The organism is Oleidesulfovibrio sp., assembly GCF_047973035.1.
GTDB lineage: Bacteria > Desulfobacterota > Desulfovibrionia > Desulfovibrionales > Desulfovibrionaceae > Oleidesulfovibrio.
In genome coordinates this window covers 1-57,671 of sequence record NZ_JBKEBF010000046.1, presented here as the reverse complement: position 1 = coordinate 57,671, position 57,671 = coordinate 1, and the positions used below count along the sequence as shown (strand labels likewise).

51 protein-coding genes and 1 tRNA gene (1 of these 52 running past the window's edge) are annotated in these 57,671 nt (G+C 52.1%); 30 read left to right on the top strand and 22 right to left on the bottom strand.

From position 1 onward, the window contains the following. The 10 genes from ACK5LI_RS16980 to ACK5LI_RS16935 form a co-directional block, all read left to right on the top strand. Positions 1 to 619: the 3' portion of an ion transporter gene (locus ACK5LI_RS16980; RefSeq protein ID WP_416951583.1), read on the top strand. Its footprint begins 194 nt before the window's first position; only the last 619 of its 813 coding nucleotides appear in the window; the start codon falls outside the window, past its left edge; its stop codon occupies positions 617 to 619. A gap of 36 nt (positions 620 to 655) precedes the next feature. Continuing rightward, complete coding sequence (locus ACK5LI_RS16975; RefSeq protein WP_416951581.1) at positions 656 to 814, top strand: hypothetical protein; 159 nt, start codon at positions 656 to 658, stop codon at positions 812 to 814. A gap of 100 nt (positions 815 to 914) precedes the next feature. Continuing rightward, positions 915 to 2,273 (top strand): tetratricopeptide repeat protein, encoded by a 1,359-nt coding sequence (locus tag ACK5LI_RS16970; RefSeq protein WP_416951579.1) that lies wholly within the window; start codon positions 915 to 917, stop codon positions 2,271 to 2,273. Positions 2,274 to 2,428: 155 nt separating this feature from the next. Beyond that, positions 2,429 to 3,601: a homocysteine biosynthesis protein gene (locus ACK5LI_RS16965; RefSeq protein WP_416951577.1), complete on the top strand. Its 1,173-nt coding sequence runs from the start codon at positions 2,429 to 2,431 to the stop codon at positions 3,599 to 3,601. A 5-nt stretch (positions 3,602 to 3,606) separates the two neighbouring features. Next, positions 3,607 to 4,422, top strand: a complete 816-nt coding sequence (locus tag ACK5LI_RS16960) for a hypothetical protein (RefSeq protein ID WP_416951575.1) — start codon at positions 3,607 to 3,609, stop codon at positions 4,420 to 4,422. A 624-nt stretch (positions 4,423 to 5,046) separates the two neighbouring features. Beyond that, complete coding sequence (locus ACK5LI_RS16955) at positions 5,047 to 5,334, top strand: FmdB family zinc ribbon protein (protein WP_416951573.1); 288 nt, start codon at positions 5,047 to 5,049, stop codon at positions 5,332 to 5,334. Between the two features lie 84 nt (positions 5,335 to 5,418). Beyond that, positions 5,419 to 6,714: an adenylosuccinate lyase gene (gene purB, locus ACK5LI_RS16950; protein ID WP_416951571.1), complete on the top strand. Its 1,296-nt coding sequence runs from the start codon at positions 5,419 to 5,421 to the stop codon at positions 6,712 to 6,714. Positions 6,715 to 6,732: 18 nt separating this feature from the next. Next, complete coding sequence (gene pyrE / locus ACK5LI_RS16945; RefSeq protein WP_416951569.1) at positions 6,733 to 7,293, top strand: orotate phosphoribosyltransferase; 561 nt, start codon at positions 6,733 to 6,735, stop codon at positions 7,291 to 7,293. A 61-nt stretch (positions 7,294 to 7,354) separates the two neighbouring features. Continuing rightward, a complete protein-coding gene (locus tag ACK5LI_RS16940) occupies positions 7,355 to 8,647 on the top strand; it encodes a L,D-transpeptidase family protein (RefSeq protein WP_416951567.1) in 1,293 nt (430 codons plus the stop codon). Further along, the gene (locus tag ACK5LI_RS16935; RefSeq protein ID WP_416951565.1) at positions 8,648 to 9,349 is read left to right on the top strand and encodes a hypothetical protein; all 702 of its coding nucleotides are present in this window, start codon (positions 8,648 to 8,650) and stop codon (positions 9,347 to 9,349) included. It abuts the gene before it with no gap. Positions 9,350 to 9,761: 412 nt separating this feature from the next. Here the strand turns inward: ACK5LI_RS16935 and ACK5LI_RS16930 are convergent, their stop codons facing one another. Beyond that, the gene (locus ACK5LI_RS16930; protein WP_416951715.1) at positions 9,762 to 10,046 is read right to left on the bottom strand and encodes a hypothetical protein; all 285 of its coding nucleotides are present in this window, start codon (positions 10,044 to 10,046) and stop codon (positions 9,762 to 9,764) included. Positions 10,047 to 10,070: 24 nt separating this feature from the next. Continuing rightward, a complete protein-coding gene (locus ACK5LI_RS16925) occupies positions 10,071 to 12,134 on the bottom strand; it encodes a ribonucleoside triphosphate reductase (protein WP_416951563.1) in 2,064 nt (687 codons plus the stop codon). Positions 12,135 to 12,743: 609 nt separating this feature from the next. Between ACK5LI_RS16925 and ACK5LI_RS16920 the strand changes: the two genes are divergently transcribed. The 6 genes from ACK5LI_RS16920 to ACK5LI_RS16895 all read left to right on the top strand — a co-directional run bounded on the left by ACK5LI_RS16920 (position 12,744) and on the right by ACK5LI_RS16895 (position 20,507). Then, a complete protein-coding gene (locus tag ACK5LI_RS16920) occupies positions 12,744 to 13,592 on the top strand; it encodes a flagellin (protein ID WP_416951561.1) in 849 nt (282 codons plus the stop codon). Positions 13,593 to 14,070: 478 nt separating this feature from the next. Further along, complete coding sequence (locus ACK5LI_RS16915) at positions 14,071 to 14,997, top strand: DMT family transporter (protein ID WP_416951559.1); 927 nt, start codon at positions 14,071 to 14,073, stop codon at positions 14,995 to 14,997. A 141-nt stretch (positions 14,998 to 15,138) separates the two neighbouring features. Further along, a complete protein-coding gene (locus ACK5LI_RS16910; RefSeq protein ID WP_416951557.1) occupies positions 15,139 to 17,232 on the top strand; it encodes a methyl-accepting chemotaxis protein in 2,094 nt (697 codons plus the stop codon). A gap of 190 nt (positions 17,233 to 17,422) precedes the next feature. Further along, positions 17,423 to 18,211 (top strand): nitroreductase family protein, encoded by a 789-nt coding sequence (locus ACK5LI_RS16905; protein WP_416951555.1) that lies wholly within the window; start codon positions 17,423 to 17,425, stop codon positions 18,209 to 18,211. 153 nt (positions 18,212 to 18,364) lie between these two features. After that, the gene (locus tag ACK5LI_RS16900; RefSeq protein ID WP_416951553.1) at positions 18,365 to 20,005 is read left to right on the top strand and encodes a putative bifunctional diguanylate cyclase/phosphodiesterase; all 1,641 of its coding nucleotides are present in this window, start codon (positions 18,365 to 18,367) and stop codon (positions 20,003 to 20,005) included. 163 nt (positions 20,006 to 20,168) lie between these two features. Continuing rightward, positions 20,169 to 20,507, top strand: coding sequence for a 2-hydroxymuconate tautomerase family protein (locus ACK5LI_RS16895; protein WP_416951551.1), 339 nt, complete (start codon positions 20,169 to 20,171; stop codon positions 20,505 to 20,507). Between the two features lie 145 nt (positions 20,508 to 20,652). On the opposite strand, the gene ACK5LI_RS16890 is transcribed toward ACK5LI_RS16895, so the two are convergent. Both ACK5LI_RS16890 and ACK5LI_RS16885 read right to left on the bottom strand, forming a co-directional pair. Continuing rightward, positions 20,653 to 20,729: transfer RNA gene (locus tag ACK5LI_RS16890), tRNA-Asp, on the bottom strand. Positions 20,730 to 20,933: 204 nt separating this feature from the next. Then, entirely contained in the window at positions 20,934 to 23,246 is a 2,313-nt protein-coding gene (locus ACK5LI_RS16885) for a PAS domain-containing protein (RefSeq protein ID WP_416951549.1), read from the bottom strand. Positions 23,247 to 23,481: 235 nt separating this feature from the next. On the opposite strand from ACK5LI_RS16885, the gene ACK5LI_RS16880 reads away from it, so the two are divergent. The 8 genes from ACK5LI_RS16880 (at position 23,482) to ACK5LI_RS16845 (ending at position 32,879) form a co-directional block, all read left to right on the top strand. Then, positions 23,482 to 24,444 (top strand): metallophosphoesterase, encoded by a 963-nt coding sequence (locus tag ACK5LI_RS16880; protein ID WP_416951547.1) that lies wholly within the window; start codon positions 23,482 to 23,484, stop codon positions 24,442 to 24,444. A gap of 148 nt (positions 24,445 to 24,592) precedes the next feature. Further along, entirely contained in the window at positions 24,593 to 26,014 is a 1,422-nt protein-coding gene (locus tag ACK5LI_RS16875) for a sigma 54-interacting transcriptional regulator (protein ID WP_416951545.1), read from the top strand. A 274-nt stretch (positions 26,015 to 26,288) separates the two neighbouring features. Further along, a complete protein-coding gene (locus ACK5LI_RS16870) occupies positions 26,289 to 27,629 on the top strand; it encodes a KamA family radical SAM protein (RefSeq protein WP_416951543.1) in 1,341 nt (446 codons plus the stop codon). Next, positions 27,620 to 28,666: a D-alanine--D-alanine ligase family protein gene (locus ACK5LI_RS16865; RefSeq protein ID WP_416951541.1), complete on the top strand. Its 1,047-nt coding sequence runs from the start codon at positions 27,620 to 27,622 to the stop codon at positions 28,664 to 28,666. Before ACK5LI_RS16870 ends, ACK5LI_RS16865 begins: the two co-directional genes overlap by 10 nt. A 2-nt stretch (positions 28,667 to 28,668) precedes the next feature. Further along, positions 28,669 to 29,760, top strand: a complete 1,092-nt coding sequence (locus ACK5LI_RS16860) for a D-alanine--D-alanine ligase (protein WP_416951540.1) — start codon at positions 28,669 to 28,671, stop codon at positions 29,758 to 29,760. Then, positions 29,753 to 30,271 carry a GNAT family N-acetyltransferase gene (locus ACK5LI_RS16855; RefSeq protein WP_416951538.1) on the top strand — a complete coding sequence of 173 codons (519 nt, stop codon included), beginning with the start codon at positions 29,753 to 29,755 and terminating at the stop codon, positions 30,269 to 30,271. The genes ACK5LI_RS16860 and ACK5LI_RS16855 overlap by 8 nt, the downstream gene beginning before the upstream one ends. A gap of 210 nt (positions 30,272 to 30,481) precedes the next feature. Continuing rightward, positions 30,482 to 32,242, top strand: a complete 1,761-nt coding sequence (locus tag ACK5LI_RS16850; protein ID WP_416951536.1) for a GNAT family N-acetyltransferase — start codon at positions 30,482 to 30,484, stop codon at positions 32,240 to 32,242. A gap of 334 nt (positions 32,243 to 32,576) precedes the next feature. Next, a complete protein-coding gene (locus tag ACK5LI_RS16845) occupies positions 32,577 to 32,879 on the top strand; it encodes a hypothetical protein (protein WP_416951534.1) in 303 nt (100 codons plus the stop codon). Between the two features lie 228 nt (positions 32,880 to 33,107). Here ACK5LI_RS16845 and ACK5LI_RS16840 read toward each other — a convergent pair whose 3' ends face one another. Continuing rightward, a complete protein-coding gene (locus ACK5LI_RS16840) occupies positions 33,108 to 33,314 on the bottom strand; it encodes a hypothetical protein (protein ID WP_416951532.1) in 207 nt (68 codons plus the stop codon). Between the two features lie 365 nt (positions 33,315 to 33,679). On the opposite strand from ACK5LI_RS16840, the gene ACK5LI_RS16835 reads away from it, so the two are divergent. The 4 genes from ACK5LI_RS16835 to ACK5LI_RS16820 all read left to right on the top strand — a co-directional run bounded on the left by ACK5LI_RS16835 (position 33,680) and on the right by ACK5LI_RS16820 (position 36,783). Further along, a complete protein-coding gene (locus tag ACK5LI_RS16835; protein ID WP_416951530.1) occupies positions 33,680 to 34,567 on the top strand; it encodes an ankyrin repeat domain-containing protein in 888 nt (295 codons plus the stop codon). 57 nt (positions 34,568 to 34,624) lie between these two features. After that, the gene (locus ACK5LI_RS16830) at positions 34,625 to 36,022 is read left to right on the top strand and encodes an ankyrin repeat domain-containing protein (RefSeq protein ID WP_416951528.1); all 1,398 of its coding nucleotides are present in this window, start codon (positions 34,625 to 34,627) and stop codon (positions 36,020 to 36,022) included. A gap of 122 nt (positions 36,023 to 36,144) precedes the next feature. Further along, a complete protein-coding gene (locus ACK5LI_RS16825; RefSeq protein WP_416951526.1) occupies positions 36,145 to 36,357 on the top strand; it encodes a hypothetical protein in 213 nt (70 codons plus the stop codon). A 15-nt stretch (positions 36,358 to 36,372) separates the two neighbouring features. Next, the gene (locus tag ACK5LI_RS16820; RefSeq protein WP_416951524.1) at positions 36,373 to 36,783 is read left to right on the top strand and encodes a hypothetical protein; all 411 of its coding nucleotides are present in this window, start codon (positions 36,373 to 36,375) and stop codon (positions 36,781 to 36,783) included. Positions 36,784 to 37,002: 219 nt separating this feature from the next. Here the strand turns inward: ACK5LI_RS16820 and ACK5LI_RS16815 are convergent, their stop codons facing one another. The 10 genes from ACK5LI_RS16815 to phnG all read right to left on the bottom strand — a co-directional run bounded on the left by ACK5LI_RS16815 (position 37,003) and on the right by phnG (position 46,276). Beyond that, on the bottom strand, positions 37,003 to 38,427 hold the full coding sequence (locus tag ACK5LI_RS16815) for a mannose-1-phosphate guanylyltransferase/mannose-6-phosphate isomerase (RefSeq protein ID WP_416951522.1): 1,425 nt from the start codon (positions 38,425 to 38,427) through the stop codon (positions 37,003 to 37,005). 609 nt (positions 38,428 to 39,036) lie between these two features. Beyond that, entirely contained in the window at positions 39,037 to 39,630 is a 594-nt protein-coding gene (gene phnN, locus ACK5LI_RS16810; protein WP_416951520.1) for a phosphonate metabolism protein/1,5-bisphosphokinase (PRPP-forming) PhnN, read from the bottom strand. After that, positions 39,630 to 40,343 (bottom strand): DUF1045 domain-containing protein, encoded by a 714-nt coding sequence (locus tag ACK5LI_RS16805; protein WP_416951518.1) that lies wholly within the window; start codon positions 40,341 to 40,343, stop codon positions 39,630 to 39,632. The genes phnN and ACK5LI_RS16805 overlap by 1 nt, the downstream gene beginning before the upstream one ends. 13 nt (positions 40,344 to 40,356) lie before the next feature. Then, positions 40,357 to 41,493 carry an alpha-D-ribose 1-methylphosphonate 5-triphosphate diphosphatase gene (locus tag ACK5LI_RS16800; RefSeq protein WP_416951516.1) on the bottom strand — a complete coding sequence of 379 codons (1,137 nt, stop codon included), beginning with the start codon at positions 41,491 to 41,493 and terminating at the stop codon, positions 40,357 to 40,359. Continuing rightward, positions 41,490 to 42,188 (bottom strand): phosphonate C-P lyase system protein PhnL, encoded by a 699-nt coding sequence (gene phnL, locus ACK5LI_RS16795; protein ID WP_416951514.1) that lies wholly within the window; start codon positions 42,186 to 42,188, stop codon positions 41,490 to 41,492. The genes ACK5LI_RS16800 and phnL overlap by 4 nt, the downstream gene beginning before the upstream one ends. A gap of 100 nt (positions 42,189 to 42,288) precedes the next feature. Then, complete coding sequence (gene phnK, locus ACK5LI_RS16790; RefSeq protein WP_416951713.1) at positions 42,289 to 43,077, bottom strand: phosphonate C-P lyase system protein PhnK; 789 nt, start codon at positions 43,075 to 43,077, stop codon at positions 42,289 to 42,291. Between the two features lie 43 nt (positions 43,078 to 43,120). Then, positions 43,121 to 44,047, bottom strand: a complete 927-nt coding sequence (locus ACK5LI_RS16785) for an alpha-D-ribose 1-methylphosphonate 5-phosphate C-P-lyase PhnJ (RefSeq protein WP_416951512.1) — start codon at positions 44,045 to 44,047, stop codon at positions 43,121 to 43,123. Continuing rightward, entirely contained in the window at positions 44,047 to 45,180 is a 1,134-nt protein-coding gene (locus ACK5LI_RS16780) for a carbon-phosphorus lyase complex subunit PhnI (protein WP_416951510.1), read from the bottom strand. The genes ACK5LI_RS16785 and ACK5LI_RS16780 overlap by 1 nt, the downstream gene beginning before the upstream one ends. After that, positions 45,171 to 45,821: a phosphonate C-P lyase system protein PhnH gene (gene phnH, locus ACK5LI_RS16775; RefSeq protein WP_416951508.1), complete on the bottom strand. Its 651-nt coding sequence runs from the start codon at positions 45,819 to 45,821 to the stop codon at positions 45,171 to 45,173. The genes ACK5LI_RS16780 and phnH overlap by 10 nt, the downstream gene beginning before the upstream one ends. Beyond that, positions 45,821 to 46,276 carry a phosphonate C-P lyase system protein PhnG gene (phnG, locus tag ACK5LI_RS16770; protein ID WP_416951506.1) on the bottom strand — a complete coding sequence of 152 codons (456 nt, stop codon included), beginning with the start codon at positions 46,274 to 46,276 and terminating at the stop codon, positions 45,821 to 45,823. The genes phnH and phnG overlap by 1 nt, the downstream gene beginning before the upstream one ends. Before the next feature lie 184 nt (positions 46,277 to 46,460). Here phnG and phnF point away from each other — a divergent pair, with 184 nt between their 5' ends. Further along, positions 46,461 to 47,183, top strand: a complete 723-nt coding sequence (gene phnF, locus ACK5LI_RS16765) for a phosphonate metabolism transcriptional regulator PhnF (protein WP_416951504.1) — start codon at positions 46,461 to 46,463, stop codon at positions 47,181 to 47,183. Positions 47,184 to 47,202: 19 nt separating this feature from the next. On the opposite strand, the gene phnE is transcribed toward phnF, so the two are convergent. The 7 genes from phnE to ACK5LI_RS16730 form a co-directional block, all read right to left on the bottom strand. Beyond that, positions 47,203 to 48,303: a phosphonate ABC transporter, permease protein PhnE gene (gene phnE, locus ACK5LI_RS16760; protein WP_416951502.1), complete on the bottom strand. Its 1,101-nt coding sequence runs from the start codon at positions 48,301 to 48,303 to the stop codon at positions 47,203 to 47,205. A gap of 37 nt (positions 48,304 to 48,340) precedes the next feature. Further along, positions 48,341 to 49,216: a phosphonate ABC transporter substrate-binding protein gene (gene phnD / locus ACK5LI_RS16755; RefSeq protein WP_416951500.1), complete on the bottom strand. Its 876-nt coding sequence runs from the start codon at positions 49,214 to 49,216 to the stop codon at positions 48,341 to 48,343. 111 nt (positions 49,217 to 49,327) lie between these two features. Continuing rightward, positions 49,328 to 50,158, bottom strand: a complete 831-nt coding sequence (gene phnC / locus ACK5LI_RS16750; protein ID WP_416951498.1) for a phosphonate ABC transporter ATP-binding protein — start codon at positions 50,156 to 50,158, stop codon at positions 49,328 to 49,330. 411 nt (positions 50,159 to 50,569) lie between these two features. Further along, complete coding sequence (locus ACK5LI_RS16745) at positions 50,570 to 51,751, bottom strand: MFS transporter (RefSeq protein ID WP_416951495.1); 1,182 nt, start codon at positions 51,749 to 51,751, stop codon at positions 50,570 to 50,572. A 481-nt stretch (positions 51,752 to 52,232) separates the two neighbouring features. Next, positions 52,233 to 53,201 (bottom strand): DUF4037 domain-containing protein, encoded by a 969-nt coding sequence (locus tag ACK5LI_RS16740; RefSeq protein WP_416951493.1) that lies wholly within the window; start codon positions 53,199 to 53,201, stop codon positions 52,233 to 52,235. A 291-nt stretch (positions 53,202 to 53,492) separates the two neighbouring features. Next, on the bottom strand, positions 53,493 to 55,919 hold the full coding sequence (locus ACK5LI_RS16735) for a pyruvate formate lyase family protein (RefSeq protein ID WP_416951491.1): 2,427 nt from the start codon (positions 55,917 to 55,919) through the stop codon (positions 53,493 to 53,495). Between the two features lie 170 nt (positions 55,920 to 56,089). Then, entirely contained in the window at positions 56,090 to 57,013 is a 924-nt protein-coding gene (locus ACK5LI_RS16730) for a glycyl-radical enzyme activating protein (protein ID WP_416951489.1), read from the bottom strand. Between the two features lie 469 nt (positions 57,014 to 57,482). Between ACK5LI_RS16730 and ACK5LI_RS16725 the strand changes: the two genes are divergently transcribed. Next, positions 57,483 to 57,671: transposase (locus tag ACK5LI_RS16725; protein WP_416950881.1), on the top strand; the 189-nt coding region annotated here is incomplete at its 3' end.

Below are 57,671 nucleotides of genomic sequence, written 5' to 3'. Positions count from 1 at the left end.
GGGTTTCACGCTGCTTTTCACGGTCGAGTATGTGCTGCGCCTGTACAGTGTGCGACGACCGCTGGTGTACGCCCGAAGTTTTTTCGGTGTGGTTGACCTGCTGGCCATACTACCTACATGGGCAACGCTGTTCGTACCGGGAGCTCATTACCTGACGGTCGTCAGGCTGCTTCGGGTGCTGCGCATTTTCAGAGTGCTGAAGCTGGCACAGTATGTATCCGAAGCGCAACACATTATGCGCGCGCTGCATGAAAGCAAACGCAAGATACTTGTGTTTCTGATGTGCGTGCTTTCGCTGGTAACTGTTTTCGGAGCGCTAATGTACGTTGTGGAAGGTGAAGAGCATGGTTTCACCTCCATCCCGCGCAGTATGTACTGGGCGGTTGTGACTCTGACGACTGTCGGCTATGGCGACATCTCGCCCCGTACTCCGCTGGGGCAGGGAATAGCTTCGTTCATTATGTTGATGGGCTATGGTATCATTGCTGTTCCCACAGGCATTGTAACTTCTGCACTGGTCAGACCAAGGCCGGTAAGTACACAGGCCTGCCCTGTATGCGGGCGCGACGGGCACGATGTGGATGCCGTACACTGCAAATACTGCGGAGGGCACCTGTAGTTTGCCATAATTCACAGCTTTGGCGGGAGAGTATGCATGGAAATTAAAATGGCCATCTCCATTTGCGCTGCTGCTGTAGCCGCTTTCATAATCCGCAAGAAAGGCGGTCAGTCCTGCATCCCCTGCGCTGTACTATATGGTGCCGTGGGTATCGGGATCGTTACTTGGTTCATTTTAAACGCGATCCTCGACTGAAAATGTTGACAGAGCAAATTTCAGACCCATAATGTAGGGGTTGGGCCGAATCCTATAAGGGCTAGCCCTACCTAATTTCAGACCTCTGGAGGACAGTCTTTTGTCTACCCAACTCGACATGAAAATGAAGCTCAAACAATATGAGCAGACTGTCATCGACTATCTCGGGCAACAGGGCGGCCACTTTATCATCGCCAGCGACGACCAGAGTTTTGTGGGAATACTGCGTGCCACAATTCTGAAACAGCTTGCTGTCAACAGCGATGCGCTGACGGCCATCAGCGATCCTGATTATATACTTAAAGTAATCCGTGACACTTCTGTACGACGCAAGAATCTTGTTGTTTTCATAGAACGCATGATGCACGGCAAAGATACCAGCCTGCTTGTACGGCAGGTAAAAAACACCTTTGCCAACGTTAAAATCATCGTACTTACAGGTGAGACAGAGCGCCAACGGCTTGTTCTGCTGCATGAAATAGGTGCGGACAATTTTATCAGCAAACCCATTTCGATGAATACCCTCATCGAGAAAATTGCTTTTACCATCAAACCACAAGGCAAGTTGGGCCAGCTTATCGACGCAGCCAAGGCTCTTGTGGCGCAAGGCAATTTTGAAACAGCCCTGAAAGCATCACGAAAGATTCTGGAACTAAAACCCAACAGTGCCGCCGGGTTTCTGGTAATGGGTGATGCGTGGCAGGGTCTGGGCAAACTGGACAAAGCGCGCGAAAGCTACGAACAGGCCAGCGATAACGCCAACCTGTACATGGAGCCGCTGAAAAAACTGGCAGACCTGCACCGCCTGACAGGCAATATGTCCGAACGCCTGCGTTACCTTGAAAAACTTGATGAACTTTCTCCGCTTAACGTCGAACGCAAGGTAGACATGGGCGAAATTCACGTTGAACTGGGTAATGAGGAGCGCGCGGAAGAACTTTTTGCCACCGCCGTACAGCAGGCAACCAAAGACGCGCTCACGTATATTGGTGAAATTTCACAAAAAATAGCCACCGTATACAGCAGCCGTGACCCCGAAAAGGCCGAGAAATATTACCGGCAGGCGTTGGATGCAAAAGGCAGCCACCTTGACCATACCGACATTGCCACATTTAACAGGCTGGGTATTGCACTTCGTCGTCAGGGCAAATGGCAAGATGCCATTCTTGAATACGAAAAGGCTCTGCACATCACTCCTGATGACGACAACCTGATGTACAACATGTCCATGGCATTTGCAGAAGGACGCCAGTTCCCGCAGGCGTGTCAGACCGTAAACCGCATTCTCAAGCGCACTCCGGCCTTCGGCAGTAAGGATAAAACATTGTCGTACAACATAGGCATCATTTTTTCCCGCTGTCGTGACAATGCCGAAGCACGCAGATTTTTTGAAAATGCGCTGAACATTGACCCTGATTTTGAAAAAGCCCGCAAAGCACTGGACGTACTTCAGGGCTGATGTTTTGCAACGATTGTCTACCGTCACACTTTTCCGTATAGTGCCGGTTCATTTCATGCGATACGCTGGCAGACTATCGGCTTTCACCTTCAATGCCGATTCCTGCAACCTGTTGCTAAGACGATTCTATGCCGAAGAACACTCAGGGAGGACTCATGTCCCAATACAAAGTGAACAAGACCATTGCCCAGATCAATGAGCGAATCCGCAAGGGCAAAGCCGTGGTACTCAATGCCGAAGAAATGACCGAGGCAGTGCGTACCATGGGCAAAGAGAAAGCCGCCAAAGAAGTTGACGTAGTCACCACAGGTACTTTTTCGCCCATGTGTTCCTCCGGCATGCTTTTCAATACCGGCCAGCCCGAGGCTCCGACCATCAAGACTTCCGCCATCACCTTGAACGGCGTACCCTGCTATGCAGGCCTTGCAGCCGTAGACGGGTATCTTGGTGTTACCGAACCCCGCGAAGACGACCCGTTGAACAAAGTCTATCCGGGTCAGTTCAGCTATGGCGGTGGTCACGTCATTGAAGACCTTATCCGCGGAAAATCCGTTCGCTTCAAAGCAGCTGCCTATGGCACAGACTGCTACCCCCGCCGCGAAATGGACAGAATGGTGTCGCTGGCAGACCTGCCGCACGCCGAACTGTACAACCCGCGTAACTGCTACCAGAACTATAATGCGGCAGTGAACCTGACCAGCCGCATCATCTATACGTACATGGGGCCGCTCAAGCCGAACATGCGCAACCTAAACTTTGCCACTGCAGGCAAACTTTCGCCGCTGTTCAACGACCCCTACTTCAAGACCATCGGCCTTGGCACACGTATTCTGGTAGCCGGACAGACGGGCTATGTTCTGGGGGCAGGTACACAGCACAACCCCAACCCTAAACGTAATGACAGGGGCATTCCGCTTTCGCCCTCCGGCACCATCCAGATCAAAGCGAAAATGCAGGGCATGAATCCCCGCTGGATGCGCGGCGTAAGTATCATCGGTTACGGTTGTTCTCTCAACGTGGGTGTGGCTATTCCCATTCCCGTTCTGAACGAAGAAATCGCATGGTACACGGGCGTGGACGATTGCGACATCGATATGCCGGTAAAGGACTACGGGCACGACTATCCCAATTGTCTGCCCCGCGTTCTGCAGCACGTGACATACGAAGAGCTGAAATCCGGCTCTGTGGACATTCAGGGCAAAAAGGTCGATACGGTTCCGTTGACCAGCTACCCCATCTCGCTGGAAATCGCCAACGATCTGAAAGACAGAATCCAGAAAGGTACATTTGAACTTTCCGAGCCTGTCGAAGCTATTGAATCCCGCTAATGGATATGCCACGCACCAACACTGAAAAACTTAAAGCCCTGGAACATCTGCTCCGGGGCTTTTCTGCTATTGCCATTGCATACTCCGGAGGCCTGGACAGCAGGCTGCTTTCACACATTGCCCTGAAGTCCGGTGTGGACACGCTGCTGGTACATGCCTCCGGCCCGCACCTGACCCGCAAGGAGCGGCGCGCCGTTGCAGACGGACTTGCCGTCCATCCTTGCCGGAGTATTATTGTTCCGGCCGACCCGTTAACAATGGATGAAGTCGCCCGTAACGGCCAGGACAGATGCTACCACTGTAAAAAATTCATATTTGCGCGACTACACGAAGCAAGCAGCCAGCGGATATTGTGTGACGGTTCAAATGCATCCGATGCTAAGGAATATCGACCGGGACATCGGGCGTTAAAGGAAATGGCAATCACAAGCCCCTTCATGCAGCTAGGCATCACAAAAAAAGAAATCCGCACCCTTGCCCGGCTTACGGGCCTGCCCGAACCGGACCAGCCGGCCAGTCCATGCCTGCTGACCCGCTTTGCATATGACATCATGCCGGACAAAGAGATGATGGAACGCATCGGTGCAGCCGAGGATGCCTTGCGTAGTCTGAACCTGTATAGCTTCAGATTGCGGGTAACGGACAACGCCCGCCCGCCGCAGCTGTATATCGATAAAGCGGAAGAAGTGGCATACACAGCAAAACAGCCCCTGATTCACGCGACATTACATCGATACGGATTCAGAGACAGTCCTGTCATACTGACAGATACGGTTTCCGGTATGCACGACAAACAGCGAGGGCTTGGCCCCGTATCGTAATTTTCAAATTGTCCGGCATAAGCTTGCGCATACGTTGTATCCGGAGTTCCGCACGAGCAAATATAACGTTGTTAACTCTTCCCGGCTGCCGGTAAAACGGATGGGGCCGTAACGGACCTTGCCGGCTTGCATACTCAGCATGGTCTTAGCATAGCAAGATGCCGAAGCCTTACGGAGCTGAGCACTGCAAAGCACTCATCTTCATGCCCTAACCATCCACGCTTTCTTATATTTTTACTTAGTGCATTTTTACTGTATCATAGAGATGCTTCCTTTAGTGCACGGGGCTGGACAAGCCACCCGCACATAAGGTATGCACTCTGTCTGCCCATTCATTTCGAAGGAGAGTAACCATGGCTCATAAGAAAATTGAAAGAAAGAAAGAACTGGATCGTAAGCGCCAGCGTCGTGAAAAGCGTATGAAGCAGCGTATCAAAGAAGCTAAGGCTGCAGCCAAGGCCTAGTTCTTAGAAAGAACCGGGAGGCTCTGCCAACGTAGAAGCATCGCCGGAGTGCGGTGTTCGCTGTGTAACCCGCATATTTCAGCAGCGGTTTGGTGTTTGACAACGCGCAAGCCGCTGTTTACTTTTGTCTATAGTCTGTATTTTCTATCAGGAGCGTGCCATGCCCATCTACGAGTACAAATGCGACGACTGTCAGCAAATCTTCGAGGAGTGGCAGCGCAACTTCGAGGCACAGGCAAAAACCTGCCCCGTATGCGGCGGCAACGCCGAGCGCATCATGTCCAACACCTCATTCATGCTTAAAGGCGGCGGCTGGTATGCCACAGAATATGGCAACCGCACCGCAGACGGCGGCGATTCAGGTGCCAGCGCATCGGATAGTTCCGCATCGTCCTCTTCGCCTTCAGATGCATCTGCCTCCGGTACCACCGCTGAGCAGGCATCCTAGTTTTTCATGGCAGCCTCCGGCTGCCTTTTTCATATCCACAGGGCCCAGTGCCCACAACCGCGTAGCGATATAGAGACCAGACCGATGATCGAACGGTATACCCGTCCCGAAATGGGGCAGCTCTGGACGCTGGAAAACAGATTCCGCGTCTGGCTTGAAGTGGAAATCGCCGTCTGCGAAGCTTGGAACAAACTCGGTGTTATCGACGAAGACACCATGCGTACCATTCGCGAAAAAGCAGACTTTGACGTGGACCGCATCCTCGAAATCGAAGAGCAGACCCGCCACGATGTAATAGCCTTTCTGACCGCTGTGGAAGAAAAGGTTGGACCCGCCGCTCGCTTCATCCATCTAGGCTGCACCTCTTCCGACATTGTGGACACCGCCAACGGCGTGCTGCTGGCCCGCTCCGGCGATATGGTGGTAAAAGGCATCGAGCGCCTGCTTGCCACCATTAAAAAGCTGGCTGAAGCCAACAAAGGGCAGCTGTGCATGGGCAGGACCCACGGCATCCACGCAGAACCTACCAGCTTCGGCCTGAAAATGGCCGGCTACTACGCCGAATTCAAACGCCATTACGAGCGTGTGAAAGCCGGTGTTGAAAGCGTGCGTGTGGGTAAAATCTCCGGCGCTGTCGGCACTTACGCAGTCCTCAATCCTGAGGTGGAACGCATTACATGCGACATTCTGGGACTGCATGCAGACCCCATTTCCACTCAGATCCTCCAGCGCGACAGACATGCCCATTTCTTTACTTCTCTGGCTGTCTGTGCTGGCGGTATTGAACGCCTGTGCGTAGAGCTGCGCCACTTGCAGCGTACAGAGGTGCTGGAAGCCGAAGAAGGATTCCGTAAGGGACAAAAAGGTTCTTCTGCCATGCCGCATAAAAAGAACCCCATCTCTGCAGAAAACATGACCGGCCTTGCGCGCCTTATCCGCACCAACTCGGTAGCCGCCATGGAAAATCAGGCACTCTGGCACGAGCGTGATATTTCGCATTCTTCCGTAGAGCGCGTTATCATGCCCGACTCCACCATCCTTATGGATTATGTGCTGCACCGCCTGTGCAACCTGCTGGACAATCTGCGTGTCATTCCTGAAAATATGCAGCGCAACCTTATGGGCTCCTACGGGCTGTTCTTCTCGCAACGCGTACTTACCGCCCTGATCGGTTCCGGCGTTGCACGGCAGGAAGCCTATGTCATGGTGCAGAAAGTCGCCATGAAAAGCTGGGACACCAGAAGCAGCTTCCCTGACAATGTCCGAGCCGATGCCGACATCACAAGTCACCTCAAGCCAGAAGCGCTTGATGAACTCTTTGACGCAAGCTATTACCTGCGTCACGAAGACATGATCTTCTCCCGCGTTTTTGCGGAATAATACAGGAGAACACACTGCATGACCGATCTCAAGATTCGCCTTGCAAAAATTCTTGCAGAAAAATCGTATAAAGAGGGTGAGTTTACTCTCGCTTCCGGTAAAAAAAGCGAATATTACTTCGACTGCCGCCAGACTGCACTGCACGCAGAAGGTTCCTGGCTTATCGGCAACCTGTTCTTTGACATGATCAAAGACATGGAAGCTGCCGGTGTCGGCGGAATGACTCTGGGCGCTGACCCACTGGTATCCTCCGTTACCGTCATTTCACATGAAAAAGGACGCCCCCTGCCCGGACTTCTTGTCCGCAAGCAAGCAAAAGGGCACGGCACCGGCCAGTATGTGGAAGGCCTCGCCAACTTTAAAGAAGGCGCTACCGTCATCATGCTTGAAGACGTTGTCACCACGGGCGGCTCTGTACTGACCGCCATCGAGCGTATCGAAGCAGCCGGCCTTAAAGTAGCTGCGGTATGCTGCGTGCTGGACAGGGAAGAAGGCGGCCGCGAAAAGCTGGAAAGCGCAGGCTATGCTCTGCACTCCATCTTTACCCGTAAAGAACTTGTCGAAGCTTCCCGCGCCTAGCTTACACATCATGAGGGGGTTGCACCTTGCAGCCCCCCTTAACACTAAACCAGCCACACATATGACTGAATCACGCAGTTTTGTTGCCGGCCTGTTCTTCGCACTTTTGCTCTGCATGTATTCTGCAGTTCCCTTGCATGCTCAAGGCTGGAACGCAGATGTTAACGCTCTGCCCAATATCCCGCCCCTTTTTGTTGCCGTAGACAAGTCAGACCAGCAGCTTCATGTATATGAACATAGAAGCCCTCTTACTGTTTCTGCGACATATACGTGCACAACAGGCCAGATGAAGGGCGATAAGCTGGTCGAAGGCGACCTGCGAACTCCGGAAGGAGTTTACTTTGTCGAGCATCGCATAGACAAAGGGCTGGACTGGGACCTGTACGGCGGCATAGCCTACACCCTGAACTATCCCAACCCCATGGATAAGCTGCGGCGCAAAACGGGGTTCGGCATCTGGATTCACGGACGCGGACACGAAATAACCTCGCGTGAAACGCAAGGCTGCGTGGCTTTGAACATGCCGGATATCGAAGTGCTCGGCCCGCAGCTTCAGCGCGGTCTACCAGTCATTCTGGCAAAAAATCTTTCTACTAACGCCACTGTCCCTCCTGCAGCAGGCAAGGACGTGGCTACAGCCACTCTGCTTTCCGAAAAATCAGCAGCATGGGCTGACGCATGGCAAAGCCGGACTGACTCCTTTTTTGCTTTCTACGATTCTGAATCGTACACCAAGTCAGGATCCGGCAACTTTACAGCATTCAAGTCGCAAAAGCAGCGCCTGTTCCGTACACTGCCGTGGATTCATACCATCGTTGCGGATGTGCAGGTATTAAAAGGCCCGGGATACTGGGTGACATGGTTCAGACAATTTTATCGCGCCCCGAATTTGACTACCGAAGGTATCCGCCGTCTTTACTGGTTGCAAAACGCTGCCGGCGAATGGCATGTTGCAGGCATGGAGTGGCGACCGGGCAATGTAGATATGAAAGCGACCTACCTTGAAAGCATGCAACAGCAAGCTGATGCATTCATTGCCGCATGGCGTAAAGCATGGTTTAACGCAGATGTTGCCGCTTATGCACAAATGTATGCAAGCGATGCTATACAAGGCTCAAACAGAGGTATTTCTGCTATCCGTGATCATAAGAAAGTATTATGGAGCAATAAGAAGCCGAGCAAGCTAGCACTTGACGATGTTCGTGTAAGTATGCACCATGATGGTTTGAAACTGACGATGACTCAACGCTATTCCGACTCTTCGGGCTATAGCGACAAGGGAGTAAAAACGCTCGTCCTCCGCCCTGAGGGGGATTCATGGCGGATTGTACGAGAAGACTGGAGACAGTACTAGATGAGCGAAAAATACAGTGTACTCCTGATGAGAGATGACTCTAAAGTGCGCCGGTTCAGGCTGAGCCCTGTCTGGTTGCGCCTGGGAATCTATTCTCTCATTCTGCTTGCCACAATGGCAGCAGGGGGGGGATATGCGGGGTACACATTCTGGCAACAGAACGAAGTATTAAAGGCCGAACAGAACACCCTGCAACGCGATGTCCGCGAGCTGAACATGAAGCTTGAACGCCTGCAAAACGTGGACAAAATTCTTAATTCAAATGATCCTGAAGAGCTTCAGGCGCTGCTTGGCAATGTGACCATCGAGCAGGCTCCGCCGCCAAAGCCCACCATCGACCTTTCCGCTTTGTTGCATAAGGTGGATGTTCAAATGGTAAAGGTAGATAATATTTCTGCCAGAGCCGTTAACAAACGCAGTCTTACCCTGCAGTTTGATCTGAACAATCTGGCAACAGATAGAACTCTTTCCGGCGAGGTCGAAGTCAGCGTTCTGAGCAAACAGGGGCTGACAAAACCCGCCAAAGCAACAAACCCTGACGATCTTGGCTATGCCATCAACCGGTATAAAAAGGTCAGAGCCAACCTGACGATACCGGACTCGATGCCTATTGAAGATGTGTACGCACTGATTGTCAGCATTAATTCAAACGATAAGACAATCTTCAGAGATACCGTCCCCCTTGTCGGACTTGATCAATAAACACAAAAACGCCTGCAAAATGCAGGCGTTTTTTTATCTACGCACCCGGCAGGTGCAGCTTGGTAACAAGCTCATACGGCCGCTATGTCCGTGAAGAGACAACATTACTGGTGCCACCCGTACCGGTTCGGTTGCCGTCTTCCACCCCTTTTGCCTGATAGCGGATTCACTGCACATGGTACCCCTTCCCTCAAATGGCTAACCTACCGTCTGATAAATCTGGCATATCTTCCGCCCACAGGCTTTTTCACAACAGGCATGTTGTATAGCAAGTCATGAGGCGTCCTTGTGAGCTACTGCAAGCTTAAGCCGCCCTGTCTGCATAAACTACAGAAAAAGCCGCCCGAAGCTGTCAGCTTCGGGCGGCTTTATTTTCATAGCACCTTGCGCGGCAAGATTCCCTCAGTCGTAATCAATCATCCGATCGGGGACCCACTGTGCCGTTTCTGTCGTCTGCGCCATGCGGGCTGTCACCGTTTTTAGGTAACGTACGAACAGACAGGTCCTGAATAGCCGCAAGCACCTGTCCGCGCTCCTGCGCCAGCTTTTTCCATTTACGCTTTTCTTTTTTCAAAGCTTCAACGGTCTGGAGCAAGTCGCGAATGGTTGCTGCAGGGTATCCGTGCGTAGCGCCGCTACGCAGCTCTTCATCCGTACGCTGACGGACAGCTTCCAACTGGCTTGCGTTCAGAATCATAAACGACAAAAAACAACTACAAGGTTAACGGCCGCAGCCGCATACGGGCATATCGTATTCCGCACGATCTTTGTATTCTTCCTGTTTGCCTTTGTTCCAGCGGTTCACAGGACGGTAGTACCCTACCACACGTGTGTACACTTCTGCATCCTGTCCGCAGGTGGGGCAGTTGAAGTGCTCACCCTGCAGGTAGCCGTGGTCTTTGCACACCGAGAACGTAGGCGTAAGCGAAATGTACGGCAGCTTGGTGTTGCTCATGGCCTTCACAAGGAAGTTTTTCACAGACTCAGGTTCGGACACAGCCTCACCCAGGAAGGTGTGGAACACCGTACCCCCGTTGTACAGGGTCTGCAACTCGTTCTGGTGCTCCAGTGCGTAGAACACGTCGGTGGAAATGCCCACAGGCAGCAGGGTGGAGTTGGTGTAGTACGGAACGCTTTCGCCGGAAGTTCTGATGTCTTCGTACAGTTCCTTGTCGATCTTGGCCAGACGGTAGCAGGTGCCTTCGCCGGGAGTTGCTTCAAGGTTGTACAGATGACCGGTTTCTTCCTGGAAGCGCAGAACCAGACCACGCAGGTGATCCAGTACACGGGTCATCAGGCGCAGGCCGCCATCGCTTTCAATGCCCTTGCCCAGCATGTTCAGGCAGGCTTCGTGACCACCGATAAGGCCGATGGTTGAGAAATGCCCGGCATAACCGTTTTTCAGGTAACGGCGCGAGAACGGGAACATGCCGTTCTCCAGATTCTGCTGGCACATCTTGCGCTTGTATTCCAGAGAATCGCGAGCCATTTCAGCGTACTCGGTAATCAGATCGAGGAAATCCTCTTCGTTGTGCGCAAGGTAAGCCAGCTTGGGCAGGTTCAGCGTCACAACGCCGATGGAGCCTGTCAGGTCGCCGGAGCCGAAGAGGCCGCCGGTTTTCTTGCGGATTTCGCGCAGGTCCATCTGCAGACGGCAGCACATGGAGCGCACGTCTTCAGGATTCAGGTCAGAGTTGATGAAGTTCTGGAAGTACGGAACACCATATTTGGCAGTAAGCTGCAACAACAACTGGCCAGCTTCGGATTCCCACGGAAAATCTTTGGTCACGTTGTACGTGGGAATGGGGAACGAGAAGATACGGCCATCTGCGTCACCTTCGAGCATGACTTCGATGAATGCGCGGTTGATCATATCCATTTCATGCGCGTACTCGCCGTAGGTGCTGTCCTGGAAAGCTCCGCCGATGATGACCGGCTCTTTGGCGATGTGCGAAGGCGACACCACGTCAAAAGTAAAGTTGGTGAACGGGCTCTGCCCGCCCCAGCGCGAGGTGGTGTTCAGGTTGTACACGAGGTTCTGCATACGCTGCTTTACCTGTGTGTAGTTCAGGCCGTCCTTGCGCACAAACGGGGCAAGATAGGTATCAACGTTGTTGAATGCCTGAGCACCGGCCCACTCGTTCTGCAACGTGCCAAGGAAGTTAACCATCTGACCGCAGGCTGCGTCAAAATGTTCTGCAGGAGCAGAAGAGCAGCGTCCGGGCAGGTTAAAGCCCTCCAGCAGCAGATCACGCAGACTCCAGCCGGCGCAGTAACCGGCAAGGCCGAAAGAAAGGTCATGAATATGGAAGTAACCGTGCTGGTGAGCCTGACGGATTTCTTCAGGATACTTTTCAAGCACATAGCGGGCCTGCACCGAGCCAGCCATATGCAGAATCAGTCCCTGAAACGAATGTCCCATGTTGGAGTTTTCGTTTACACGCCAGTCGCTGCGGTCAAGGTAGCTTTCAATCATCTGCGAAATATCAAGGTACGCCTGACCCTGCGAACGCATTTCGCGACGCTTTTCACGGTAGATGATGTAACGCTCGGCAACATTGTACAGGCGTGCTTCCATCAGCACCTGCTGCACCATGTCCTGTACACGTTCCTGTTCAGGGGTGTCTTCCTGATGCAGTTTTTCTTCCACCTTACGGGCAAGGCGCTTGGACAGCAGAGGGTCTTTGATACCGCTGGCTTTAAGAGACTTGAAAATAGCTTCTGCGATGCGATCGGTGGACCAGGTTTCCAGTCGGCCGTCGCGCTTCAGAATATGAGTAGGCATGAGTGATGACTCTCCGGTGCATGGACAACGGATCGGGCAAAGCGCAGAACGCTTTGATCGAGCATTGTATGTCACATAATGTTTGATTCGCAGTGCCGGACTGCGGCTTATGAGTGTCGGTAACGCCCGCCGCGTGGCACAAAAATGGCTAATTTGCGTAACTGTCTGCAGTACGGACAGAAACAATCAGAGCAACTTCGGACAGGCTGCTGACTCTACCCGCATTTAAGACTCCTCGTGATAAATGCAGGATAACAGCGGCAGAACCATACCGGAATTTCACCGGATTTACCTGATGCGACGCTGCTGCGCCGCGCCGAAGTACCGCGTTGACTCGGGGAACCTAGCAAAAGGAGAGTGGTGGGGCAAGGCGGCTTTCACATTTTTTCCACTGGTACACCACTACAAACTCCATCAAACCTTCTAAAGACAGAGGTAAAACTGCCGATATGATTTTTGCGCATAACGCGCACCTGCAGGCCGCTTTTCTGACGACTCAACAAGATTCCCAAAACTGCCCTGCAAGCCGATCGTGCAAAAATCAAAATCAGCCGTCATCCCTGCAAAGCGGCCTGAATAAAGCATTGCAGCAGCTAAGGAGAACCACTCATGGCGTACACAACAGAATCACGTCAGCTCATTTTTGATCTGTCTCTGCGCCTGCTGCAGCAAGACATGCTTACAAACAATCTGTTTCTGGGCGGCGAAGTGGGCAAGTCGCTACGTGATCTGGTATTGCAGGATTCCCGATCACTCAAACTGACAGACCCGACGGCTCAGGCTCTTTCCGGTAAGTTGCGCAGTGATGCGGGTATGCTCAGACAGGCATCAAGCAATGTTTCCGAAGCAAAATCCGTTACAGACATGGCCCAAAGTGCCACAGAGGTTATCCGCACCAGTCTGGAACGCATGCAGGAGCTGGCGGAAGGCGTTTCAGACGGCACGTTGACTGTTGCCTCCGCACAGGCTGAATACCAAACACTTATCGACACCATCGAAGGCAGTATCGACAATGCTTCGTACAACGGATTCAAGCTGCTCAGCGCCGATGGATGGGCCGGTGACGAACGGGTAACACTTAACGGAACAGCCGGCACACTCGGCACCACGGGCGATATTCATATTCAGGCGGGTGACTCCGGTTTCAACCTTGCGTTGCACGACATTTCATATCTGAAAGGCCAGTTCAGCACGGCCGACATTCAGGATGCAGCCACTGCGGCAACCTCTGCCACCACATTAAGCGGTTATGTTTCTGACATTCAGGGTATCGAAACAATTCTGAAAAAACGCTCTGAAGGACTCTCATCCCATGCGGCATCGTTGTCGTCGCAAGCGGACATTCTGACGACCGCCGCAACCACACGCGAAGCGAGCGACGACAAACGTTCTGTCGAGGAGCTGCTTCTTGATTATGTGCTGACGAACGTAGGCAAAATTGTAGACACCGACACGTGATGCCCGCGAGCCGGAGAATAGCGGTGTCCCTCTGATACCTGCCTTTCGGGCTTGCAGCTTGCGGCGGCAACACGCGCAACCTGCTTCCTTCCGTATATATAAACTTGCCCTGCTTGAACGGTCGCCAGCAAGTGCGCGTGAGAAGCACCCGCAGGGTACTATTTCACATATCTCCCGTCTCACCCTGCTCCATATAGACGTTAAGCGCTATCCCCCCTTCAGGGAAAATAATGTAACAATTTTCAACAAGGCAATCACAACCACTTGAGGCACCCCGACATTCCGGTGATATAGCAAAGCACACCGATATAATACGCAGAACTGGAACGGATTTACCCGACAAACGCGCTCCTGCAGCTGATACAGGCGCCGCGTTCCAGCTTCAGTACAAAATGGCATATGCACTTGCGCCTATTGCCTTTGCAGCCTGCGCTTCCTATACTTCGCGCCCTTATTCCCGCCACATCAGGAGCTTACCGTGCCGCGCACACAGTCCACTATACTGGCATCCATAGCCTTGTTCGCAGCTGTCACATTGTGGGGCAGCTCATTTGTCGCCACCAAAATCGGCCTGCAATACTTTGAGCCGCTGTCCATTGTCTGGCTGCGGCAGCTGGTGGCTACCATAGCCATTCTCCCCTTCTGGCTGCCTGCGTGGTTACGACACAGACACGCCAGCATCCGGCGGGGTGACATATCACTCCTGCTGCTTCTCGCCTTCTTCCAGCCGTGCCTGTATTTTGTATGCGAAAGCTATGCACTGCAACTGACAACAGCATCTCAGGCGGGCATTGTATCAGCCATGATGCCGCTTATGGTGGCAGTGGTGGCAGGCAGCCTGCTGGGCGAACAGGTAACCCGCAACATGTGGGCGGGCTTTGCTGTTTCCGTATGCGGTGTGGTGTGGCTTACGCTGGCCAGCGCACCGGAAGAATCGGCCCCGTCGCCTATGCTGGGCAATTTGCTGGAACTGGCAGCCATGGCATGCGGTGTGGGCTACACCATCATATGCCGCAAACTCGGGGCAAGGTTTTCTCCTGTCATCATTACAGGAGTACAAATACTTGCCGGCCTGATATTTTTCCTGCCCGGTGCGTTTATGCTTCCCGCAGATTTTCTCTCCATCGTGCATGCATCTTTGACCGATACTTCAGATGCAGCCCTGCCGTTATTAAGCATCAGCTATCTGGGACTATTTGTCACTTTGGGCGCATTCGGTCTGTACAACTATGGTGTAAGCATCATACCCGCCAGCAGAGCTTCCGCTTGGATCAATCTCGTTCCTGTTGTTTCGGCTATTCTTGCGTTTCTGGTACTGGGAGAAAGGCTGTCCGTTACACAGGCAGGAGGTGCAGCGCTCGTTCTAGGCGGCCTATACCTTTGCCAGAAGTCCGCACCAAAATAAAGCCACAGCGCTATACATATGGCCTTATTTTACTAGAGACTTATTGTTAAATATAATGCATTATACAAGCAGCTTCCAAGGGATTATTTTTTTTATAACAGCATCAGTGTCTGCTAACCTTAGCATACTCAGGGGACAGCCATGCTCAACTCCATCAAAGCACGAATAATTCTCGGTCTGCTTTTATCCATCGCCATTGCCATCGGCGGTGTATCTACCATTGTGTATTTCAATATTAACAGTTTATCGCAAAAGGCGTTCGAAACATCTTCCGCAAGCCAGCTCGAACGAATTGACGATTTCATGAGCACATTTGTTGAGGGCGGCAAGCACACAGCTCTGTTCCTCGCTTCTCTTCGGGACACAAAAGAAGCCCCCGGCCAGTTGACCGTGTACGCCACAAAAACTCATGACTCAGAAATTAACCGGAGTACTCTTGCTACCGAGCTTGAAAGGCAACTGTTCGATATCTTCGGTGGTGTTGTTACTTCCAACCCGAACTACGACTATGCATACGTAGGAACGGCTGATGGCGGTTTTGTACAATTTCCTGAAGACAAACTGCCCGCAGGCTACAACCCCACCAAGCGCCCGTGGTACAAAGAAATTATGGCCTCTGGAGATGAGGCGTCATTAAGTAAAGCCTACCTTTCCACATCCGGAGAACCCGTAGGCACGATCACCGCAACGGTGCGCAAAAACGACAAGATCATCGGAGTCATAGGCATCGACATCAATCTGGCTACGCTGACGAACGTTACCTCTGCCATCAAAGTCGGAGAAACCGGCTATGTCATGCTTATTGAAGACGGCGGAGTAATTCTTTCCGACCCTGCCAGCGACAAGCGGGCATTTAAAAATGTCAACGACCTCAACATCCCGTCTCTGGAGCAGTTTGCTTCCATGACAAGCGGCTCCATTGAGGTGGATCTGGATGGTATCCGCAAGCTGGCCACCGTACATCACTCTGACAGGCTAGGATGGCAGCTCGTACTGATTCAGGACAAAGCAGAAGTTTTTGCGACAACGCAGGAGACCATAAGCAACGTCCTTATGCTCAGTCTGGGGCTGGCCATTCTGCTGCTTGGAATTGCATGGCTGCTGGCCCGTTCGATAGCACGTCCTATTGCCATGCTTGCAGAGTCTGCACAGGTAGTCGCCCGCGGCAACTACGATCAGATGCCGGAAGCACGCCATTTCAGCGGTGAACTGGCAACGTTACATTCCAGCATGACGACTATGGTGACAGAACTGGCAGCCACCATTAAAGAGGCCCGCAGCAAGACTCTGGAAGCTGAAGAGCAGACGAAGAAAGCCGAAGTGGCCCTGCAGGAAGCCAGCGCAGCCCGCGAGCAGGCAGAACATGCGACCAAGCAAGGCATGCTTTCTGCCGCAAAGCAGCTTGAGTCTATTGTCATGCAGGTTAATCAATCCTCGCAGGAGCTTTCCGGCCAGATTGAACAGGCAAGCGCAAATGCCGGTATGCAGCGTGAACGTACGGCTGAGGCTGCAACCGCCATGGAACAGATAAACGCCACCGTGCTTGAAGTTGCCAGCAATGCTTCGCGCGCTGCAGAAAGTGCAGAAACAGCGAAAACACAGGCTGACACAGGTGGGGAGATCGTCCGCCAGGTGGTTTCCAGCATCAATCAGGTAGACAAGGTGACGCATGAACTGCAAACCACGCTGGACAAGCTAGGCAAGCAGGCGGAAGACATTGGTCAAATTATGAATGTGATCACTGACATAGCCGACCAGACCAACCTGCTGGCCCTGAACGCCGCCATTGAAGCCGCCCGCGCAGGCGACGCAGGACGAGGTTTTGCCGTTGTTGCGGATGAAGTACGCAAACTTGCAGAAAAAACCATGCATGCCACCAAAGAAGTTGGCGGTGCGGTTACCGCTATTCAGCAGGCAACCCGCGTCAACATTGAAGGCATGAGTAATGTAACCACCCTTGTGGGGCAATGTACCGAGCAGGCATCAGAGGCCGGCAACTCGCTTTCCAGCATTGTAGAGATTGTCATCGAAACAGCGGATCAGGTGCGTAACATCGCAACAGCCAGCGAAGAACAGTCTGCCGCATCTGAACAGATCACCCGCAGCACCGAAGAAGTTAACCGTATTGCCGGCGATGTAGCCGACATCATGCACGAATCAAACGAGGCGGTCATCAACCTTGCAAGGCTTGCAGATGATCTTCAGGACCTTATAGAAAAGCTCAAATCCGCCTGACGCACCCGCGACAAAAAATAACAAAAGGCCGCACAGAGTGCGGCCTTTTTTAGTACCTGCGAAGCGCAGCATGTTTTCATATATCAAAGCAGATGTTACATCCTCAATTACGGCAGATACAATTTCATTACGCTGCCAAACGTACCTGTAATCAGACAAGCACGTTCATAACCATGCCAAAGGAGTGAAAATGCCTGTAATCAAAATAGACTCTGCACGGTGCAAAAAGGACAGTCTTTGCATAGTTGAATGTCCGCATCTGCTTTTTACGCAACAGCCCGACGGCACTGCACAGCCTGTTCCGGAGGCTGATGCCCACTGTATAGACTGTGGTCACTGTATTGCAATCTGTCCCGCCAATGCCATTTCGCTGGACGGCATTGATTCAGAAGGATGCGAGCCTGTTCAGCGGGATTTAGCGGTTTCCCCCGCTCAGGTGCGCCAGCTTTTACGCTCAAGGCGCTCCATCAGAACATTTAAACAGCAGCCTCTTGAACGCAGCAAAGTTGAAGAGCTTATTGATATATCCCGCTGGGCGCCCACTGCACGAAACATGCAGCCAGTCTGCTGGCTTGTCCTAGAACAACCTCACATTGCTGCCCTTTCAGAACTTGTCATTGCATGGATGCGCGAGAGCAACCTGCTGCCTGAAGTAGTACAAATGTACGACAGCGGCGTAGACATCATCCACAGGCAGGCTCCCTGCCTGCTTATTGCGCATACACACCAGAGCGCCCTCATTCCGCACGTGGACTGCACCATAGCATTAAGCGCAATAGAAACAGCCTGTCAGCCCATGGGGCTTGGGGCGTGCTGGGCAGGATTTCTGATGATGGCAGCTAAAAACTCTGCCACAGTTGCCGAATACCTGCAGCTGCCGGAGGGACATACCATGCAGGGAGCATTGATGCTTGGTATTCCTGCTTACCGTTACAAACGCATCCCCCCGCGGAAAAAAAGCATTATCAGCTGGCGATAAGAATGCACATAAGCAGGGAGACATGCTGGTCTCCCTGCTTATGTTTATCATGCCAGCACTGTCAAAGCGTGTGACAATGCCTTGAAAGTTGTCTATATTCTTAACATATTATAGAGTTAAACCTAGCTAACGGAATAATTTTCTGTACATCCAATGATTGAAGCTAACGGTTTCCCTTTCTTTTCCATGGCCATTGGCGGCGGGTTATGCATTCTGGTCATCAGCATTTTGCGGTACTGGACGCTGCTTAATGAGATGCGGTTGCAATCCCCTGCGCAATACATCAGAAACCGCTTCGCCTTTTCTTGCCTGCTAAGCCTCATCTCGCTCTTCGTCTTCGGCTACCTTGTTGTTTTAAGTACACATATCACTGACATATCGCTGCCCATGGAACTTGTCTTCGGCTGGATTCTATTTCTGGGGTCGATTTTTGTTCTGGTAACAGCCAACGTGACCACAGCTGTTTTACGGCGTGTTTTCAAAGCCAACATTGTACTTCGCAATCAGGCCATGCATGACTATATGACCGGCCTGCCTAACAGACGCTATATCGTTGAAAAACTGAAGATAGCGGTAGCCAACCTGCCTTCTGCACCGTACGCTCTGCTTTTTGTCGATATCATCGGGTTTAAAAGAGTAAACAACAGCTTTGCCCATGCCGTGGGCGACCAGATTCTGGAGCAACTAAGCAGTCGTCTGGCAGATGCCACCAAAGACGGAGAAGTTGCCGCACGGTTGGGAGGTGATGATTTTGCCATCCTGCTTCCCGGATACAGCCCGCGCGAAACAATACGGCGGGTACGTGAAATCAAACGGGTACTGCAAAAAGAATACATTGTCGGCAACATCCACTTTTCCCTTGATTGCGGCTTTGGCGTTTATCTTGGAAACGCGCAGGACATACGGCCCGAACACATCATCGCCAAAGCAAACATGGCCATGATGCATTCGAAAGAACGCGGCCGGAACCGCATTTCCATCTTCAGCAAATCCATGCAGGCCAAGGCACACCACACCATCCACTTTGAAAGCCAATTCCGCCAAAGCCTGGAAAACCAGCATTTCTTTCTTGTTTTTCAGCCCCAATACGCTTTGTCGTCGCCTCCTGCGCTTGTAGGCTTTGAGGTGCTGGCCCGCTGGAAGCATCCTGACCGGGGTATGATCAGCCCGGCAGAATTCATCCCGCTGGCAGAAGCAACAGGGCTTATCCTCCAACTCGACCAATACGTTCTGAATCTGGCTTGCCGCACGTGGAGGCAAATGCGCGCACAATGCCCGGAGTGTAGAAAACTGCATTTTTCCGTAAACCTGAGCGCTGTTCATCTAGACAGGCCCACTTTCCTGCGCCGTTTTGAAAACACGCTGAAAAAACACTCCATTCCCAACGAAGCCATCACGCTTGAAATCACAGAATCCGCACTTATGCACAGCCCTGAAGCAGCAGCCCGAAAAATGCACCACCTGCATTCAACAGGCATACGAGTAGCTTTGGACGACTTCGGCACCGGCTATTCATCCCTTGCTTATCTTACCAGATTTCCATGCTATTGCCTTAAAATCGACAAAAGCTTTGTAGATAACATCACCACCGATACAAATTCACTGCGCGTGGTGCGCTCAATCATAAATCTTGCACACGGGCTGGGTCTTATTGCTCTGGCAGAAGGGGTGGAAACACAGGAACAGCTTGAGCTATTGAAAGGACTGGGATGCGATCAGATACAAGGTTTTTACCTCGGCAGGCCAATTCCCGAAGACGAAGTGCTGCCGCTGATAAAAGAAAAACTCGGTTGATTAGCCGAAGCAGTTATTATGTGAATAGCCGCCTGACACAGCACCTTCCACCAGCAGCATGACCGGAATCTGCCCCGCAAAAATCTTCATACTGCCGACCTAGGCACCGCTTAACGCACTACAGCGTCTCTGGAAGAGAGTACAAAGCTGCTTTTCGTAATTATTGCAGCAACAATCTGTACCGGCGGCACTTGCACCCGAATGCTGCGCGGCGTGCCAATGCCATCGCCAGCATGCATGTTCAATTCTTACCGCAGTATCCGCCCGTCTTTTCATATCAACAGTACCACTGCATAGGAGAGTACACATGCCTGTCATACGAGTAGAATTATGGGAAGGAAGAACGCTGGAACAAAAGCGTGAGCTGGTGAAGGTGCTCACCAGGGAAACAGCAAGAATCACCGGATGCGGAAAAGCATCGGTGTATGTGATTATTGATGAAGTCAAAAAGGAAAACTGGGGAGCAGGCGGCGAGCTGTGTTCAGAGAAATATCCAGAGTAACGGCCTTGCAGCCTGCAAGCAGAGCCTTCGGCACTCTGCTGTGATGTGAAGGGCTCCAGGAATACATATGCCGTATCCGCCGGACCAGATTCGCTCAGGCATGAAAAAAGGGTTACAGCTTTCACTGCAACCCTGTTTTTCCAAGTGGCGGAGCGGACGGGACTCGAACCCGCGGCCTCCGGCGTGACAGGCCGGCGTTATAACCGACTTAACTACCGCTCCGCGTTGTCAGGAAGTTTCCTTCCGTGTGGAAAAGGGGTTTATCGAAGTGGGGGGTCGCCGTCAAGCAGTATTTTTCTTTTTTTCTTTTTTTTGCTCTTTTTTTCCGTGAACACCCAGTTTTTTAACTAAGCTTACCGTGACACTTATTCTGCAGGCAGCGGAGCTATCGGAATAACGTTATTTTTACACGTACTACTTTCACACTCAGCATAGCGCGGGCAACTGAATCTGAAACTCGGTTCCTTTATCTTTACAGCTTGTCACCGTGATGCTGCCCTGATGCTGGGTAATAAGCAGATAGCTGACATACAGTCCCAGCCCAGTACCGTCGCCAACAGGCTTTGTAGTATAAAACGGTTCAAAACAACGCTTGCAGACTTCTTTGCTCATTCCGGGTCCGTTATCGCGTATGCTTACCTCAATCATCCCCTGCGGCAGCATCCTGCTCTCAAGCTGTAACAAAGGCGTGTAGCCTTCTTCCGTAATTATGCTCATGGCCTGACTGCTGTTGCGCAGCAGATTCAAAAAAACCTGCTGCAAATCCTGAATATTGCACCAGATCTCCGGCAAATCATCGGCAAGATCATATTGAATCTGCACACGCTTGATGTCGTATTTCTTTTTCTGGTCATAATCGCTTTCAGCCAGAGCCACAGACTGTCGCAGGACTGTGTTTATATCCGCAGTAGCGCGTGAAAAACGTTCCTCGCGGGAAAACGCCAGCATATTGCTTACAATTGAACCGGCCCGCAGGCAACTTTTGTGAATATCATCCAGAAAAGACGGTACATCCCGCCGCTGCATGTAGTCCTGCATCACCTGCAAATCCAGCCCCAGCTCGTCGGCAACTTTCCTGCTGGCAGGCAGCTCCGTCATCAGTCTGCGTCTGGCATTTTGCACCGCCTGCGAGATGGCACCGAGAGGATTATTGATTTCGTGCGCCATGCCCGCGGCAAGGCCTGCTATGGAGTGCATTTTTTCGGACTGAATCATCATCTCCCGCAGATGCGTCCGCTCAGTCACATCATCCAGCCGGATGGCATATCCTCCGCCTTCGTCATCCGGCAAAGCATACTTGGTAACACTCCAGTTGCGCACGATGCCGCCGGATTCCCAGGCAGCATCTTCAATCTGTACGCACCCTCCGGCCGGACACTCCCCTATGGCCACCTGCCGCAAAAAAGCAGGCCAGTCAAACAGTGAGGTAAAAGGCATGCCCACCGCATCATCAGAAGTAATACCTGTCAGCTCCCGCGCTGCATGGTTCCAGTGTGTCACCTTATCCGATGCATCAACGCCGATAAGAACAGAAGGCATGAAGTCGATCAGTATATGCATCAGCTTGGCCAGCCTCTCGACTTCCTTTTCCGTCCGCTTTCTATCCGTAATGTCTTGGAGCATCAGACACAGCAGGTCGTCGCTGGCTTTAAAGGCATGCACTTCAAATGCGCCGGAGACAGTATCACCAGAATATTCTATCTGCGCAGTAAATGACGGAATACCGGTCAGCATGACCTGTTCCAGCCTTTTCGGCAGGTCTTCCGGCCGCAGGTTAGGAAGAACCTCCACCATCCGCTTACCTTCACACTTCTGCGTCATCACTCCGAACATACGTTCGGCGGCAGGGTTGCCATGAACAAAATAAAAACGCCCCTCACCATAGCGCCATATAAAGACGCCCAGAGGAGCATTATCGATCACCTGCCGTAACCGGTTGGTTGACGTTTCCAGTTCCTGCCGGATTTCAATCAGCTCGGATATATCCTCAAAGGTTGAAAACACCTCATGCGGAGCCTCTGCCCCTTCTGCAAATAAAGGAGTTGCGTTTACTACAAGCCATCTGGTCTGAAGATGCTGCGGATGCTGCACTCCCATTACAACCTTATTCACCGGCTGCGCAGCCTGCAAAGCCCGCATGGACGGAAAATCGGCAAGCGTCATAGGGACACCATGCACATCGACAGCATTCCATGCACTGAAACATTGGTTACTGGCCTGCCCTTCTTCACAATCCAGCCCGAGCATCTGCTGTGCCGTACTGTTCGCACAGATGATGTTGCCGTTAGCGTCCTGAAAAAGCACCCCCTGCGCCATGCCGTCATATACAGTATGGTAGCGTTCTTTTGCCTCCACCACGCCGGAGCATCCCCAGTAATGCTTTGCAGGAAAATCAACTCCCGTTCTGGGCGACGCATGCAGCTGGAGCAATAAAGCATCCTCCGCGTTCCAGTCGACCGGCAGCACTTCAGCATGAAGCGATTCTCCGCATAGCCAGACAGAACTTTCAGAATGCCAGCTTCCTTCAGAATATGATGTTGCAAGCCCTCTCACTGTACACCGGAGGGGATTGGCAAGCACTCCCCCGCACCTGCCCAGCATAGATAATGCCTGCCTGTTCGCCCACAGCACCCTGCCGGTACCGGCATGCACAACGACTATCGGCACCAGCATGCCATCCAGCAATACTGTTAGCTTTCCGGTTTCACTGCCAGTGCAATCAAGTAACGAATTAAGCATGTTAACGCGCTCTCACTCTGCAGAAAACAAACTGCGATATGTATTATACCCCTGCTACTTCCGACTTGCGAAATACCGCTGCATTCGGAATGGGTGCATACTAGTACGCACCAAAACAAAATAACAACACTAAAACATAAAGAAATTGGGGAGTAACCATAAAATACATGACGAAATAATTACGTACGCGACAGTCTGCAGCTATGCTTCTCTCTTGTTAAAAACAAAGGTAAACATGATGCACATTGAAATTTCCCGGGCATATATTGAGGCTGCCACAGGTCGTCTGAAGCCCGAGTTGTGGCATAAGCGCATTCAGCTGCAAAAAAAGCAGGCGCAGTACAAGTATGAACTGACATTTACCCATCCGGAAGAATCGCAACTATTTGCCCGCGCGGTACTGCGCGGACTGAAAATGTTCGGCCTGCTTGAAAGGGCACGGGCTGAAGCGCATGATATAACAATCAAAGAACACACCGTTGTGCTGCAAATTTTGCCAAAACAATTTGACGGACTGCGTATTTTACACCTTTCGGACCTGCATCTGGACGGTTTTGCAGATAATTGTGAAGCCTTACTGAAAGCGGTCTCCGGTTTATCTGCAGATGCTTGCATCATCACCGGTGATTTCCGATTCGGTACATCCGGTCCCGCAGACACTGCTCTGTCCCATCTGCAAAAGCTGATGCAGGTTATCCGGTGCAGGCTTGGCACGCTGGCAGTACTGGGAAATCACGACTGGCTGGAACATGTGCCTGCAATAGAATCAACAGGCATAAGGGTTCTTCTTAATGAAGCGGTGTTATGGGTTCTGGATGGTGCAGCCTTACGAGTGGCGGGAATTGATGACCCCCATTTTTTCGGTACGCAGGATATTCCCGCGGCACTTCAGGATGCGCCACCTTCAGCGGCGACTATTCTGCTGGCGCATTCGCCCGAAGCATTCAGGCAGGCAGCGGCAACAGGGGTACATGTATACCTTTGCGGGCACACCCATGGCGGGCAGAGCTGCCTGCCCGGGGGAATACCTGTAATGACCAACTGCCACTGCCCCCGCGCGCTTGTCCGCGGCGCATGGAGCTTCAAGGGAATGCAGGGGTATACATCAAAGGGGACGGGGTCTTCCTCCGTTCAGGCGCGGCTGTTCTGTAGGCCGGAAATTGTAATTCACACCCTGCGGGCTATGAAAACTTTTTAGAATACACTAAGATATCTCTTGCGCAACAGCATGGGACATTGTTCAGATAACACTTGCCAAGCAACAGCAATAAGCGCATTGGATGGGCAAATCACCTGTCTGATTTCAAGACATATTTATAACATCAATTACGTCTAATAAACGCTGTATGCAGTACTATCTTGTTGCCACAGGCAATCAGCCTGCCGCCAAAGCCATCAGCCGCAGTTTTTCCACTCAGGCGGAACTGGCTATGGTACGTTCTCCTGAAGACCTGCAGACCACACTGGCCCGTCGCATCCCCGACGTGCTCTTTGCGGATGTTTCATGGATTGATCGTTCACCGGCACGCAACCTCGATACCATCCGCACGGCACTTCGTGCGCTATGGGCCATTGCGCCGAACCTTGAAATCATCGTGCTGGCAGAACAGGATAACATCCGCGAGGCTGTCAAGTCTGTCCGTGCAGGGGCAGACAACTACCTTACATATCCCGTTTCAGCCGAAGAAGCCGCCTATGTGCTGGAAAGCCTGCGCGAATCGCGCATGATGCAGACAGAACTTGAATACTTGCGCTCTGCAGATAACGGAAAAATTCGCGCCCCGCTGCAGCAGGCAAAAAGCCCTGTCATGCAGGCTGTTTTTGATAAAGTCTGCAGAGTTGCCGCTACAGACTCCACAGTGCTGCTGCACGGCGAAACTGGCACCGGCAAAGGCGTTCTGGCAAAGCTCATCCACGCCCGAAGCAACCGTGCCAAAGGGCCGTTCATGGGGGTGCATTGCGGTGCCATCCCGGAAACTCTGGTAGAAAGTGAACTTTTCGGTCACGAAAAAGGAGCTTTCACCGGCGCCAGCAAACGCAAATCCGGCAGATTTGAAGTTGCCTCAAAGGGCACCATATTTCTTGATGAAATCGGCACCATATCGCTTTCCACACAGGTCCGCCTGTTGCAGGTTCTGCAGGACAAAGTATTTCAACGCGTAGGTGGTGTAAGCGACATCCCTATGGAAGCCCGTATCGTTGCCGCCAGTAACGTTGATCTGGAAGAACTGGTGCGTAAGGGTGAATTCCGTGCTGACCTGCTTTTCCGCCTTAATGTTTTTCCCATCAAAGTACCCGCCCTGCGCGAACGGCGCGAGGACATCCCGCTGCTGGCAGAAACATTTCTGCAACGCCTTCGCCAGCAGCAGTTAAAAAAAATTCAAGGTATCCATCCTGATGTTCTGGAAGCGTTTCAGCGTTATCCATGGCCGGGCAACATCCGCGAACTGGAAAACCTGATGGAGCGGGCATACATTCTGGAAACATCGCACATGCTTTCGCCCGACAACTTCCCGCAGGATCTTTTTGCTGGCGGAGCCCCCCTTGCCAACGTCTCGCTGGACCTTTCATTGCCGCTTGCAGAAGTGCGTAATCAGGCAAAGGAACAGGCCCAGCGCCGCTACATCGAAGAGCTTATTGCAGAATGCAAAGGCAGAATAAACCTTACGGCAGAGCGTGCAGGCATTACCACCCGCCAACTGCGTAAGCTGCTTTCCCGCTATGGCATCGACAAGACCTGCTACAAAGAACACAAAAGCGGAACATAAAGTGCCGCAAAACAGAAAGCGGAACTTATCATTCCGCATCAGTCCCCCCGCCTTTTCTGCGATGTAAACACGTCGCAATCCGCTTTTCTTCATAAACATCTCTGCTATCGGAACTTTGTGTTCCGATAGCAGAATCCCCATACAACAATATTTCTACTTAATACAGCATGTTAACAAGTTGGCACATGCGTTGCTTTAGGCGATTTCATTCCGCCCTGCAGCACATCTGGTAACGGGCGGCAATTACCATTTCGCTTTAGAACCGGAGATAATCGTGGCGATCAGCAACGCAGCAGCAGAACAGGCTCCCGCAGAGCCTCCCTCCCTTGCGGGATTTCATTCAGGCCCCCCTGTGCAGAGCACCGCTCTGCTCAACGCACACCCTATTTCACTTGCTTATCCTTCTGCTACCGGTTTTGCTCTGAGCAGCCGCTCGGATGCATTCCGCAAGCGCTTCTACCCCGATGTTTGCCAGAAAACCTGGTCGGACTGGCGGTGGCAGTATGCCAACCGCATCACCTCGCTTGGTACGCTGGGAACCATGCTGTCGCTTTCTGAAGAAGAAACCGGCGCAGGAACAGGCCTTGCGGCCTTGCCGCTGGCTGTTACGCCCTATTATGCAGCGCAGTTTGATCCGCAGAATCCGGCTGATCCTTTGCGCCGCACCATGGTTCCTACGGTTTCCGAATGGGCGCTGAACACCGGCGAGTCTGCAGACCCGCTTGGCGAAGACGGCCACAGCCCCGTGCCCGGCCTTATTCACCGCTACCCTGACAGAGTGCTGTTTCTTGCTACAGACACCTGCGCAGCCTATTGCCGGTACTGCACCCGTTCACGCCGCGTGGGCAAACCGTGCGCTACAAGCACCGTGCGCAAGCGCTGGCCTGCGGCAATCGAATACATTGAAAATCATCCGGAAGTACGTGACGTGCTGATTTCCGGCGGTGATCCGCTGACCATGTCGGATACTGCGCTTAATCACCTGCTGTCGCAGTTGCGCCGTATTCCGCATCTGGAATTCATCCGCATAGGAACCAAGGCCCCGATCGTAATGCCGCAACGTATTACGCCCGCGCTGGTTCGTATGCTGCGCCGGTATCATCCGCTGTTTATGAGCATCCACTGCACACACCCTGACGAGCTTACTCCTGAATCTGCTCAGGCTCTCGGCCGTCTGGCGGATGCAGGCATTCCGCTGGGCAGCCAGACGGTATTGCTCAAAGGCATTAACGATGATGTGCCCACGATGACGCGCCTTATGCACGGTCTGCTGAAAACCCGTGTTCGTCCCTATTACCTTTACCATTGCGATCCGGTGCAGGGTACGGCTCATTTCCGTACTTCCATTTACAAGGGAGTGGACATCATCCGCGGTATGCGCGGTTTCACTTCCGGCTATGCGATTCCGACGTATGTAGTTGATGCCCCCGGTGGCGGCGGCAAAATTCCGCTCATGCCCGACTATGTTCAGGGCTATGACGGAGAAGACCTCGTGCTGCGAAATTACGAAGGCGGTTTGTACCACTCTTACGATCCCGCAGCCCCACTGACTGTAACGTGCGAAGACAGTATACACAGCACTCATTGCACCGACGGAGAACTGCCGTGCTTGTAGGCATCACATACGACCTGAAAGACGATTATCTTGCTCTGGGCTACTCTGAAGAAGAGGCCGCAGAATTCGACAGCCCTGCCACCATTGAAGGCATTGAAGCCGCTCTGCAGGCGCAGGGATACGAAACCGAACGCATCGGTGCTTTGCCTATGCTGGCTTCGGCCCTGCTGCAAGGCCGCAGGTGGGATATTGTGTTCAATATTGCAGAAGGCCTGCACGGCTTCGGCCGTGAAAGTCAGGTTCCTGCTCTGCTGGACTACTACAAAGTTCCCTATGTGTTTTCAGACGCTATGACCTTGGGCCTGTGCCTGCACAAAGGCGTTACCAAGCACGTGGTGCGTGACAAAGGCATTCCTACGGCGGACTTTGCCGTGGTTGAGCACCCTTCGCAGGCCGCGTTTATCGACCTGCCCTATCCGCTGTTTGTCAAACCGGTTGCAGAAGGAACCGGCATCGGCGTGGGCGCAGCATCCAAGGTGCAAAACGTTGAAGAGCTTATGGCAGCATGTGAGCGCCTTATTGCCCGCCACAACCAGCCTGTGCTGGTTGAGACCTTCCTGTCCGGCCGTGAACTGACGGTTGGCATTGTGGGAACAGGCACCGACGCCAGAGCGTTGGGAGCCTTGGAAGTGATATTTGCTCCGGCTGCAGAGTCTGATGTGTACGGATACGTAAACAAGGCAGAATATCTGGACAGAATGCAGTACCGTCTTGCCGATGATGACGATGCAGAAAAAGCCAAAACCGTTGCACTGGAAGCGTGGCGCGCTCTCGGCTGCCGAGATGGCGGTCGCGTGGACATGCGTTTTGATGCTGCCGGTGTACCCAACTTTATCGAGGTGAACCCTCTGGCGGGCCTACATCCGGTGAATTCAGACCTTCCCATCATGTGCTACAAGGCCGGTATCCGCTATGAGCAGCTCATCGGCGAAATTATGAACTCCGCACTCTGGCGCCTGCGCTTGCAGGCCATGCCTGGTGCATCTGCAGACGAAATGACCGCTCTGCCTGCAGACCAGCCGTTGCTGATGGCATAACCATGCGTATTGCTGTTGTTCATAATGCAGTCGTGCATGATGCAAAAGGCCATGATGCAAAATACCTGACCGGCAGACCCGATCAGGAGGATACACTAGCTCAGGCCATTGCCGTGCGCGAGGCACTGCTCGCCCGCGGACATGAAGCGGAACTTATGGCTGTGGACCTTGACCTGAAGGCTGCCGGTGTAAGGCTGTCAGCCTTTGCTCCTGATGTTGTGTTCAACCTTGTTGAAGAGCTGGAAAACAACATCAGGATGGCTCCGCTGGCTCCGGCGCTCTATGCCCACCTCGGTATCCCCTTTACAGGCGCGGATGCACAGTCGATGACGCTTTCCGGCGACAAACTGCTGTGCAAACAGATTCTGAACACTGCGGGGCTGCATACGCCTGCATGGATAAAAGAGGATGGTACATGTGGCGGAATGAGCGAGTTGTTTCACGAGCATGACGCTTTTGTGCCGGGCCGTTACCTGTGCAAGTCAGTCCACGAACATGCATCACTGGGTATTGACGACTCATGCCTTGTTGATGCCGCTGCCGCCGCAGACGTTACTACTACGCTTGCCAGATGCCGTTCAAATCACGGCGGGCAGTGGTTTGCAGAGCGCTATGTCGACGGAAGAGAGTTTAACATAGCAGCCGTTACAGACGGACAGGACGGTGTGCGGATTCTGCCTTTTGCGGAGATAGAATTTACCGGCTTTGCCGCTGACCGGCCCAAAATCGTCGGGTATGCCGCCAAATGGCATGATAATACGTTTGAATACCACAACACCGTACGCCGGTTTGACTTTCCGGAGGCCGATTCCCCTATGCTCGACATGTTGAGCGAAGCAACGGCAGCATGCTGGAAGGCATTCGGCCTTGCGGGGTATGCACGGGTGGACTTTCGCGTGGCCGGAGACGGTTCCGCACAGTCTCCATTTCGGCCGTTCATCATAGATGTGAACTCCAACCCCTGCATTGCCCCTGATGCGGGGCTGGCTGCGGCCGCGCTCAGGGCCGGAGTATCCTTTGAAGCTCTGGTCGACATGATCGTACGGGATGCCTGTAATAACGGAACAGCGTATGCAGGAAACAACCATGCATAGAACCGCACCGCATTCAACGACAACGCTGCAGGATGTCACCTTCCGCCGGAAGGTACTGCCATCAGATGCTGCGACTGTCAGAGCTATTGTAAAAGCCACCGGATTCTTTACGACAGAGGAAGCTGACGTTGCAGAAGAACTTGTGACTGAACACCTGCAGCACGGAGCGGCCTCCGGCTACCTGTTTGTATTTGCGCAGATGGAAACAACTGTGACCGGATATGCGTGCTACGGCCCGACACCTGCCACAGAAGGCACATATGACCTGTACTGGATTGCCGTGAATCCACACTGCCAGCATATAGGGCTGGGGGCAGCCTTGCTGAACGAAGTGACCGGCGATGTCCGCGCTGCAGGAGGTCGTCTGCTTTTTGCGGAAACATCAGGTACGCCCGACTATACGCCGACACGCCGGTTCTATGAACGGACAGGCTTCACGGCAGAGGCTGTACTCAAAGACTTCTACCGCAAAAACGACGACAAGGTAATTTTCAGACTGGAAGTAGTGTAGAGGGCTGCGGAACCGTTCGAATAGACCCGTTCGACCGGTTCCGCCATGATGACGGCGGCACGAACTCTGACGGAAGCTGCTATGCTGGCTATCAGGACAGTCAGCAGCCACCCGGCGCATCTTCCCCACTCCCTTAATCCCCTGCAATACATTGTCTTGCTTCCATAAAACCCACTGTACGCCATTATCAGCCCCATTACCGGAGGCAACTTGTTCCGCATTCGTCCCATCTACGACATACGCATTCCCGCAGACATGCGTGCGGTGGAAAAAGCCCAGCAGATTCTGCGTGAACGGTTTCCGCTGCTGGCGGAAGAAGATGTTCAGGCTCTCCCCAGACAGCTTTCTGACCCCTTCATTAAAAAATACAGATCCATTTTATTTGTGGCAGAAGACGGACGCGCCAACGTACGCGGATTCGCCCTGCTTTGCCATTTTACAGACCTGCACTTCTGCTATCTGGATTACATCTCTGTAAGCAGTAAACACGGTGGTGGCGGCATTGGCTCTGCCCTGTATGAACGCATTCGCGAAGAAGCACGGGCGCTGGGCGATACTGCGCTCTTTTTTGAATGCCTGCCCGACGACCCCGCTTTATGTGCCGATTCCGCAACCCTCAAAGAAAACGCGGCCCGTCTGAAATTTTATGAGCGCTACGGCGCACGCCCGATCATCGGCACAGCATACGAAACACCTTTGAAAGAAGGAGACGACTGTCCGCCGTATCTGGTGGCAGATCCGCTGGGCGGTTCATTCAATGTATCCAGAACCAAAGCCCGCAAAATCGTGCAAGCCATCCTGACCAGAAAATACAAAGGAACATGCTCGCCGGAATACACCGAAATGGTGGTGCAGTCCTTTTCTGATACACGCATGCAGTTGCGCGAGCCGCGATATAGCACCAAAGCCGAAGGCACTACCGGTTCGGCGAAACCGGCAAAAGTAAGCAGCGACCTGCGTATAGTCATGGTTGTTAACGACAAGCACGACATCCACCACATCCGTGAGCGCGGGTATGTGGAGTCACCGGTACGAATAGCAAGCATACGTAAAGCACTACTTGCCACTAACCTGTTTGAAGAAGTTCCTGTACAGCACTATTCCGAAGCGCACATCACTGCCGTGCACAGCAAGGAGTACGTTAGCTACCTGAAAAAAATGTGTTCGCGCCTGCCTGAGGGGAAGTCGCTGTATCCATATGTGTTTCCCATACGCAACGCCTCCCGCCCGCCGCGAGAACTGCCTGTTCGGGCAGGCTATTATTGCATAGATACTTTTACGCCGCTAAACGCAAACGCATTTCTTGCCGCAAAAAGAGCTGTGGACTGCGGGCTGACAGCAGCCGGTCATCTGCTGGAAGGCAGAAGGCTTGCCTATGCTCTGGTCCGCCCCCCCGGGCATCATGCGGAACATGCAGCTTTTGGCGGATTCTGCTACTTCAACACCGCAGCAGTGGCAGCGCAGCATCTGGCAGCGTTTGAACGGGTGGCTATACTCGATGTGGACTACCACCACGGCAACGGCACCCAGAATATTTTTTACACGCGAAGCGATGTTCTTACAGTATCCATTCATGGGCACCCGCGGTTTGCTTATCCGTACTTCAGTGGTTTTTCTGAAGAAACAGGAGAAGGCGAAGGGACAGGATACAACAAAAACTTTCCCCTGCTGGAAAAGGTAGATGGTCAGCAGTACGCCAATGTGCTGAAACGCGCACTTGACTGCATACGCGACTTCAAACCGACATTTCTTATTATCGGGCTGGGGCTTGATCCCGCCAAAGGCGACCCCACAGGCACATGGAGCCTGACAGCAAAGGATTTTGCCCATAACGGAAGGCTTATCGGCAGACTGGGACTGCACACGCTGGTCATTCAGGAGGGCGGCTACCGCATCCGTTCTCTGGGAGTAAACGCACGGAACTTTTTCACTGGGCTGTACGAAGGAATGACAGAGACATTGCGTCAGTAACTGCCTTTGCACTTGTATCATCAGACACTACTGCGCCACACCGCCAGAACGTAATGGAACCTGTGCTTCATCGTAAGTACAGGTTCCAATATTTTTAACTCCCCAAATTACCTGTCATTGCTGCATAGAATTGCTTTCAGACAGGGTATTCCCCCAAAAAAGGGCATTAAGCGGACAATTAATTATTCACACATTGTCCTCCGGCGTTTTTTATTGCAATGTCTGAGTGAACACTTACAGTAAAGCCAGCAGCTCCGACATACGGGTATCGCTCCACCGCTAACAGGCAAATATCAACTCAGGCACCCGCATGGCAGAGCAAAGGAGAGTAAGCATGCTCGACCAGTCCGGAATATCACTCACCGCCGTACTTATCCCGTTGCTTTTCGGCATCGGCGGTGCCGCTATTGCAGACTACAAAGGACGCAGGGCCCTTTTATGGTTTGTCATTTCGTTTTTCCTGCCGTTTATGGTGCTTGTCCTGCCCTTTTTAAAGCCCATAGTATTGCCCAACGGACGCTGGCGTGAATGCCGCCACTGCGGCGGTCTGATTAAAGCCCGGGTATCGGTGTGCCCGCACTGCCAGTGCGATCAGGAAACCAAAACATGCTGTGAAGCGAACGGCAAAAACGAATAGAGCAGACTTTTCTGCTTTTTTTTGCATAGTTCGCCGCTTTTCGCGGAGGGAAGGTAGCAACGCAAAGTTATGCGCCAGCCACCAGCTACAAACTAAGTTGCCCTTCGCGCTATCCCCCTAAAAATCAAATAAAAAACACGGCCCTGCGAATACAGAAGGCCGTGTTTTTTTGTTTATATCTTCCGTACCTGTCTGCTTGCGCAGCATGCCGGAACTGCGGCGGACAACTTACCGGTTGTCGTGCACAAAGTTGTTCATACCGTTGGTATTATTTTGTCCGTCAAACAGACAACTGATTCCGCCTTTTCCCATACCATGGCCTCCATGGCCATTTCCATGTCCGTAACCGTACCCATGCCCGCCGGCATAAGCCACAACGCCCACAGCAAGAATTCCTAACACAGCCACAACAGTGATAATTGACGTAATCTTCATTTATATTCTCCTTAATAAAATCGTATGGAATTATGCACTACGCAAACCAATTACAACATTCCAAAGCAACAGCCATGCCATATACATACCCATATGAATTACTTTGGAAAAATATTTTACATCTTCAGATATGTATAAAAAATTAACACAAATAAAAAAATTCAATGCATAAAAATTATACAACCTGAACAATCTGTCCAGGTTCGATACAGCATCACGTTGCTGCTTCCCAATTGTACACCGATGACTGTATCGCTGCAGTTGAAATAAGCAGCGCTCGTTGACAACACCAGTCAACACCAGTACACGCATACAGGTTTACATATCAAGCTCGGCATCCGCATTACAGAATATAAGGAGAGCTTTTGAAAAAGCTTCTGTGCACTTCATTAATCATGGTGTCTTTACTGGCAGGATGCAGTAAGAGGGATTTTTACGGAGCAGCATTTCCGGCAACTCTTCTTGTTTTATCTCCTGTCGCGCTTGTAACTACTCCTTTTGTACCAGACAGCGGCCCGACTTTGGCCGAATCCTTCCCTGACGATATCCAGACACGCCGGATGGCCCGGGCAGCCGCCCAAGGCGATATTAAAACAATCGACAGACTGGTTACTGAGGGAGCCGATGTAAATGCCAGAGGAGCACATAATGCCACCGTACTCATGTGGACTCTGCATAAACGTAACATGAAAGGCTTCAAGCACCTGCTTTCGCTTGGTGCAAACCCGAACGTTGAGTGGACTCTCCAGTCAGACGAGTTCCGGCATGCATGTTCTGTAATGCACACAATCCATGCCGAATATCTGCAAGCAGCTCTTGCTGCCGGCGGCAATCCAAACCTTGAATGTGATGGTGAAAGGCCGATGACGCATCACATTTTTTTCAACTCCACTCCTGTATTGAAAATGTTGACCGACCATGGTGCCGAACTTGATTATATGACCAAATACAATCGCTATGCATTACATATGCAGCCGGCAGAGAAGCGTATGAATCAACGCACGTTATGCTGGAAAATGGCGCGGACTACACGCTGGCAGGCCCTGAAGGCGAAACATTGCACGGCATCATGCAAGACGATTTTAACAGGATACTGGACGAAAAAAAGCACTGGATGGGAGATAGTCAGCGACTATGGTTCTGGCGCTGTGTCCTGTTTATGGAGAAAAGGGGATATATTTTCCAAAAAACACCTTATGCTATCAAGCTGCAACGGGCAGCTGCCCCCAAAATTTCAAAAGAGGCAGCCGTAGAGTTTGAAAAACAGCACCCGTTTCCGTGATCATTACCTCTCTGGCTGCAAGACTTTCATGCACACTCTGACAAACCTGACACATATGCAAAAAACAACGCCTCTGATTTTGGTTATCTTTCTGCTCTTGCTGACTAATCTTGCAGCGTTCGCCGCGGTGCCCCGAAAGCCGCTGGTAGAAATGAGCGTTAAGGAAATGTTTCCTGACAATGAGCAGCTTCAGCAATTGGCCCTTGCGGCAACTGCGGGCGATACCCGAAAAATGGACGAACTGGCAGCCGCAGGAACAGACGTTAATGCCGTCGGTACCGATGGAGCCACAGTCGCATATTGGGTCACCGAGCACCCGAATCCGGATGGCTTTAAAAAACTTTTAGAGCTGGGGGCCAACGCAAACAGCATATGGAGAACAGACAGCGGAACCATATCTTCACTTGTACATTGGACAGTAACCAAAACCGCAAACGCAGAGCTTGATCTCAACTACCTGAAGGCAATTTTTGAAGTTGGCAAAGGAGATCCGAATCTGAAATTGCCGGGAATTGGCACATTACCCATAGAGGGGGCTCTTTTCGCAAATGATGAGGCTGTATTCAAACTGCTTATCGACAGTGGAGCAGACATTCATCGCAAAGGCAGTCAGAATGCTTCACTTGTTGATATGGCAGGAGGGCTAGGCAACTTCAGGCTGGCATTGCACCTGCTGGAGCAGGGTGTTGACTACGCATGGAACGACGCAAAAGGACACAGTTTTGTTTCTAACATACGCAGCAATTTTACTGGCACTCCCCGCCATATGGTCACAGACCCGCACGATGGGCAATATATGTGGTTCTGGCGCTGTGTTGATTTTCTTGAAAAACGCGGGGAGTACTTAGCCATTCCTGCAGAGTTAGAACGTCCGCAGCATCTGGATGATACACCCGCTACGTCTTTTTTTGATGGGACAGGGCAGAAAACGCGTACCCAGAAAGTATTTCTCTATGAAATGGGCCTTACGTACCCTGCCCCGTTTTGGACCCATCAGTTCGGAGCGACAGAGAATCTGCAACAGCACTTCAAAAGCCTTGGTAATGAACGCATATACGAATTTACGCCCATAGGGCAATCTCTGGACAAATGGGACAGCTATCAGCTCATAAAAGGTTTTTCTTTACCGCAGACGTCTTTCACAGCCTTTGTAGAATCAGCAGATACATACTTTACCGGACAGTGCGGAGAAGAAATACATTTTGAAGTGATTCAAAAAAAGCAAGATCAGCAACTCCTGCACGTGCGTTGTACAGCGCAGCAGACAGAAGGATTTCTCTTTCTTGGAAAATATCAGAATACGTTTGTTATGGTGTATCAGGCATGGCGCCTGTCTGCTGTCGCCAACCCTGAAAAAACAAAAGCCAGAGTTTTATCCGACATGCAGCTGATAACAATGGAAAAAGGATTCAGCCTTTTCGATTAACCAAAGCGTTTCAGTCAGCACGGCATCGCGTTGAAACCGTAAATAGGTGTCTGAATCAGCGTACAGCCTGTTTCCATATAAATTTTATTAATAATTTTAAACAAAAACCGGAGACACACTCAATGAAAAGCAGCACGGGGAGAGGCAGCATAATGGCAGTCGCCGTTCTTCTGACAGCCTTCATCGGCTTGACGCCAGCGCCAGCCAAAGCGGAAGAACCGGAACCAAAAATTATGCAGACCATTAAGTTATATGAAGGAGTCTTAAAATTCCCCCCTCCTCTCTGGATAAAATCAACAAAAGAGTTGGAAGACTTCAAGGCATATCGCCAGTAAAAAAATAACAGCTTTGTGTTTGAGCAAATTCCAAAGGATCAGGAGTTCAAGTCGTGGACCAATCTCTACGGCGTTTATGCCTGGCAGCTGCCGGAGTACGACATACAACGCTTTGCCGTAGAATCGCTCAATGCTCTTGCCATGGGATGCAAAGCTGAACCGGAAATTGGACAGATAGAAGCCGAAAACGGCCTTATAGTGCGTTACCATTGCAACGAGCTGGAAGATACGTTGGTAGTAAACGGCAACAACGCTGAAAGCGCTTTTCTGTTTATGGGGCAGGCAGGACAGAGTTTTGCCAAAGTGTATATGTCATGGCGTGGAAAAGCAGAAGACATCGACACTGAAAAGTGGCCGCTGACTGAACAAGTGCAGGCAGACGCCATCAACCATATGAAGGTAATCTATTACTTCAAAGCAAAATAACCTTTGCCGGATTGAATAACAAAAAACGGCCCGAATTGTTCGGGCCGTTTTATTACATCTATAAAAAGTTAGCAGTCCACTACACTGTCACGTCTACTAAAAAAGTCTTGGGCAACCAACTGTGCAGACAGGACTTCTTTACGCCACCCCGGCAAAATTTTCTAACATGCATCTCTTGCTACCAACAGACCTGTCGTGCAGCACGATTTCCCGTTTCCGCTAACTGTCGCTTCTGCCGTATACGTCCTCAAACCTGACGATATCATCCTCGCCCAGATAGCTTCCGGTCTGAACTTCAATAAGTTCCAGATTCACTTTACCCGGATTTTCCAGACGGTGCACGGTACCCAAGGGCAGGTAAGTAGATTGATCTTCACTCAAAAGAATCTGCTCGTCACCTTTGGTTACAAGGGCTGTCCCCTTTACTACGATCCAATGCTCCGAACGGTGGTAATGCTTCTGCAACGAAAGGGTTTGTCCGGGGTACACTGTAATGCGCTTCACCTGATAGCGGCCACCGAGATCAATCCCTTCGTAGTTCCCCCACGGACGGAATACCTTGCAGTGGGACTCTGCTTCTTCCCGATTCGTCTTTTTCAGGGCATTAACAATTTTTTTAACATCCTGAACTCTATCAAGGGGAGCGGCCAGAATCGCGTCTTTTGTTTCCACAATCGCTATGTTTTCCAGCCCGAACGCGGCAATAAGGCGGTTGGTAGAGTGCAGGTAACAGCCCTGAACTTCTTCTGCGACAACATCGCCGATGCATACGTTGCCCTTGGCGTCTTTCTGCAAAACTTCATGCAAAGCTGACCATGACCCGACATCACTCCAGCCGCAGGAAAGCGGCACAACAACGGCTCTCTCCGTCTTTTCCATCACGGCATAGTCAATGGAATCGGAAGGACAACGTTCAAAAGCCTGCGCTTCAAGGCGCAGGAAATCCAGATCATGGCGGGCATCATCAAACGAACGACGGCAAGCGTCTACCATTTCAGGCGCAAACCTCTGTATTTCTTCCAGGTATACTGAAGCACGGAACATAAACATACCACTGTTCCAGAGGTACGCTCCCGAGTCCAGATACTGTTGCGCCGTCTCAAGATCAGGTTTTTCTACAAATGCCGCCACGTTAAAGGCAGCGTCTGAACCTGTTCGGGACTCGCCTTTTTTAATGTACCCGTATCCGACCTCCGGCTTGTCAGGAGTGATACCAAAGGTAACCAGCGCCCCCTTGTCTGCCCACTCACGACCAACCTGAGTTGCTGCAACAAATGCAGGAGCATCATTAATATAGTGGTCTGCAGGCAAAACCAGCAAAACAGGATCGTCTCCATTCCGCATTGCAGCCATCGCCGCAACAGCAACTGCAGGAGCTGTATTTCTGCCAACAGGTTCCAGAATGATATTGCTCGCTGCAATACCTATGTCGTGCAACTGGGAAGCAATGGTAAAACGGTAGTGTTCGTTAGTAACCACAATAGGTGCGACGCCTTCTGCCGCCTCTCTGGCTCTGCTTGCCGTTATCTGCAAAAGCGATGAATCTTCGCCGAGCATGGGCATAAGCTGCTTTGGAAACAACTTACGCGAAAGAGGCCAAAGGCGTGTACCTGAGCCGCCGGAAAGAATAACGGGAGTGATCAACTAACTTTTCTCCGTAGTTAAAACATGCCGCATCCCTTGGTCGGAAAACGCACCAAGAGTCTAGTATCTGATACCGCTTGGGCTACCCTAAATCATGCTTGCTGGTCAATCCTGAGATGGCAGGAGCTATGGTGACAACAAGAGTAACGGCAACCTAGCCAGATTAATCATACCTGAAACATTATTTCTTGGGCTTGCTACCATAATTAAAAGAACTAAACAGAGAAGAGTGTCAAACGCCATACATACTAGCATAGCTAACGACGATATTCACGAACAACTCATCCATCTTAGTAACCAGTCGCGCCCCAAAGACAGCGGCGTGGAAAAACGTTCAAAATAACCAGCAACTCGTGCAGAATGGCACAGAGAAGGTTAACGGCGGAGATGCGGATCGTGAAGGGCACTCATCGCTGACGAGGTGTTTGAATATATCGGGTGCTCATCTTATGGACTGTTAATCCCTTTAACCTACCCCGAAAGGCAAATTCTCTACTTTCCCCGATACAGATTAGAAGAGACTTATATCCTTTTGAAATTCCTACTTTTGAGGATCATTATTTTTCGGAGGAGTAACCGATAGAAGCTGAGGGATGTGTGCACACGACCTTATCCGCCTAACAGTCCTACAACCGGATTTCCGGGCTTAATGCAATTGCGCAACTCCTCCTCAACTACATCACAAAACGCGGAAACACTTTGTTCCAGCGCACTGTTGTTCTCAATACACACAAGGCGGGGATGTCGGATTCCATACTCGCTGCCGCGCCGCAGACGCTCTACAATCTCCCCTTCGCCCTCCCTGCCACGCAGGGAAAGACGCTGCGCCAGCACGACGGGAGATGCCGTCACAAGCACAGGGACTAGTTCGGGATACCGCAGCAGGGCCTCTTGAAAATAAGCACGGGAACCGTTGACCACCACGGTAAAACCATTGCTCATCCAGTCATCTATCTCGCGGCCGATGCCATACAAAAGACCGTGGCTGGCCCAGTTCATGGCAAAGCATCCGCACCTGAGACGTTTCCAGAACTCTTTTTCGCTCAGTGCAACATGGTTCTCACCGTCCGATTCCGGCGGACGGGTGATATACCGGTGTGCAAAGGCTGCGTTGCCCCCTCCAAGGCGAATTCTGGCTTTCCGCAGCACACTGTCCTTGCCTGCACCGGAAGGCCCGACAACATAGATGAGTCTTCCCCGCATCACGCATCTCCTTTCAAGGCAAAGCGTTCGGACAGACGAAAGGGCCTGCTTCTGTCTTCCTGCACAAATAGGCAGATTTCTCTGACCGTCAGCGGTGTTTTCAAGTATGCCCGCAACAGCTGCTCCAGCCTGTCCCTGCAGGAGTGGCGCTGCCTCTCTTCCAGATTACCGGTCAGAGTCATATGAAAACGGAAATCTTCCAGCACAAAAGGATATCCGAAACGGCCCAGCAGCCGTTCCTGCCGTCCGGAAAGCCCCTTGGACATGTGTCTGGCGTGGTCATAATCGGATAGTGGTGCGCGGAAGATGTCCAACTCCCGTAAACAGATGGCATGCAGACGCGCAAGTCGGGATGAGTCCGTAGCAGGCAGCAATGCCAGAAACCGGTTTAAAAAGCTGATTCTGAGCGGGCCGACCTCAAAAGGGACAAGAGTCGCCGCCAAAGCCTTCATGCCGCTGCGCAGCGCTTTTTCATCCTGTTCGGGGTGCAGCTCGAAAGGAGCCTTAAGCGTGCCATGAAACCCGTAATGACGCGGGGCGGCCACCAGTTGTCGATACTCATCATCACCAAAGCCCTCAGGCGCGTTACTGCGCACGCGCTGAGGCGCTTCCGCTGTCCTGCCAAGCCAGTCAACACCCAGCCGGTCCAGCATGGATTCCTTTTCCGGCGCAACATACACGGCATACCGGGGTTGGTTCATTGTTCCCGTCATTGTCTCATCCTCGCTAGAGCAGGCGCTCTCCGTTACGCCATACACCGCGCACTACAGGCACATCGTCTACAACGCGCACCCTGACAACATCCGCCCGTTTGCCCAGTGCAATTTCACCCCGATCATCCAGCTTCAACAATCTGGCAGGGTTGGATGTGACAGTGGATAACGCGTCCTGCAACGGCACCCCGAGGTCCGAATGCAGTAAAAAGGCACCATGCAACAGGCTGGCGGGCACGTAATCGGACGACAGTATATCCAGCAGTCCTTCCGCAGCCAGAGTACGGGCGGATACGTTGCCGGAGTGCGAGCCTCCGCGCACCACGTTGGGTGCACCCATGACAATCCCCAGCCCCTTGGCGCGTGCAGCGCGCGCGGCCTCCATGGTGGTGGGGAATTCGGAAATGGTTATGCCGCAGGCAAAGGCCTCGGCAACATGCTCCTCAGTCGTGTCGTCATGACTGGCCACGGGAATGCCCCTGTAACTGCACAAGGCGAGCACAGCTGCGCGATGCTTGTCAGCAAATTCAACCTGCTCCGTTTTCAAGCGATCTATCATGGACTGAAATTCGGTCTCGGGCATATCTTCCACCCGGTAATATTCCTTGTACTTGTCCAGATTGCGAAATTGGCGCTGCCCCGGCGTGTGGTCCATGAGCGACACCAGTCGTAAATTCTCCTCTTCCGCATACGGTTCAAACATATCCAGCATGTGCTGATCACATATTTCGCAGCGCAGGTGCAGCAGATGGTCCGCTCGCAGCACATCCTTCTTGCGGGCATCACGAATAGCCTCAATAGACATGGAAAGAAGCGTACGACGCATATTGCCCTCATTGAGCTGGCCGCAACACACGCTGTCCAGCACAGTGGTGATGCCTGCTCCTACAACTTGCGTATCATGCGCTAGCAAAGCTGCCAGACGGGACGGCCACAGCACCCCCGGACGAGGCTGGAATTGCGTTTCCAGGTGGTCGGTATGCATCTCAATCAGACCGGGTATAATATAATCTCCACGCATGTCCTCAGCACAATGGGAGGAACCAGCGTGTATGTCAGCAATAAGTCCGTCCTGAAGGCAAAGGGAGCCTTCCGTCACCCCTTCGGGCGTGACGATGCGAGCGTTGGTCAAAACGGTCTCTGTATTCATGCGACTTGCTCCGTTGCAATCATGGTATGAACGCGGTCGGCCACTGCCTCCCGCACCTCGTCATCGTGAAAAATGCCCACCACCGCAGCCCCGCGGGCCTTGGTCTCACGGATAAGTTCCACCACTACAGCGCGGTTTGCTGCATCCAGCGAGGCAGTGGGCTCGTCCAGCAGCATGACAGGGTAATCCACGGCAAATCCACGAGCGATATTTACCCGTTGCTGCTCGCCGCCGGAAAAGGTGGCCGGTGCGAGACTCCACAGGCGGTGGGGAATATTCAACTTGCCCAGCAATTCAGCGGCCCATACTTCGGCCTCTGCCGCATTGCCGGTCAGTTCGCGCCGCGCCGCAGCCACCAACTCAAATGTTGGCACACGGGGTATGGCACGCAAAAACTGGCTCACATAGCCCACGGTATGTTTGCGCACCTGCACCACCAATCTGGGATCAGCGCTAGCAATATCTACCATTTCACCCTTATGCCGGATGCGGATGGCTCCTGAAACAGGCTTGTAGTTGGCATACAACGAACGCAGCAGGGTGGATTTTCCCGAGCCGGAACGCCCGTGCAGAGCAACACACTCTCCGGCGGAAACGGCAAGGTTGAGTCCCTCGAAAACCTGCAGTTGCGCCCCGCCCTGATTATGCAGGACAAAGCGTTTGCTCAAGCTTGATACTTCGATCATAACAGTCATCTGTTTCTTCCTTGTCACGGCATTGCGACTTCGTTACGGCTGCATGTTTGCTTCCTGCCCCTGCGGGCCTACCTTTCTGAATTGAGGCTTTCAACTCCCGCTACCCCTGCAGAATGGAGGAAACCAACAGCTGCGTGTAGGGATGATGGGGGTCGTCCAGTACCTGGTCGGTGAGACCGCTTTCCACTACACGACCCTGCCGCATGACCATAAGCCGGTGGGCCAGCAGGCGTGCAACGGCAAGGTCATGCGTGACAAGGACCACGGCAAGCCCCATCTCGGCGGTCAGCTTGCGCAACAGGTCCAGCAGTTTGGCCTGCACGGAAACATCCAGCCCGCCCGTGGGCTCGTCCATGAACACAAGGCGCGGGGCGGAAACAAGGTTGCGGGCAATTTGCAGACGCTGCTGCATGCCGCCGGAAAAAGTGGCAGGCAGATCGTCAATGCGGACGGCATCTATCTCCACTCTGTCCAGCCAGCGCAACGCCTTGGCGCGTACATTGCCGTAATGACGCATACCTATCCCCATAAGGCGCTCGCCGATGTTGGCTCCCGCGCTCACATTACGCCTCAGACCGTCACGCGGGTTCTGATGCACAAACCCCCACTCCGTACGCATAAGCATGCGCCGCAGCGGTTCGGGCGAGGAATGCACATCACACTCTTCCCCACTTGCATTCCGGGCACTACGGTACAACACGCGCCCGGCGGTAGGTGAAATTCTGCCTGCAATGCAGTTGAGCAACGTGGATTTGCCGGAACCGGATTCCCCCACAATGCCAATGATTTCTCCCGGCCACAGGTCGAAAGAGACATCCAGACAGCCTGCGCGGTCGCCATAGAATTTACTCAAACCCTGCACGCTGAGCAGAGGCCGGTTTTCAGCCATAACACTTTCTTCCGGATAGCTGCCTGCAAGCTGCTGTGTTGCACTACTCATTGCCTGAGCCCTCCATAGAGTTGGCTGCCATCCCCATGGGCCCGACACAACACGCCTCACGCCTTCTACGGCAGTAGTCGCTGTCGGAGCAGACGAACATGCGCCCACCCGCATCATCCAGAATAATCTCGTCAAGGTAGCTGTCCTCCGCACCGCACAGACCGCAGCATGCATCCCATCGCTGCACCTCGAAAGGATGATCTTCGAAATCAAGGCTCTTCACCGTAGTGTAGGGCGGAATGGCATAGATCCGTTGCTCGCGGCCTGCTCCGAAAAGCTGAAGCGCGGGGCTGTTATCCATCTTGGGATTATCAAATTTGGGAATGGGCGAGGGGCTCATCACATAACGCTGTGCCACGAGCACGGGGTAATCAAAGCTGGTGGCTATGCGCCCGTGCCGAGCAATGTCTTCATAGAGCTTTACATGCATCACGCCGTATTCCTCATGCGCGTGCATGGCCCGCGTTTCCGTCTCACGCGGTTCCACCCAGCGCAGGGGCTCGGGAATGGGCACTTGATAAACCATGATCTGCCCTTCCTTCAGCGCCTGCTCAGGAATACGGTGGCGGGTCTGGATGATAGTGGCCTTCTGCGTATCTTCGGTGGTGCACACGCCGGTGGTGCATGCAAAAAAGCTGCGTATTGAGACGGCATTGGTGGTATCGTCCGCACCCTGATCAATGACCTTGAGCACATCCCACCTGCCGATGACTGATGCCGTCACCTGAATTCCCCCAGTACCCCAGCCGTAGGGCATAGGCATTTCGCGGCTGGCAAAGGGAACCTGATATCCGGGAATGGCCACCGCCTTGAGCAAGGCACGGCGCACCATGCGCTTGGTCTGCTCGTCCAGAAAGGCAAAATTGTATCCGGAATCGTTGCCCCCGCGGGCCGGTTCACCGGTCATATAGCACTTCATCAGGCTGCTCCTTTGGCGCTGCGTAGTTGTTCTTCCCGCCGATGTTTGCGCGCTTCCCACTCACAACGCAGGCGGCGCAGAATTTCCAGTTCGCTCTGAAAATCCACATGGTGCGGCAGCTTCAGATGCTCCACAAAGCCCGTCGCTTCCACGTTGTCACTGTGGTAGAGCATGAATTCCTCATCCTGCGCGGGCGCGACGATCTCCTCACCCATCTCGCGGCTGCGTAACGCTCTGTCCACCAACGCCATGGCTATGGTCTTGCGTTCGTTACTGCCGAAGGTCAGCCCGTAACCGCGCGTAAACTGCGGTGGAACATCTTCCGATCCATCGTAGAGAAAAAGTATTTCCGCCTCAGTCAGCTGCAGTTCGCCAATGCAGACCGCAAAACCCAATTCTTCCGGCACCAGTTCCACCTCCACCGCGCCGATACGGATTTCTCCGGCAAAGGGATGCCCGCCGGAACCGCGAAACCCGCGTTGCGTGGAATAGCCCATAGCCAACAGGAAGCCTTCATCCGCACGAGCAAGGTTTTGCAGGCGTATGTCACGCCCCGCCGGCAGGTTGAGCGGCGCACGGGTCAAGTCTCCCACGGGCAGGGCATCATCCGCTTCGGATACGCCCGCCGCTTCCATGAGCCTGTCCATTCCCGCAAGGTCGCTGACACGCGGGGCCATGCCGTCTCCGGCATCTTCCGCCCGCTCCGGCGAGCCGGGGTTTGCCCCTTCTTCAAGCAGACTGAAATCCAGCAGGCGGTGGGTATAATCGAAGGTCGGACCCAACACCTGCCCGCCCGGCAAATCTTTGAATGCGGCAGAGATCCGGCGGCGTAAACGCATGGCCGTGCTGTCCACCGGCTCGGAAGCACCGAAGCGCGGTAACGTTGTACGATAGGCCCGCAACAGGAACACAGCTTCAATCACGTCTCCGCGCGCCTGCTTCAGCGCCAGAGCAGCCAGTTCGGGGTCATAGAGCGAGGCCTCGGCCATCACCCTGTCCACGGCCAGTGAAAGCTGAGTGCGTATCTGATCAACGCTCAGTTCCGCAACAGCGGTATCCCCGCGGCGTTCATGCGCCAGATAGGCATGTGCGTTGCGGATGGCTTTTTCGCCTCCCTTGACAGCTACATACATGCGAACGGTCCCCTTACGGTTACGGTTCTGGGCAGGCAGGCAATGGCCTGTGGTGCGCAAAGCACAACATCAAAACCCATGGGAAAAAGGACGCGGTTAAGGGCAAAGGCTTCCCAAAAGCCGCGGGCAAGGCCGCAGACGTGCAGCCTGCGCTCCCCCCTGATGCCGGGGCCTTCCAGTCTGAGAAGGTCCGCGCCTTCGCCCCCGGTTCTGGTAGCATTGCCCAGCGATACCACCTGAATGATCAGCGTGGCGGATCTGTCCGGATAACTTTCCGTGCCCACGGGAAAGGCTGCCAGATCAGGCAGTTCCATACCATTACGGAAGGCTGCAAAGGCGATGCCGTCTCCCCCGTTCTCTGAAGAGCGTTCCGGCGCGGCGACAATGGGGCAACCGCAGTGAAAACGCAGCCAGTTGGGCACATCATCCGAAAAGCCTGCAAGACAGACGGGAGTTTCATTATCGAAGAGGCTCAGGCAGACGGCAGCACCAGCGGAGCCGAGCCCCGCAGGGTGCTGCGCAGGTCCAGTCAGCGGCAGAACCAGTCCGGGACGGGACATGGCTTCCAGCACTATTCTGAAGGTATCTCCCGCGTCATGCACCGGATCGACAAAGCCGGAAAGAATGGTCTGTTGTTGCATCAATCCTCTCCCCGCACGATGGTAAAAAAGTTGACCCGCGTGGCAGCCGCACATCCGCGTTCGGCAACGTTGCGCGCCTGCCGGATTTGCACCAACGGGGCGAGCACCTCGCGCTTTAACCTGTCCCGCAGCCCTTCATCCTGCAGCAACGCATCAAAAAGGGCAGCCAACTCCGCGTGACGGGCATCCCGTCCGGCCACGTAAGCGTGGCCCACTCTGCCTCCCTGCTGAACAGCGCAACGAGTGACAGTCACCTCGCCAAGGTTGAAGCGCTGCCCTTTACCACAGGCCCTGCCCCTCACCATGACGAGGCCGGTTTCCGGCCTGCGCAGAAAGTTGTATTCCACCGAAATGGACGCGGCTGCCCAAGCATCTTCCAAAGCCTGTCGGGGAGCACAGGCAAGAATACCCATCCAGCGTCGACGTTCATTGCTGCTTACCCGTGTGTGTGTCATATATCCGAACCTTCACCATCCGGAGCAGTTATCCAGATGCTCAACAAGTTATTGTAACAAAAATGCCTGCCAACCTTCACAGAGCGGGCATATGCAATAGACGCTCAATTACTGCTTACCTATGCGTGCGACCACATCCCGGAAGCCTTCGGGATATGTCCGAAGCTACGGATTGGAGGTCTGTATGGAACTGGAACGTGGGAAGGGTCTTACGCTCTGGAGACAGATTCAGAAAAACCTTGAACAGGACATTCTTGACGGCACGTTCCCACCTGGAGAAAAGCTGCCGCCGGAGCGCCTGCTTGCGGAGCGCTTTGCCGTGAATCGCCACACCTTGCGACAAGCCCTGAACAACCTTGTCCGCAAGGAACTGGTGCGGGCCGAGCAAGGACGCGGCTACTTTGTCCGCGAGGACATGGTGCGCTACGCCCTTGCACACAGGGTGCGCTTTCGGGAGAATCTTTCCCGCCAGCATCGGGAAGCCGCAGAAGAGCTGCTTGATTGGGAACTTGTACAGGCAGAACGACGCACAGCCGAACACCTGATGGTTCACCCCGGCACGCCGCTCGTACGTATGCGCACGGTAGGCAAGGCCGACGGGCTGAGTCTGTGCGTCTCCAGCCATTACTTTTCGCAGCAGCGTTTTCCCGACATCAACCTTATTTACGGCAACACCGGTTCCATCACCGCCACATTTCGCCACTTCGGCATCACTGATTACACCCGCATGCAGACCCTCATCACAGCCCGCATGCCTAACGCGGCAGAGGCCCGCCTGTTGCAGCAATCGCGCAGCAAGCCCGTGCTGGAGTTGGAGTCCGTGAACGTTGACGGCGCAGGCACGCCCATTGAATACGGGAGATGCATCTGGGCTGCCGACCGGGTGCAATTCATCGTAGACACCTGAGATCACGAGGGAGTCCTCCCTAGATGAACTTGCGGCGCAGAATGCCGCAGGCGTAATCGATAACAACCACGGTGAGGATTACCATGATCATCATGGTGCACACCTCGCGGTAGAGATAGCCGTTCAGCTTGTCGAACATGAGAAAGCCGATGCCGCCCGCGCCCACAAAGCCGAGAATAGTGGCACTGCGCACGTTGGATTCGAACTTGAGCAGGCTGAAGCTGACTATGGTAGGCATAACTTGCGGCAGCACCGCAAAGGCCATTACCTGCAACGGACTGGAACCGCTTGCTTCCACCGCTTCCACCTGCCCGGGTTCAATGGCCTCCACAGCCTCACTGATCACTTTACCGAGGTTGCCCAACGTGTGGATGGCAAGTGCCAGCACCCCTGCAAAAGGTCCGAGACCGATGACTGCCACAAAAATGAGCGCCATGACGAACTCGTTGAAACCACGGCAGAAATCCAGCAAGCGACGCACGCTGAACTGGATGACGCGGCGCCCCGCCTTGCGTGCGGGGCTGCTGCCGGGGATGATCAGGCACAGAGTATTGCGTGCTGCCAGCATGGAAAGCGGAATGGATGCGACAAAAGCAAACAGCGTACCCCATATGGCTATGGCCACTGTTTCAACCAGTGCCCGAAAGTACTTACGCAGGTTGGCCATGGCTGTTTCCGGTGGAAAGAAGCCGCCGCGTTTCTGGTCTACAATACGGGCGTATTCATCCTTCACAATAGCGTCGTGCTCCGCCTTGGGCATGGCCGCAAGGCGCTCTTCCGACAACACCTTTGCGCGACGCGTCATTTCCGTAAAATCATTTTCTCCGGCAGCCTGCATCTGTGTGCGCACATCCTGCATGGCCTCTTCCATGGCCATAATGGCAGGCACACGTTTAGCCTGCCGCATGGCGGCCTGCCTGTCGGATTCGTCAACGGTTCTACCGAAGAGGTAGGACACCGCATTTTCACGCTTTGCGTACAGAGCAAAGGGATCAATACCGCACCAGATGTAGGTGACGATCAGGATCAGGGCCGTTGTCAGGCCCAGGCCCCCGAGGAGCAGCTTGCGATCAAGCGGCATCCTCGGGGTGATCTGATCCAATGTCAGTTCCTGAGTCATTGTTTCTTCCTGTGATGTTCAATACGCCGAATTTCCGCTACTTGGGAGCCAGCTGGCTCTTCAACCGTTTCAGATAGCGGATTATGTCGTAAGTCTTGTCGTCGGTAGCCTGATAGCCGCCGTTCTGCAGCTTGCCGAGAACCATCTTGTTGTCGTTGAGCTTGAGCAAAGCCTTGGTAAAAGCGGCCTTCAGGCTCTCCGGCAGATCGGCGCGTGCGGCCAAAGGGGCACCCGGGATAAGTTCGGATGTCCAGAGAATGCGGAAGTCGTCTTTTTCCACCTGCCCCTTCTCGATCATGCGGTCGAGGTCAATATTGTTGGTGGCAACCACTTCGACACCACCGTTCTTCACGGCAAGAATGGACGCGCCGTGAGAACCGGAGAATTTTACTTCCTTGAAATACTCTTCGGGCTTCACCTTCATATCACGGGCAAAAAGCACGTTGGGCACGAGATAACCGGAAGTGGAATTGGGGTCGGTAAAGGCGAACACATGGCCTTTGATCTCGTCCAGCTTCTTGATGGGAGAATCATTGCGCACGATAATCAGGCCGGTATAGCCGGGCTGGCCTTCCTTGTTCAGCTCCAGAGCCAGAGCCTGCGCGTTGGCCTTTTCAGAGGCTTCCACGTAACTTTTTGGGCCGAAGTAGGCGAAATCGATATGCTTGTGCGACATGGCGGTAATGATGCCCGCATAGTCGGATGCGGAGAAGCCTTCCACCTTGATGCCAAGGGCCAACTCCATATGCTCCATCAGGGGCTTGAAGCGTTCCAGAATGTCAGCGCCACCTTCGGTGGGGATGAACCCGATACGGATCTTTTCGGGCCAGTCTGCCTCTGCGGCGAACGCGGGTGCGACAGCCGTAAGCATCATGCAGGTTGCGAGCAGGCCAAGAATGATTCTGCGAAACATAATTCCAATCCTCCGGTTGTGTTTCTTGATAGTTGGTTATGTTGTCTGGCTCCCCCCTGCACTGCTAAGGTCAGGCGGGTATATTCACTTGCTTCAGTCAAGCGGCCAGCATCAGGCACAGGCGTCGAACTTGCCGTAAGCTTCTTCAATGCGCGCACCATAAACATCCGCGATGGCGTCATCGTCGAGGTTGGGGGGGATGGTATCCAGCACAAGAGCGCCCTTGCGCATGCCGACGATGCGCTTGCCGTAGCGGCGGGCAAAATCGATATGGTGCAGGTTCACCAGCACGGGGATGCCCCGTGTTTCGTGAATATCCTGCAAAGTCTGCATCACGGTTTCTGCGCTGTGCGGATCAAGGCTGGCTATAGGCTCATCCGCAAGAAAGACCTGCGGTTCCTGTGCAAGGGCACGGGCAATGGCCACACGTTGCTGCTGGCCACCGGAAAGCGTGTCTGCCCGCTGAAAGGCAAGATCGGCAATGCCCACCTGCTTCAGGCTCTCAAAGGCAACTACTTTCTCCGCCTTGGTAAAAGACCGCATGAGAGACATGCTCAGGCGCAGGGGGCTGCGGTTGAAGCGCAGCCTGCCCACTAAAACGTTTTCCAGCACTGTGAGCCTGCGCACCAGATGGAATTGCTGAAAAATCATGCCCACCTTGCGCCGCACCTGCCGCAGCCTGCCGCCGGTGACCTGCGTGATATCGTCGCCGAACAGGCTCATGGCGCCGCTGGTGGGACGCACCAGCCGGTTCATGCAACGCAGCAGGGATGATTTGCCTGCACCGGAAGAACCAATGATCACCACAAAATCGGTGCGGTTCACGTTGAGGGTAATGTCTTTTACGGCGTGCGTGCCGTTAGGATAAATCTTGTTAAGACCCGCCGTCTGAATGGCAGGCACTTCCTTATGTCTATTAATAGCGATGGGCTTTCCTTCCATGGCTGTTGCTCCTTGCTCCGCGCCTCAGGTTTCAACGCCCTTTCCTAATGAGACGGAAAAGGCCCCTTCGTTTCTTGCTTCTTGATAGGGGGAGATTGTGGACGTTCTGTTACACGCCTGTGGCAGTCGGGACACGGAAGCAAGGAGACTAGACCAATGCATGAATGGTCTACGGACATCAGGCAACTACAAGCAGTTACAAAGCAAGCACGCCAAGTCCATACACAAAGAACATGGTGGCGCTATAAGTAACGAGGAAACGCGACGTATGCCGGGAAGCAATGCGGGAGGGACGGAGTGGTCCATACCAACCGGAAAAGAGGGGGACCATGGTCGGTAACGCGAAAAGGATACTGCCGGACAGGACTACAGAAACACCAGGGTAGACTGCACTAAAGTACAGTATAATTATTAGGAAGATGCCCCTGAGTTTCTTTTTGGAACTTGGCGCACTTTACGCCGTACAGCCAAAAGTACAGCCAGAGGAAAAAACGCGCCGGCTAGGGCCAATGACCCAAGCACCAGCGGTTTGTTGGACCATTCTAAGGATATTATCTCCACAGCTATGGCCGCAACAAAAAACATCTCGAATGTCATAATTCCAGAAGCAGCCCCCACATCCTTGTCCACCTGATCAAGAATCATAGAATTGGCCACAGGCCGAGAAAAACCAACCGAGAACGATATGCAGATCATGGGAAGAGCCATTGTCCATGGGGCCGTACCGCCCAAAATATGCATGAGCAAACCTGATCCCATGATTGTAAGCAGTGAAGAATAGAGAATGCTCAGAGGGTTCAGAGTATTGCACAGCAATGTGCATACAAAAGAGCCGACCATAAACCCCAATGCGTTGATTGCGAAATACACGCCAAAGACCTGCTCTGACATTCCGAATCCATTGATATAAATGTCAGCAGCCCCGCCGATGAAGCCAAAGTGGGGTAACACGACCAGTGCGAAAGCTGTGGCCAGAACCGTAAAGCGTACATTCTTAAATACGGTAATATAACGTTTGGCTACGGAAATAGCGCCACCCTTGGTAAACTCGACCAACGGCTCCTTCAGGCGGTAAACTCCGTAGAAGCTCACTAAGGCGACCAGAATCTGGAACAGAAAAATCCATCGCCATGAGAGGCAGTTAAGAACAACCACGCCCAGTGACGGGGCAATCATGGGACAAAATGTCATGATGACCCCGACATACCCCAATATTTTCTGTCTGTTATGCCCTTTAAATAAATCTTTGGTTAATGCCAAAGACAAGGAAGAAGCTGCCGCTGCCCCCGCGCCTTGAATTGCCCTTGCCCACAGAAATGTAGTGACAGAATTAGCTGTTGCGCATCCCCCGGACCCGAGAATAAAAAGTAAAATTCCCCCCATGAGCACTGGTCTACGCCCAAACCTGTCGGAGAGTGGCCCGTGAATGAGCAGGAATATGCTGAAAGTAGCAAGGAATAGAATCAAAGAGTGACTGACCACGCTATAAGGTACCCCCCAAAGACACTGTAATATGGGAATTGAGGGTAGGTACATATCGATGGCTAAGGGCGGAAAAGCAGCAAGCAGAGAAAGCAAAGCTAGTATAGGCATTATAATGAGACTTAACTTGCAATTACAAATTCATTGCGGTTCAGTTGTTGCCCCTCATCTCGGGGTTTTTGTGTGGTACACGTGTCCCCGCAGGAGGCCGCTTCAAAAATAACAAGGAATACGTTTCACCAATTCCAGACTCTGTGATGCTTTTCCAATCTCACATAGTTTGCACTAGTGACGAGCACTGACTATAGGCTGACTTTGTCTACGACCTCCAGCCTTCGCCGATAGCCCATGTTTTTAGCAAAGAGTATTGCAAGCACCCTCCTACTGCTCTATCATCTAATTGAGATACACTGCCTCTTGTCCTTTCACTATTCTTAGTAACTTTTCCGGACTATACTTACAACACCATTAGCAACTCTCTCTTTACCCTGTGCCTTCCACATAGGAATTTTATTGGCGTGGTATCAGCTCAAAAAACAGTATCTACAGAGATACCAAAACTACACGCGTTTAGTACGATGCTACTATTTATCTAAAAACAGTACAGTGGTGCCTGCGCTAATGATGCGTCTCTGATTAACTTATTTAATTGTTCGGAAAACGGCATTAGCGCACCGTTATACGAAATCAGGGGGAAATGGCTCAAAAGTGCTTTTTCCACAAATTGCGCGATATCCTCTGCCAATTGCACTTTGTATTGTTCTGGCGCTGTGAGTAATTCCTGTATTTTTTTTGCCAACACTAACCCTGTAGCATCTAATCGAGCTACACTTGCAAGTTCCCACTTCGGGTACGGACAATATGCTTTTTGCAGAAGGTGGTACAAAGAACAGATTGTGGAAGCAAACGTGAACTCTGCCCAGCGTATTCCGTGAATATCCTTCCGCTTTACAAGCCGTGGCAGGTTATACTGTCCACTCTGGCCGGAAATAAAACATCGAGCAGCAAGTTTCTTCAACCGTAACTCTTCCGGGTAAAATCCTTGTAAATGCTTACGCCATGCAGTGAATTCGCCAGCGTTATCAAAAAAGACCTTACCGTTCGTCATCATGGACAAGACTAATTCTTTTTTATTCCACGTCTGCCAACTGTCAGGTTTTTCAGAAAGCCCGGCATGCACATAAAAAAAATCAGCAACCTTGATAACTCCATAACGGAACAAATCAGGAGCCTGCATATTAGATGAAGGCATCCCGTCAAAATCAACAGGCAAATTTTTATACCATGCATGAAGTGCGGACAAAGCCTCTTTGGAAATGGACGAAGAAACCCACAAGCAGAACTGTGGCCCCCAGTCATGGTCTCTGGAAAAAGCGTCGTCAAACCCCCAACACTCAGACCCGGGTCCAACAAGGCCTGCAGCGAGATAAGGCATATATTCAGAAAAATCTTTTTCCAACAAGGGAAGAGCCACGTCCGTAAAGTATTGTTCTACAAGAGACAAGCCTTGCCCATGCTCACAGTTATCCATAAAAAGACCCACCTTTGTCTTTGCAGACACAATACATCGCGAATAGAAATGCTCTTTGCAAACACACAACCAACCTTATCCATGTATCGCTTAGCTAAGCAGCAGGATCATAATTATTCTTAAAAATTGTTTGCATAATCTCGTAGTGCGAAGCTCATCACACGAGTCCACCCTCTACACAGTATATGGTGTGTAACGGATTTCTGAGCTTTCAAGGCAAGCCCCCGGCATACTGCCGGGGGCTTATGTAATGCGCCCACTTTGCTTAAAATAAATCAACTCCCAAATCCCCGCAGCAGAACAGGGGGATTCCTCGTCTCATTAATTAAGCTCGTGTGCTGCACGGGCGAGCAACTCGTCCTGAATATTAGCAGGCAGATCAGTCCAGTAAGCACTGTAACCTGCAACGCGTACCATGAGGTCTGTATACTTTTCAGGATGTTCCTTCGCGGCACGCATCTCCTCAGGGTTCAGAACGTTGAACTGGATATGCTTGCCTTTGTAATCGCTAAAGTAGGTTTTGATCAGCGCAGACAGGTTCCCAGTACCTTCATCACCTTTTAAGGTTGCCGGGGTAAATCTCATGTTGAACAGAACTCCATAGAGTTCATGCTGGTCAATGGCACCTGCCGATTTGATGACAGCGGCCGGCCCATTGATATCAGTTCCCTGAACTGGTGAGACTGCACCATCGGCAAAAGAAGTTCCGGCTTTACGGCCACAAGGCAGTGCACCGGTCTTGGCTCCTGTGCCGCCGTGGAAACCAATGGAATGCGGGGATACTTCGTAGCTACCGCCATCAGTTGCGGGCTGCTTGTGCCAGATTTCTTTAATCCAGTCGTAGACATCGTTTAACAGCTGGTCCACTTCCGAGATGTCATTACCGAATTTCGGGAAGGCCATGCACTTGGCACGCAACTCTTCGTAGCCGACCCAGTCAGCGCGCATGGCATCAAGCATTTCCTGCGGAGTGCATATCGGATTCTCACCAAAAATACCGTGTTTGATCACGTATAATTCATTAGCCACATCCTGCACTGCCACCGGCACAATATACATGCAACTATCTGCATGTTCGGCACCACCCAAACTGCAAACCTGACCACGCTTGATGCAATTGTCAGTGAAGGCGGACATCATCATATCCGGGAAGCTGTCACCATGCTGGAGCTTGCAGGCGCGTCCGCTATCAGTACTGATATCAGCCCAGTTCTTAATCTGCGCCTTATAGGCTTCTACAAATTCTTCATAACTTTGCATTTTTGTGAAATCACCTGTCTTTTCACCCAATTGCGAGTCAGAAAGGTAGTCCCAGCCATTATACATGGTCAATTCAAGTATCCTGCCGTAGCTTGTAACCAGAGGCCAGATAGAGCTGGTCTTGCCGGGGACAGCGTGCAGGGTGCAACCTCCTAAGGCGTAGTTACGGGCTTCTTCAATGGTGTACCCTCGGGCAAGCAGGTATTGTATCGTGGGCTCATCATTAAAGAAGGCAGGAAAGCCCATACCCAATTTAACAAGCTCTAAAGCACGTTTCATGAATTTTGGATTAATCCGCGTATGCCAGCGTACAGAAATAGTCGGGTGCGTCGTCCTTACCCGTTCAGCTGCTTCAAGAAAAGCAAATGAGAGTTCATTAGTGGCGTCATTTCCCTTGGCATCCACTCCACCAATGACACAATTGTGGAAGTGGGACTCACTACTCAAATTCGGAGTCATAACATCGGGCCAAAACTGACGCTTACCCATAAGCTTAACGCGGAAACACTCGAACAATTGAATGACGTACTCATCATCAATTTTTCCGGATTCAATATCGGCCTTGTATTGTGGGTACAGGATTTGGTCTATACGACCATAACCCATCCCAAACGTGCGAGTATCGTAAAAAACAATTAAGATGCCAAAGAAGAGGGACTGCAGTGCCTCCTGATAAGTCTCAGCGGGATGCTCTGGAACTCGATCGCACACACGAGCCATCTCTTCCAGCTCAGCCTTACGGACAGGGTCTTTTTCTTTTGCAGCCATTTCGGTAGCAAGTTCGCGATAACGGTGGGCGTAGTCTATGCCACCCAACAGCATTTCCTTAAGACCTTTCCAGAACTCTTGCCGACGATAGTCTTCATAATTCAGCAGGATATGGTTCTCAAGCTGTTCATCAATATCAGCGATTAAACCGCGAACCCCTTTTTTCACCAGTCGGTCAAGATCAGGACAATTCCAGGCTTTTTCAGCAAACATTTCCGAAACGGTATTTACGATCCAGGAACCAGCCTCACCGATTTTATGTTCAAAAGCGGCTTCTTCCTCACCTCGGGACTTGAGCCACATTTCCTTGCCGCCGATGTCTCTAAAGTATTCACCGATAGCACGACCTTGTTCCATTTGTTCTTCGGATTCCCACTTGAAGAAACCTTTTCGGCCTTCCAACCCGTAGTTATCGATATAGTCAACTATCCACAGGGCAGCCAGATCGGGGTAAAATTCTGGGCCCATCGGCTTAGAGCTGAAATCTCCACAAAGCAACTGATGATCATCAATGCGAATTGGCATCTCTTGAAGAATCTTGCGAACAGCAAAGCCACGTCTACGGAACAAGTGATATCCTTCGGTTTCTTTATAACTATCAACCAAAGCCTGAGCACGTGACATAGACATACTTTGTGTATATCGTAACGGATTCAACTCCTCCCACATGGTTGTTCCACGCGACTTCTCATCGTACATCTTGTATTGTACTTTTGACATTTTTCCTTCTCCTAAGGTTCTCAGTTTAGATTTGATCAATCCTGGTCTTGTTACTGGCTTCTCCCTGTAATTTTCTATTCTCTGCCTCCCCGTTTGCTTAGATTTATATGGCCGTAACCCCTTATCCGCCTCAGAGCTCCGTCCTTTGCGAGGTCGTAGTCTCAAAGGGGCTAAGCTGAAGCAATAATCTCATTGAGTTCTTCAAGATACGCATCGGACTGGCGCTGATAGCGCGGACGCGCGTTCTCGTAGCCCATCTGCATATACTTCTCTTCGCCAAGGCTGTTGTAAGGGAGCAATGTCAAATGCTCGGAAGGAACCAGACCCAATTCTTCCCGTATGAATAGCGCTGTTGCTTGAATATTTTCCCGGCTGTCGTTAAAGCCCGGAATGAGCGGCGTCCTGAAATGGATACACCTGTTATCATCAACTAATTTCTTTGCATTCTCTAAAATCAACTTATTGGAGACACCTGTACCTTCTTTATGTTTTTCATCATCCATGCATTTGAGATCAAATAATATATAATCACAATGCTCAGTAACCTTCTTGACAGTTTTCCAAGGGAAAGCTCCTGTAATCTCAACTGCAGTATGGATCAAATTATCATGTGCAGATTTTAAAATGTTTGCCGTAAAATCTGGCTGCGTTTCAGGGTCACCACCTGATACTGTTATGCCACCTCCAGTATTCATATATAAATGGTAATCACTGCTAACATTATCTATAATTTCGTTAACAGTCATACTCTTACCTTCAATTTTACGTGCCTTTGACAAGCAAACATGCGTTTCTGCACAATCACCACAGACATTACAAGCTTCACGATCGATTACCATTTGCCCATCAATTATCTTGTTCGCTTGATGCGGGCATATAGCAACACACCTGCCGCACGACGTACATTTGTCTTTACGAAATGACAAAGCTGGTCGAAGACTCTGCGTTTCTGGATTTTGGCACCAAAAACATCGAAGAGGACACCCCTTCAAAAACACCGTCGTGCGTATGCCCGGTCCATCATGAGTTGAGTAGCGTTGAATATTAAGAACCTGCCCGACAAAACCATCACGATTATCCTCTTCAAACGTCATTAACAGCACCCTGTCTTTGAAGGTTCATGGGGATGACAACACCAGCCATGACTTCAATTAAAGTTTTAGCCGCGAACTCATTCGACTTAAAAAGACCACGAGCTGCTTCCAACCAACATGACCTAATCAGCAAAAAGGGGGCCAACAGCGGCGCATCGCTTAAAAATAAAAAATCGTTTGATATTACGATATTATGAAGTGCGCACACATAGGTTATTACGAGATTGTAACCATGTGTGACACCTCAACCAGGAATAGCTATTCGCAGAGGACTTCTTTAGAAAAAAACAATGAGATTCAGAAAAGATAGGTATGCAATCAATAATCTTATAAACGTAAGCGGGAGTGACACCTGTCTTCAAAGAAGAACACTTCTTGTCTCAGGAGGCATTGTACCGGAATCATCCTGAATCGCCCCTAGTTTCGTAGACACTCCTGAGTTATGAAAACGAGACCTCAGGAGAAAACGATGTACGACAAACGCTACACTGACGAATTCAAAATTGAAGCGGTAAAACAAATCACCGAGCACGGCTATCCCGTCCAAGAAGTCGCCCAAAGGTTAGGCGTCAGCACCCACAGCTTGTATGCGTGGAAAAAGAAATATGGGCATGGCGAAGTTCATGCTGCCCAGTTTGATAACCAACAGACGGAAATC

Bases quoted from the DNA above. Each gene is read 5' to 3' on its own strand.
- ACK5LI_RS16955 (WP_416951573.1), top strand. From the start codon at position 5,047: ATGCCCATCTACGAGTACAAATGCGACGACTGTCAGCAAATCTTCGAG.
- ACK5LI_RS16730 (WP_416951489.1), bottom strand. From the start codon at position 57,013: ATGACGTTTGAAGAGGATAATCGTGATGGTTTTGTCGGGCAGGTTCTT.
- purB (WP_416951571.1), top strand. From the start codon at position 5,419: ATGATCGAACGGTATACCCGTCCCGAAATGGGGCAGCTCTGGACGCTG.
- phnC (WP_416951498.1), bottom strand. From the start codon at position 50,158: ATGGAAGGAAAGCCCATCGCTATTAATAGACATAAGGAAGTGCCTGCC.
- ACK5LI_RS16940 (WP_416951567.1), top strand. From the start codon at position 7,355: ATGACTGAATCACGCAGTTTTGTTGCCGGCCTGTTCTTCGCACTTTTG.
- phnK (WP_416951713.1), bottom strand. From the start codon at position 43,077: ATGGCTGAAAACCGGCCTCTGCTCAGCGTGCAGGGTTTGAGTAAATTC.
- phnD (WP_416951500.1), bottom strand. From the start codon at position 49,216: ATGTTTCGCAGAATCATTCTTGGCCTGCTCGCAACCTGCATGATGCTT.
- phnE (WP_416951502.1), bottom strand. From the start codon at position 48,303: ATGACTCAGGAACTGACATTGGATCAGATCACCCCGAGGATGCCGCTT.
- ACK5LI_RS16905 (WP_416951555.1), top strand. From the start codon at position 17,423: ATGCCTGTAATCAAAATAGACTCTGCACGGTGCAAAAAGGACAGTCTT.
- ACK5LI_RS16745 (WP_416951495.1), bottom strand. From the start codon at position 51,751: ATGCCTATACTAGCTTTGCTTTCTCTGCTTGCTGCTTTTCCGCCCTTA.
- ACK5LI_RS16855 (WP_416951538.1), top strand. From the start codon at position 29,753: ATGCATAGAACCGCACCGCATTCAACGACAACGCTGCAGGATGTCACC.
- ACK5LI_RS16935 (WP_416951565.1), top strand. From the start codon at position 8,648: ATGAGCGAAAAATACAGTGTACTCCTGATGAGAGATGACTCTAAAGTG.
- ACK5LI_RS16830 (WP_416951528.1), top strand. From the start codon at position 34,625: ATGCACACTCTGACAAACCTGACACATATGCAAAAAACAACGCCTCTG.
- ACK5LI_RS16875 (WP_416951545.1), top strand. From the start codon at position 24,593: ATGCAGTACTATCTTGTTGCCACAGGCAATCAGCCTGCCGCCAAAGCC.
- ACK5LI_RS16735 (WP_416951491.1), bottom strand. From the start codon at position 55,919: ATGTCAAAAGTACAATACAAGATGTACGATGAGAAGTCGCGTGGAACA.
- pyrE (WP_416951569.1), top strand. From the start codon at position 6,733: ATGACCGATCTCAAGATTCGCCTTGCAAAAATTCTTGCAGAAAAATCG.
- ACK5LI_RS16960 (WP_416951575.1), top strand. From the start codon at position 3,607: ATGCCACGCACCAACACTGAAAAACTTAAAGCCCTGGAACATCTGCTC.
- ACK5LI_RS16805 (WP_416951518.1), bottom strand. From the start codon at position 40,343: ATGACGGGAACAATGAACCAACCCCGGTATGCCGTGTATGTTGCGCCG.
- ACK5LI_RS16825 (WP_416951526.1), top strand. From the start codon at position 36,145: ATGAAAAGCAGCACGGGGAGAGGCAGCATAATGGCAGTCGCCGTTCTT.
- ACK5LI_RS16900 (WP_416951553.1), top strand. From the start codon at position 18,365: ATGATTGAAGCTAACGGTTTCCCTTTCTTTTCCATGGCCATTGGCGGC.
- ACK5LI_RS16880 (WP_416951547.1), top strand. From the start codon at position 23,482: ATGATGCACATTGAAATTTCCCGGGCATATATTGAGGCTGCCACAGGT.
- phnF (WP_416951504.1), top strand. From the start codon at position 46,461: ATGGAACTGGAACGTGGGAAGGGTCTTACGCTCTGGAGACAGATTCAG.
- phnH (WP_416951508.1), bottom strand. From the start codon at position 45,821: ATGCAACAACAGACCATTCTTTCCGGCTTTGTCGATCCGGTGCATGAC.
- ACK5LI_RS16920 (WP_416951561.1), top strand. From the start codon at position 12,744: ATGGCGTACACAACAGAATCACGTCAGCTCATTTTTGATCTGTCTCTG.
- ACK5LI_RS16930 (WP_416951715.1), bottom strand. From the start codon at position 10,046: ATGATTCTGAACGCAAGCCAGTTGGAAGCTGTCCGTCAGCGTACGGAT.
- ACK5LI_RS16800 (WP_416951516.1), bottom strand. From the start codon at position 41,493: ATGAATACAGAGACCGTTTTGACCAACGCTCGCATCGTCACGCCCGAA.
- ACK5LI_RS16860 (WP_416951540.1), top strand. From the start codon at position 28,669: ATGCGTATTGCTGTTGTTCATAATGCAGTCGTGCATGATGCAAAAGGC.
- ACK5LI_RS16785 (WP_416951512.1), bottom strand. From the start codon at position 44,047: ATGAAGTGCTATATGACCGGTGAACCGGCCCGCGGGGGCAACGATTCC.
- phnG (WP_416951506.1), bottom strand. From the start codon at position 46,276: ATGACACACACACGGGTAAGCAGCAATGAACGTCGACGCTGGATGGGT.
- ACK5LI_RS16975 (WP_416951581.1), top strand. From the start codon at position 656: ATGGAAATTAAAATGGCCATCTCCATTTGCGCTGCTGCTGTAGCCGCT.
- ACK5LI_RS16780 (WP_416951510.1), bottom strand. From the start codon at position 45,180: ATGTATGTAGCTGTCAAGGGAGGCGAAAAAGCCATCCGCAACGCACAT.
- ACK5LI_RS16845 (WP_416951534.1), top strand. From the start codon at position 32,577: ATGCTCGACCAGTCCGGAATATCACTCACCGCCGTACTTATCCCGTTG.
- ACK5LI_RS16965 (WP_416951577.1), top strand. From the start codon at position 2,429: ATGTCCCAATACAAAGTGAACAAGACCATTGCCCAGATCAATGAGCGA.
- ACK5LI_RS16885 (WP_416951549.1), bottom strand. From the start codon at position 23,246: ATGCTTAATTCGTTACTTGATTGCACTGGCAGTGAAACCGGAAAGCTA.
- phnN (WP_416951520.1), bottom strand. From the start codon at position 39,630: ATGCGGGGAAGACTCATCTATGTTGTCGGGCCTTCCGGTGCAGGCAAG.
- ACK5LI_RS16840 (WP_416951532.1), bottom strand. From the start codon at position 33,314: ATGAAGATTACGTCAATTATCACTGTTGTGGCTGTGTTAGGAATTCTT.
- ACK5LI_RS16925 (WP_416951563.1), bottom strand. From the start codon at position 12,134: ATGCCTACTCATATTCTGAAGCGCGACGGCCGACTGGAAACCTGGTCC.
- ACK5LI_RS16910 (WP_416951557.1), top strand. From the start codon at position 15,139: ATGCTCAACTCCATCAAAGCACGAATAATTCTCGGTCTGCTTTTATCC.
- phnL (WP_416951514.1), bottom strand. From the start codon at position 42,188: ATGACTGTTATGATCGAAGTATCAAGCTTGAGCAAACGCTTTGTCCTG.